The 57,671-nt window shown below is 56.9% G+C and carries 54 protein-coding genes (2 of these 54 running past the window's edge); 23 read left to right on the plus strand and 31 right to left on the minus strand.

Annotated elements, in window-relative coordinates; genetic code table 11:
- The 4 genes from ACUNV4_RS24225 to ACUNV4_RS24240 all read right to left on the minus strand — a co-directional run.
- Positions 1 to 756, minus strand: the 5' portion of a protein-coding gene (locus ACUNV4_RS24225) for a tripartite tricarboxylate transporter permease (protein ID WP_430881219.1). It extends 744 nt beyond the left edge of the window; the window shows 756 of its 1,500 coding nt (coding positions 1-756); it begins with the start codon at positions 754 to 756; the stop codon falls past the left edge of the window.
- A gap of 12 nt (positions 757 to 768) precedes the next feature.
- Entirely contained in the window at positions 769 to 1,386 is a 618-nt protein-coding gene (locus tag ACUNV4_RS24230; RefSeq protein WP_430881220.1) for a tripartite tricarboxylate transporter TctB family protein, read from the minus strand.
- A gap of 74 nt (positions 1,387 to 1,460) precedes the next feature.
- Positions 1,461 to 2,459, minus strand: coding sequence for a Bug family tripartite tricarboxylate transporter substrate binding protein (locus ACUNV4_RS24235; protein WP_430881221.1), 999 nt, complete (start codon positions 2,457 to 2,459; stop codon positions 1,461 to 1,463).
- Positions 2,460 to 2,607: 148 nt separating this feature from the next.
- Positions 2,608 to 4,206 carry a sulfatase gene (locus ACUNV4_RS24240; protein WP_430881222.1) on the minus strand — a complete coding sequence of 533 codons (1,599 nt, stop codon included), beginning with the start codon at positions 4,204 to 4,206 and terminating at the stop codon, positions 2,608 to 2,610.
- A gap of 133 nt (positions 4,207 to 4,339) precedes the next feature.
- Here ACUNV4_RS24240 and ACUNV4_RS24245 point away from each other — a divergent pair, with 133 nt between their 5' ends.
- Positions 4,340 to 5,245, plus strand: coding sequence for a LysR family transcriptional regulator (locus tag ACUNV4_RS24245; protein WP_430881223.1), 906 nt, complete (start codon positions 4,340 to 4,342; stop codon positions 5,243 to 5,245).
- Positions 5,246 to 5,851: 606 nt separating this feature from the next.
- On the plus strand, positions 5,852 to 7,513 hold the full coding sequence (locus ACUNV4_RS24250; protein ID WP_430881224.1) for a BCCT family transporter: 1,662 nt from the start codon (positions 5,852 to 5,854) through the stop codon (positions 7,511 to 7,513).
- Positions 7,514 to 7,585: 72 nt separating this feature from the next.
- Here ACUNV4_RS24250 and ACUNV4_RS24255 read toward each other — a convergent pair whose 3' ends face one another.
- The 4 genes from ACUNV4_RS24255 to ACUNV4_RS24270 all read right to left on the minus strand — a co-directional run bounded on the left by ACUNV4_RS24255 (position 7,586) and on the right by ACUNV4_RS24270 (position 12,035).
- Positions 7,586 to 8,419, minus strand: a complete 834-nt coding sequence (locus ACUNV4_RS24255) for a carbohydrate ABC transporter permease (protein ID WP_430881225.1) — start codon at positions 8,417 to 8,419, stop codon at positions 7,586 to 7,588.
- Entirely contained in the window at positions 8,420 to 9,340 is a 921-nt protein-coding gene (locus tag ACUNV4_RS24260) for a carbohydrate ABC transporter permease (protein ID WP_430881226.1), read from the minus strand.
- A gap of 113 nt (positions 9,341 to 9,453) precedes the next feature.
- The gene (locus tag ACUNV4_RS24265; protein ID WP_430881227.1) at positions 9,454 to 10,719 is read right to left on the minus strand and encodes an ABC transporter substrate-binding protein; all 1,266 of its coding nucleotides are present in this window, start codon (positions 10,717 to 10,719) and stop codon (positions 9,454 to 9,456) included.
- Positions 10,720 to 10,883: 164 nt separating this feature from the next.
- The gene (locus ACUNV4_RS24270; RefSeq protein WP_430881228.1) at positions 10,884 to 12,035 is read right to left on the minus strand and encodes a mandelate racemase/muconate lactonizing enzyme family protein; all 1,152 of its coding nucleotides are present in this window, start codon (positions 12,033 to 12,035) and stop codon (positions 10,884 to 10,886) included.
- Positions 12,036 to 12,201: 166 nt separating this feature from the next.
- On the opposite strand from ACUNV4_RS24270, the gene ACUNV4_RS24275 reads away from it, so the two are divergent.
- Positions 12,202 to 13,275, plus strand: a complete 1,074-nt coding sequence (locus ACUNV4_RS24275; protein WP_430881229.1) for an ABC transporter ATP-binding protein — start codon at positions 12,202 to 12,204, stop codon at positions 13,273 to 13,275.
- Positions 13,272 to 14,231 carry an aldo/keto reductase gene (locus tag ACUNV4_RS24280; RefSeq protein ID WP_430881230.1) on the plus strand — a complete coding sequence of 320 codons (960 nt, stop codon included), beginning with the start codon at positions 13,272 to 13,274 and terminating at the stop codon, positions 14,229 to 14,231. The genes ACUNV4_RS24275 and ACUNV4_RS24280 overlap by 4 nt, the downstream gene beginning before the upstream one ends.
- 16 nt (positions 14,232 to 14,247) lie before the next feature.
- Here ACUNV4_RS24280 and ACUNV4_RS24285 read toward each other — a convergent pair whose 3' ends face one another.
- The 4 genes from ACUNV4_RS24285 to ACUNV4_RS24300 all read right to left on the minus strand — a co-directional run bounded on the left by ACUNV4_RS24285 (position 14,248) and on the right by ACUNV4_RS24300 (position 17,754).
- On the minus strand, positions 14,248 to 14,502 hold the full coding sequence (locus tag ACUNV4_RS24285) for a DUF1272 domain-containing protein (protein ID WP_430881231.1): 255 nt from the start codon (positions 14,500 to 14,502) through the stop codon (positions 14,248 to 14,250).
- Positions 14,503 to 14,661: 159 nt separating this feature from the next.
- Positions 14,662 to 15,708 (minus strand): alpha/beta hydrolase family protein, encoded by a 1,047-nt coding sequence (locus ACUNV4_RS24290; protein WP_430881232.1) that lies wholly within the window; start codon positions 15,706 to 15,708, stop codon positions 14,662 to 14,664.
- A 132-nt stretch (positions 15,709 to 15,840) separates the two neighbouring features.
- Positions 15,841 to 16,476 carry a GntR family transcriptional regulator gene (locus tag ACUNV4_RS24295; RefSeq protein ID WP_430881233.1) on the minus strand — a complete coding sequence of 212 codons (636 nt, stop codon included), beginning with the start codon at positions 16,474 to 16,476 and terminating at the stop codon, positions 15,841 to 15,843.
- 153 nt (positions 16,477 to 16,629) lie between these two features.
- Positions 16,630 to 17,754, minus strand: coding sequence for an NAD(P)/FAD-dependent oxidoreductase (locus tag ACUNV4_RS24300; protein ID WP_430881234.1), 1,125 nt, complete (start codon positions 17,752 to 17,754; stop codon positions 16,630 to 16,632).
- A gap of 312 nt (positions 17,755 to 18,066) precedes the next feature.
- Between ACUNV4_RS24300 and ACUNV4_RS24305 the strand changes: the two genes are divergently transcribed.
- The 4 genes from ACUNV4_RS24305 to ACUNV4_RS24320 all read left to right on the plus strand — a co-directional run bounded on the left by ACUNV4_RS24305 (position 18,067) and on the right by ACUNV4_RS24320 (position 22,842).
- Positions 18,067 to 19,059 carry a tripartite tricarboxylate transporter substrate binding protein gene (locus ACUNV4_RS24305; RefSeq protein WP_430881235.1) on the plus strand — a complete coding sequence of 331 codons (993 nt, stop codon included), beginning with the start codon at positions 18,067 to 18,069 and terminating at the stop codon, positions 19,057 to 19,059.
- A 9-nt stretch (positions 19,060 to 19,068) separates the two neighbouring features.
- Positions 19,069 to 19,557 (plus strand): tripartite tricarboxylate transporter TctB family protein, encoded by a 489-nt coding sequence (locus ACUNV4_RS24310; protein ID WP_430881236.1) that lies wholly within the window; start codon positions 19,069 to 19,071, stop codon positions 19,555 to 19,557.
- A 6-nt stretch (positions 19,558 to 19,563) separates the two neighbouring features.
- A complete protein-coding gene (locus ACUNV4_RS24315) occupies positions 19,564 to 21,060 on the plus strand; it encodes a tripartite tricarboxylate transporter permease (protein WP_430881237.1) in 1,497 nt (498 codons plus the stop codon).
- 258 nt (positions 21,061 to 21,318) lie between these two features.
- A complete protein-coding gene (locus ACUNV4_RS24320) occupies positions 21,319 to 22,842 on the plus strand; it encodes a YecA family protein (RefSeq protein WP_430881238.1) in 1,524 nt (507 codons plus the stop codon).
- A gap of 54 nt (positions 22,843 to 22,896) precedes the next feature.
- On the opposite strand, the gene ACUNV4_RS24325 is transcribed toward ACUNV4_RS24320, so the two are convergent.
- Genes ACUNV4_RS24325 through ACUNV4_RS24335 form a run of 3 tightly spaced genes read right to left on the minus strand, consistent with a single transcriptional unit; the run spans position 22,897 to position 25,845 of the window.
- Positions 22,897 to 23,793, minus strand: a complete 897-nt coding sequence (locus ACUNV4_RS24325; RefSeq protein WP_430881239.1) for a DMT family transporter — start codon at positions 23,791 to 23,793, stop codon at positions 22,897 to 22,899.
- 43 nt (positions 23,794 to 23,836) lie between these two features.
- Positions 23,837 to 24,484, minus strand: coding sequence for a helix-turn-helix domain-containing protein (locus ACUNV4_RS24330; protein WP_430881240.1), 648 nt, complete (start codon positions 24,482 to 24,484; stop codon positions 23,837 to 23,839).
- Entirely contained in the window at positions 24,484 to 25,845 is a 1,362-nt protein-coding gene (locus ACUNV4_RS24335; protein WP_430881241.1) for a cobyrinate a,c-diamide synthase, read from the minus strand. The genes ACUNV4_RS24330 and ACUNV4_RS24335 overlap by 1 nt, the downstream gene beginning before the upstream one ends.
- Positions 25,846 to 26,193: 348 nt before the next feature.
- On the opposite strand from ACUNV4_RS24335, the gene ACUNV4_RS24340 reads away from it, so the two are divergent.
- Positions 26,194 to 27,984: a sodium:solute symporter family transporter gene (locus ACUNV4_RS24340; RefSeq protein ID WP_430881242.1), complete on the plus strand. Its 1,791-nt coding sequence runs from the start codon at positions 26,194 to 26,196 to the stop codon at positions 27,982 to 27,984.
- A gap of 102 nt (positions 27,985 to 28,086) precedes the next feature.
- Complete coding sequence (locus ACUNV4_RS24345; RefSeq protein WP_430881243.1) at positions 28,087 to 29,973, plus strand: DUF294 nucleotidyltransferase-like domain-containing protein; 1,887 nt, start codon at positions 28,087 to 28,089, stop codon at positions 29,971 to 29,973.
- A 45-nt stretch (positions 29,974 to 30,018) separates the two neighbouring features.
- Here the strand turns inward: ACUNV4_RS24345 and ACUNV4_RS24350 are convergent, their stop codons facing one another.
- Positions 30,019 to 31,215, minus strand: coding sequence for a lipid A-modifier LpxR family protein (locus ACUNV4_RS24350; RefSeq protein WP_430881244.1), 1,197 nt, complete (start codon positions 31,213 to 31,215; stop codon positions 30,019 to 30,021).
- A gap of 902 nt (positions 31,216 to 32,117) precedes the next feature.
- Between ACUNV4_RS24350 and ACUNV4_RS24355 the strand changes: the two genes are divergently transcribed.
- From ACUNV4_RS24355 to ACUNV4_RS24375, 5 genes are read left to right on the plus strand one after another with little or no spacing between them, the layout of a single operon-like run.
- Positions 32,118 to 33,341, plus strand: coding sequence for an ABC transporter substrate-binding protein (locus ACUNV4_RS24355; protein ID WP_430881245.1), 1,224 nt, complete (start codon positions 32,118 to 32,120; stop codon positions 33,339 to 33,341).
- 6 nt (positions 33,342 to 33,347) lie between these two features.
- On the plus strand, positions 33,348 to 34,223 hold the full coding sequence (locus tag ACUNV4_RS24360; protein WP_430881246.1) for a carbohydrate ABC transporter permease: 876 nt from the start codon (positions 33,348 to 33,350) through the stop codon (positions 34,221 to 34,223).
- Entirely contained in the window at positions 34,220 to 35,047 is an 828-nt protein-coding gene (locus ACUNV4_RS24365) for a carbohydrate ABC transporter permease (protein ID WP_430881247.1), read from the plus strand. The genes ACUNV4_RS24360 and ACUNV4_RS24365 overlap by 4 nt, the downstream gene beginning before the upstream one ends.
- A gap of 60 nt (positions 35,048 to 35,107) precedes the next feature.
- Positions 35,108 to 35,863, plus strand: coding sequence for an SDR family NAD(P)-dependent oxidoreductase (locus tag ACUNV4_RS24370; protein WP_430881248.1), 756 nt, complete (start codon positions 35,108 to 35,110; stop codon positions 35,861 to 35,863).
- Positions 35,860 to 36,786: an SMP-30/gluconolactonase/LRE family protein gene (locus ACUNV4_RS24375; protein WP_430881249.1), complete on the plus strand. Its 927-nt coding sequence runs from the start codon at positions 35,860 to 35,862 to the stop codon at positions 36,784 to 36,786. The genes ACUNV4_RS24370 and ACUNV4_RS24375 overlap by 4 nt, the downstream gene beginning before the upstream one ends.
- A gap of 31 nt (positions 36,787 to 36,817) precedes the next feature.
- Here ACUNV4_RS24375 and ACUNV4_RS24380 read toward each other — a convergent pair whose 3' ends face one another.
- From ACUNV4_RS24380 to ACUNV4_RS24390, 3 genes are all read right to left on the minus strand, one after another.
- On the minus strand, positions 36,818 to 38,197 hold the full coding sequence (locus ACUNV4_RS24380) for a hypothetical protein (RefSeq protein ID WP_430881250.1): 1,380 nt from the start codon (positions 38,195 to 38,197) through the stop codon (positions 36,818 to 36,820).
- Positions 38,198 to 38,383: 186 nt separating this feature from the next.
- Positions 38,384 to 40,765 (minus strand): xanthine dehydrogenase family protein molybdopterin-binding subunit, encoded by a 2,382-nt coding sequence (locus ACUNV4_RS24385; protein ID WP_430881251.1) that lies wholly within the window; start codon positions 40,763 to 40,765, stop codon positions 38,384 to 38,386.
- Positions 40,766 to 40,768: 3 nt separating this feature from the next.
- Positions 40,769 to 41,236, minus strand: coding sequence for a (2Fe-2S)-binding protein (locus ACUNV4_RS24390; protein ID WP_430881252.1), 468 nt, complete (start codon positions 41,234 to 41,236; stop codon positions 40,769 to 40,771).
- 577 nt (positions 41,237 to 41,813) lie between these two features.
- On the opposite strand from ACUNV4_RS24390, the gene ACUNV4_RS24395 reads away from it, so the two are divergent.
- The gene (locus tag ACUNV4_RS24395) at positions 41,814 to 42,305 is read left to right on the plus strand and encodes a hypothetical protein (protein WP_430881253.1); all 492 of its coding nucleotides are present in this window, start codon (positions 41,814 to 41,816) and stop codon (positions 42,303 to 42,305) included.
- 148 nt (positions 42,306 to 42,453) lie between these two features.
- Here ACUNV4_RS24395 and ACUNV4_RS24400 read toward each other — a convergent pair whose 3' ends face one another.
- Positions 42,454 to 43,365: a LysR family transcriptional regulator gene (locus tag ACUNV4_RS24400; RefSeq protein WP_430881254.1), complete on the minus strand. Its 912-nt coding sequence runs from the start codon at positions 43,363 to 43,365 to the stop codon at positions 42,454 to 42,456.
- Positions 43,366 to 43,615: 250 nt separating this feature from the next.
- Here ACUNV4_RS24400 and ACUNV4_RS24405 point away from each other — a divergent pair, with 250 nt between their 5' ends.
- Positions 43,616 to 44,074, plus strand: coding sequence for a DoxX family protein (locus ACUNV4_RS24405; protein WP_430881295.1), 459 nt, complete (start codon positions 43,616 to 43,618; stop codon positions 44,072 to 44,074).
- Positions 44,071 to 44,865 (plus strand): DODA-type extradiol aromatic ring-opening family dioxygenase, encoded by a 795-nt coding sequence (locus ACUNV4_RS24410; RefSeq protein WP_430881255.1) that lies wholly within the window; start codon positions 44,071 to 44,073, stop codon positions 44,863 to 44,865. Before ACUNV4_RS24405 ends, ACUNV4_RS24410 begins: the two co-directional genes overlap by 4 nt.
- Before the next feature lie 17 nt (positions 44,866 to 44,882).
- Here ACUNV4_RS24410 and ACUNV4_RS24415 read toward each other — a convergent pair whose 3' ends face one another.
- The 5 genes from ACUNV4_RS24415 to ACUNV4_RS24435 all read right to left on the minus strand — a co-directional run bounded on the left by ACUNV4_RS24415 (position 44,883) and on the right by ACUNV4_RS24435 (position 49,470).
- Positions 44,883 to 45,395, minus strand: coding sequence for a lipocalin family protein (locus ACUNV4_RS24415; RefSeq protein WP_430881256.1), 513 nt, complete (start codon positions 45,393 to 45,395; stop codon positions 44,883 to 44,885).
- Between the two features lie 351 nt (positions 45,396 to 45,746).
- On the minus strand, positions 45,747 to 46,469 hold the full coding sequence (locus ACUNV4_RS24420; RefSeq protein WP_430881257.1) for a DUF1353 domain-containing protein: 723 nt from the start codon (positions 46,467 to 46,469) through the stop codon (positions 45,747 to 45,749).
- The gene (locus ACUNV4_RS24425; RefSeq protein WP_430881258.1) at positions 46,466 to 47,458 is read right to left on the minus strand and encodes an alcohol dehydrogenase catalytic domain-containing protein; all 993 of its coding nucleotides are present in this window, start codon (positions 47,456 to 47,458) and stop codon (positions 46,466 to 46,468) included. The genes ACUNV4_RS24420 and ACUNV4_RS24425 overlap by 4 nt, the downstream gene beginning before the upstream one ends.
- 295 nt (positions 47,459 to 47,753) lie before the next feature.
- Complete coding sequence (locus tag ACUNV4_RS24430) at positions 47,754 to 48,314, minus strand: GNAT family N-acetyltransferase (RefSeq protein WP_430881259.1); 561 nt, start codon at positions 48,312 to 48,314, stop codon at positions 47,754 to 47,756.
- Between the two features lie 55 nt (positions 48,315 to 48,369).
- Complete coding sequence (locus ACUNV4_RS24435) at positions 48,370 to 49,470, minus strand: AraC family transcriptional regulator (protein WP_430881260.1); 1,101 nt, start codon at positions 49,468 to 49,470, stop codon at positions 48,370 to 48,372.
- A gap of 76 nt (positions 49,471 to 49,546) precedes the next feature.
- On the opposite strand from ACUNV4_RS24435, the gene ACUNV4_RS24440 reads away from it, so the two are divergent.
- Entirely contained in the window at positions 49,547 to 50,353 is an 807-nt protein-coding gene (locus tag ACUNV4_RS24440) for a class I SAM-dependent methyltransferase (RefSeq protein ID WP_430881261.1), read from the plus strand.
- Positions 50,343 to 50,840, plus strand: a complete 498-nt coding sequence (locus tag ACUNV4_RS24445) for a GNAT family N-acetyltransferase (RefSeq protein ID WP_430881262.1) — start codon at positions 50,343 to 50,345, stop codon at positions 50,838 to 50,840. Before ACUNV4_RS24440 ends, ACUNV4_RS24445 begins: the two co-directional genes overlap by 11 nt.
- On the opposite strand, the gene ACUNV4_RS24450 is transcribed toward ACUNV4_RS24445, so the two are convergent.
- From ACUNV4_RS24450 to ACUNV4_RS24460, 3 genes are all read right to left on the minus strand, one after another.
- The gene (locus ACUNV4_RS24450; RefSeq protein ID WP_430881263.1) at positions 50,752 to 52,068 is read right to left on the minus strand and encodes a S8 family serine peptidase; all 1,317 of its coding nucleotides are present in this window, start codon (positions 52,066 to 52,068) and stop codon (positions 50,752 to 50,754) included. The genes ACUNV4_RS24445 and ACUNV4_RS24450 overlap by 89 nt on opposite strands.
- Positions 52,069 to 52,284: 216 nt before the next feature.
- A complete protein-coding gene (locus ACUNV4_RS24455) occupies positions 52,285 to 53,265 on the minus strand; it encodes a hypothetical protein (protein WP_430881264.1) in 981 nt (326 codons plus the stop codon).
- A 34-nt stretch (positions 53,266 to 53,299) separates the two neighbouring features.
- On the minus strand, positions 53,300 to 54,184 hold the full coding sequence (locus ACUNV4_RS24460; protein ID WP_430881265.1) for a hypothetical protein: 885 nt from the start codon (positions 54,182 to 54,184) through the stop codon (positions 53,300 to 53,302).
- A gap of 40 nt (positions 54,185 to 54,224) precedes the next feature.
- Here ACUNV4_RS24460 and ACUNV4_RS24465 point away from each other — a divergent pair, with 40 nt between their 5' ends.
- The 3 genes from ACUNV4_RS24465 to ACUNV4_RS24475 are packed head-to-tail and all read left to right on the plus strand — an operon-like array spanning position 54,225 to position 55,847.
- Entirely contained in the window at positions 54,225 to 54,551 is a 327-nt protein-coding gene (locus tag ACUNV4_RS24465; RefSeq protein WP_430881266.1) for a hypothetical protein, read from the plus strand.
- Between the two features lies 1 nt (position 54,552).
- Positions 54,553 to 55,146 carry an RNA polymerase sigma factor gene (locus tag ACUNV4_RS24470; RefSeq protein WP_430881267.1) on the plus strand — a complete coding sequence of 198 codons (594 nt, stop codon included), beginning with the start codon at positions 54,553 to 54,555 and terminating at the stop codon, positions 55,144 to 55,146.
- Complete coding sequence (locus ACUNV4_RS24475; RefSeq protein ID WP_430881268.1) at positions 55,074 to 55,847, plus strand: anti-sigma factor family protein; 774 nt, start codon at positions 55,074 to 55,076, stop codon at positions 55,845 to 55,847. The genes ACUNV4_RS24470 and ACUNV4_RS24475 overlap by 73 nt, the downstream gene beginning before the upstream one ends.
- An 84-nt stretch (positions 55,848 to 55,931) precedes the next feature.
- On the opposite strand, the gene ACUNV4_RS24480 is transcribed toward ACUNV4_RS24475, so the two are convergent.
- From ACUNV4_RS24480 to ftrA, 3 genes are all read right to left on the minus strand, one after another.
- A complete protein-coding gene (locus ACUNV4_RS24480; RefSeq protein WP_430881269.1) occupies positions 55,932 to 56,534 on the minus strand; it encodes a PIN domain-containing protein in 603 nt (200 codons plus the stop codon).
- Positions 56,535 to 56,590: 56 nt separating this feature from the next.
- Complete coding sequence (locus tag ACUNV4_RS24485; RefSeq protein ID WP_430881270.1) at positions 56,591 to 56,992, minus strand: GFA family protein; 402 nt, start codon at positions 56,990 to 56,992, stop codon at positions 56,591 to 56,593.
- A gap of 148 nt (positions 56,993 to 57,140) precedes the next feature.
- Positions 57,141 to 57,671, minus strand: the 3' portion of a protein-coding gene (gene ftrA / locus ACUNV4_RS24490) for a transcriptional regulator FtrA (protein ID WP_430881271.1). 450 nt of this gene lie beyond the right edge of the window; the window shows 531 of its 981 coding nt (coding positions 451-981); the start codon falls outside the window, past its right edge; the stop codon is at positions 57,141 to 57,143.

Consider the following 57,671-nt stretch of genomic DNA (forward strand, 5'->3'; position numbering starts at 1 on the left):
CAGATTCATCTTGTGCCGCAGCGTCAGACCGATGGATGAATAGGATGCCTTGGCCATCGGAATCGACGGCTTCCTGAGAAGTCCACCACCCACCATCTGGAAATACATCTCCGATATCGCGAACAAGCCGACTACTACCGCAACGATGTGAAAGCCATTGAGCATGTTGTGAGAACCGAACGTGAAGCGATAGCCTGTGGTGAACTCGTCAGTACCGATGGTGGCGATCAGCAAACCCAACACGCCAGCCAGCAGGCCCTTCAGCAAGGAGCCTTCGGATATCACGGCAATGGCGATCAGCCCGGTCACGGCCAGTGCTGCGTACTCCGGCGGTGCGAAGCCACTGGCAAACTGTGCCAGCAACGGCGAAAAGAAGACCAGCACAATGCCTCCCAGAAGTCCACCGATTGCCGAGGCCGAAATGGCGATCCCGATGGCATCGGCTGCACGCCCCTTTCTGGCCATGGGATAGCCATCCAGCAGGGTCGCAGCGGCCAATGGCGTACCGGGAATTCTCAGCAGAATGGCGGATATCGAGCCCCCGCAGGAGCCACCGACAAAGATGGCAATCAGAAAGCCCATTGCCGGTATCGGCGGCAAGGTGATCGCATAGGGTAGAAACAGCACGATACCCATCAGCGGACCCAGACCAGGCAGAACCCCCACCAGCAGACCGAACAACACACCCAGTAGTGTCAAGCCCAGCGCCAGTGGTTCCAGAAGCAGATCGAAGCCGCTCAATACACCGTTCAACATGACATCAGGACCTCAGAAAGAAGGCCAGGGAACGTTCAGAGAGAACACACCACCGGGCAATACGATATTCAGGAACACTTCGAACATGAACGAGACACCGATGGATGCGGCCACGGAAAAGAGCAGCACACCCCACAGACTTCTCATCCCAGCCAGCAACAGGACAGCTGCCAGCATCAGCGGTGTTGACAGCTGATAGCCCAGAAGAGGCAGCAGCAGCAGATACGCGGAGAACACCAGCAACAGACCCACCCCCCTGAAACCGGACAACACTCCCTCATCAGCATCGGCATCAGCATCGGCATCGGCATCGGCATCGGCATCGGCATCGGCATGACCAGCAGCCTGTGCTGCGCCTTGTCGAGAGGCGACGCCAGCCTCCCTTGCCGACTCTGCACGCCGGCTATCCGCCACCGTTCTCTGTCGAGTCAGTACTACCGAGACCACATAGGCTACCAGCAGCAGGCAAATGATGATGGCCAGTGAGCGCGGGTAGGACGCTGCATTGTCATAGGGACCACCGCTTGCAATTCCCTGTTCGCTCAAGGATGTCGCAATCTGCTGGAACACCACGCCGACAACAATCAGGAATACAACTATGGACAGACAATCCGCTATCTTTCGGGACATGACAGGACTCACCTGATGAGGGAAAAATCAGTCGCGGCTGAACGGCAAGACCGCCAGCCCCGACTCGATCACAACTATTTCTTCAGCTTCTTGAGTTCGGCTTCTTCCCAGGCCAGAGCGTCACCCATGGCTGTCAGCTGTTCAACGACGGCGCTGACCTGCTCTTCGTATTCATCGGAAGACCAGTCAAGCGGCACATAACCGGTCGCCGAGAATCGGGCGCGAATCTCCTCGTCCTGCATGACAGCCGTCATCGCCTGGTTCAAGCGCTGATAGACATCATCGGGCGTGTCCTTGTGCACCAGCCACCAGTCCCAGCCCATCGGAGCCAGGCCCGTCAAACCCAGATCGATGTCCAGATCGGCAATTGACAGGGCACCGTCATACTGCTCCTTGGCACCGGACAGCTCTGACAGTACCAGCACCACGTTGTAGCCATCCTTGTCCGCCAGATAGGTTCCGATATTGATGAACACGAAATCCAGCACTCCGGACTTGAGGTCCTTGCGCGCATCGTTATCGGTACTGTAGGGGATGTTCTGCGCCACGACGTTGTAACTCTGCAACACCTTGGCCATGACCATATGCGGCAGGTTGTTGCGTGAGCCGGAGGAATAGCGCAATTTCCCGGGGTTGGCCTGCCCATAGGCCATCAATTCCTCGAAATTGCCGAATCGCTTGTCGCCGTTGCGGACTCCGATGGAAAACGCATTGGACACACCAGCATGCAAGGGCTTGAAGTCCTTGTAGGTCCAGTCCGCATTACCCAGTATCGGCTGCAGCACCAGCGGTGCCACATAGCCATCGATGACGGTATAACCGTCCGCCGGCTTGTTCATTGCCGTGATGAATGCCTTCGTACCTGCCGCGCCGGGGGTCGAGATGACCGGCATGGATTCGCCCAGTTCCTCCGCCATGGCATTCGCGATGATCTGCGAATTGGCCATCGCCGTACCGGCACTCCAGGGAAAGATCAATTCCACCGTGCGCTCCGGAAAGTCCGCAGATGCCATGGATGTCAGCGCCGCCAGGGTACCGGCAAGCGTCAATCTGAACAAGTGTTTCCTGATCATGTCGTTTTTCCTCGTGTCGTGTTGTAGCAGAACGGTGGTGTGCCCGTACCGTGTTGTTGGTGCACGTCAGTGGTTTGCTGACACATCTCTTGAAGCATGCGTGTCGCGATGGATGAATCGCGGACGATTGCCTTGCATGAGCTGCCTGTCATGCAAGCCTGGCATCCGCGCCGCATTCGGCGTTTCGTTGCTCAGGCAATGGCAAACCATAATGGACATAGCATTCAGCCGGCGCATCCTGTCGATCCAGATGCCAGCAGATGCCTGCCTGCATGCGGGCAATCACTTCCGGATCATCCACCGGCGATTGCTGCTGCGGATCATTGGAAAGGTCAAACAGCGTAGACCCTTCCGTCCAGTTCCGCACCAGGTCGTAACCGCTCTCATTCACCTCTTCCACCTGCGGGATACGCAACAAGGGCATGCCCTTGGTGAAGTCGAATGGACGACTCAAGCTGATATTCCGAAGCTCTGCGGGCTCGAACAGGGTGACCATATGCGACGGCATGACGGTATATGCTGGCAAATGCGCCTCGACATCCACCGGAAAATGAAAGTAGGAGTATCGTCCATCCACGATACAGATGGGCCCGGCAAACATCCCCAATATCGCCGACTCGCGTTCGTTGTCACCACCTGAGAGCAAAGGCTTCAACGAGTGGGCTGTCACTTCCGGTGGCGCATCCACCCCGTGGAAATCGAGAAAGGTCGGCATCAGGTCGGCAGTCTGGGAAAGCGCATCGCATTCACCTGACTCGCCTTTCTGCTCCGGATGCCAGATCATCAGGGGTATGTGCGAGATCTCCTCATAATACGGCATTCGATTCTTTGCCCACCATTCATGCTCGCCCAGCAGAAAGCCATGATCGGTAGAGAGCACCAGCGCGGTATCGGTCCAGGCATCTTCTTCATCCATCCAGTCCAGCAAGCGTCCGAAGTATTCATCACACATGGCAACCAGTGCGGCGTAATTGCCGCGAATCTCGCGTATTTCCTGCTCCGTTTCGGCAAGCTTCTCGTATCGAGGCCAATCGAGAATGCCACCCTCGTAACCACTCTGGTAAGCGTCGCGAAATCGTTCCGGTGCCGTAAACGGCTCATGAGGGTCGAAGCACTCCAACTGCAGGAACCAGTCATCGTTCTGCCGGTTGACGTCCAGAAAGTCGAAGGCGGATGCAAAGCACCTGGCCGTCGGAAAATCCTCTTCATCCTGCATGACCAGGCGGTTCACGGCATGTCTCAGACGACGCAACTCCTTGCGCGGCGTATTGCCTTCCGTCACGTTGCCGCCGTCAGCCGCAATGCTGCCAAACGGATAATGCCGCTCGTCATATTGCTCCTGCAAGCGCTGCACCGGCGGCACCGTCATGACATGCATGGGGTCTCCTTCCTGGCCGCGAATGAAGTTCCAGCTGTCAAAGGCGTTGGCATAGCCCCAGCCGCCATTTTCGAAGTAATGGGCATGATCCGAGACCAGATGGGTGTAAACACCCTGTTTGCTCAGAAGGTCGGCAAACGAATTATCAAAAGGCTCCAACGGTCCCCAGCTACGATGCGTGAAATTGAGTCTGCCGGTATGCAGATCGCGGCGTGCGGGGATACAAGGCAGCGAGCCGGCATAATGCTGCGTGAATGTCCTGGCCCTTCTGGCAAAGCGATCGAAGTTGGGAGTGGCGATCGTGGTTCCGCCATAGGCGCCGATGGCCAGTCTGTTCAGTGAATCGAATAGGACGAATATCGTTCGCATGAAAATCTCATCGGTAGCCAACACAGACCTGGAGCAGCACCTCCAGCTGACTGAAAATCTACAGTGAGAATTGATATAGATCCAATGAATTTTAAGGTGATATGATATTCATTTTCGGAATATCAGGACTGCCATGGACCGAAACCTTCTGGCCTTCATCGCGGTGGCCGAAACCGGCAATGTTTCGTCGGCCGCCGAGCAGTTGCATGTCACGCAGCCAACTCTGACGAAGAGACTGCAGCAGCTGGAACAGCACTACGCCACCCCCTTGCTGCAGAGGACCTCCCATGGCATGCGACTGACAACAGCCGGCGAAGCCTTGCTGGAGCGGGCCAGGGCCATTCAGGTCGCCTATCTGCAGGCCGAGGAGTCGGTGGCTCTGCAGAAATCCGGCATGTTGAAGACCTTGAGGATAGGAGCCGGCCCGCTGTTCCATATCCACTACCTGGGAAGCATCCTGGCGCAGATTCAACCCGAATTCCCCGGAACCCAGCTGCGTATGATCGGAGAGATCAATGATGTGTCGCTTCCCATGCTTCGTTCTGGCGAACTGGACATGGTGTTCGGCACCTATGAAACCGTCAACGCCTCCGATCAGATACGGTTCATTCCGTTCGAGCAGATCGAGCATGGTGTCATCCTGCACGAAGAAGACACACGCAACGCCCGCGACAGATTGCCTCTGGCAGAATTGTCCGATCGCCCATGGATCGTGTACGGCCAATCCGAGGAAAGTGGCAGCCGGGTCTTTGCCGCCTTTGATGCCTGCGGCGCCCCCAAACCCACCATTGCCCTGTATACCACCTCATTTGCACTGGCCTTCGAAATGGCGCGTCATGGTCCGTTCGTCATCTCCGCTCCCATACAGCTGGCTCCAGCCATCAATCTGAGCAGCAGTGGCTGTCGACTGAGAACCTACGTTACCAACCCGAGCATCGCCAATCTTCCCGGCGGAGCCTATGTCCGCGAATCATTGCGAGAGTATCCGATTGTCAAACGAATACTCGAACTGTGCCGGTCGAAATCATCGACTTCATGAAACCTTGCCTACGATGAGGGATGCTACTGCCCGCAGCAGCGTCGTCCTTCTGTGCTCATTCGTGACGGCTCCCCTTCTCCTTGACAGAGCGTGAATTGGTCGCGTAAACACACATCATCCTTGAATTCTGCTCACTTGACCTGATCCCGCCTCTTTTCTCGCTGCGTCTTCCGGCGTTCAAGCGACGGCAAACACTACATGCCGGCAAAAATCACAAGACCGGTGCTGTTACCCTGTAATGCACGCAAACACCGTATTTTCAGGGAATTCCGTATCAGGCATACCAGCGCGACAGTCATTGTCAACAGCATCAGGGCATGGTGTCAGATGAAGAATTACCCACAGCATGGAGCATACTTGCATTATTACAACCCGAGGTGGAAGCATCCTCCAATCTGGAGTAGACTTCACCTTCTCATCAGGTGACCAACAGTCACCTTCATTGTTGCCACCAACCGTGCTCCGCAGAGCGTCCGGCAACAGGCGGCGCAGATGGCGCCTCTGCCTTTCCATCACGAGCCATTATCGTCACGTCGCCTTTCTTGCGCGAGCCATCGCCAGCTCGTCACGCCATCCAGGATAACCACATGAACAGGACAAATTCGCATGACTGAACGTGTTGACGCATCTCCACCGGATTCTACTGATGCGCATATGGAGAATGCACCGCATCCGATAGACACCGATTTCGAACTCGGCCAGGACAACATCAACCCCTTCGGGCTCGAGATACACAACCCCGTCTTTCTCATATCCGGGCTCTCCGTTGTCGCCTTTGTATTTCTGACACTGGCCTTTCAGACACAGGCCACCGAGTTCTTCGGCTGGCTGCGTCCGACACTGACCTCCACCTTTGACTGGTTCTTTCTCAGTGCCGCCAACATCTTTGTGCTCTTTTGCCTGATGCTGCTGGTCACCCCGCTGGGCAGCGTCAGACTGGGTGGCAAGGATGCCACGCCGGACTACAGCTACATGGGCTGGTTTGCCATGCTGTTTGCCGCTGGCATGGGTATCGGCCTCATGTTCTTCGGCGTTTCGGAACCCATGTCGCACTTTGCCTCGTCCATGGGCGGAACGACCGTCGAGGGCGCCGCAAGAACCGACTGGGCCCCTCTGGGCGCCGCAGCTGACGATGTGGTTGCTGCCCGCAATCTGGGCATGGCCGCTACCATCTTCCACTGGGCGCTGCATCCCTGGGCCATCTATGCCGTGCTGGCACTGGCACTGGCCTTCTTCACCTATAACCGAGGTCTGCCACTCACACTGCGTTCTGCCTTCTATCCGATTCTGGGTGAACGCATCTGGGGCTGGTGGGGACACACCATCGATATCGTGGCAGTCTTCGCCACCCTGTTCGGCCTGGCCACCTCCCTGGGCTTCGGCACGGAGCAGGCACTGGCTGGATTGAACTACCTGTTCGGGTGGGGCACGGGTAGTGTCGCCAAGGTCATACTGATTGCCGCCATCACGGCTCTGGCCCTGATCTCCGTACTGCGCGGCCTCGATGGTGGTGTCAAGATTCTCTCCGAGGTCAATATTGCACTGGCCGGCCTGTTGCTGTTGTTCATCATCATTGTCGGGCCAACCGCCGAGATATTCAGCACCACGATTTCGGGCGGTGCCGCCTACGTCAAGGACTTCATTCCGCTGGCCATGCCCTTCGGCCGTGAAGACACCAACTTCTCGCAAGGCTGGACTGCCTTCTATTGGGCGTGGTGGATTTCCTGGTCACCCTTTGTCGGCATGTTCATCGCCCGCGTTTCCCGTGGCCGAACCGTTCGCGAGTTCATCTTCTGTGTACTGATCATTCCTACCCTGGTCTGCGTGATGTGGATGGGCGCCTTTGGTGGAACTGCCATTGCCCAGGTAGTTGCTGATGCTGCCGCACCGGTCAAGGACGCAGCACTGGAGCTGAAGTTGTTCGTCATGCTGGAGAACCTGCCTTTTGCCACCGTCACCTCGATGCTGGGTATCATTCTGGTACTGGTGTTCTTCGTCACCTCTTCCGACTCGGGCTCTCTGGTCATCGACACCATAACCGCCGGCGGCAAGACAGACGCGCCGGCAGCACAGCGCGTGTTCTGGTGTACTTTCGAAGGTGTGGTGGCAGCAACGCTGTTGCTGGTGGGCGGCTCCGAAGCACTCACCGCGCTGCAGGCCATGGCGGTATCCACCGGATTTCCGTTTACCATCGTACTGCTGGTTCTGTGCGTGAGCCTGTTCATCGGCTTGCGACAATCGCTACGTGAAGACCGGAACACCGCGTAGCAACGCGATGTGATCCCCACCCTTGCAGGAATCTGCGCCACCCCTCTCACGGCGGGTGGCGCAGACCCGTACTCACTTCACCGCCCCTGAGGTCAAGCCGGCCACCAGCTTCTTCTGCAACGGAAGAAACAGCAACAAGGTCGGCAAGGTTGCCACTACCGAGCCTGCCATCACGGCTCCCCAGTCAATCTGCACATCGCCGAAGTACTGATACAACCCCAGCGGTATGGTCTTCATGGAGTCATCCGTGATCAGTGCCAGCGCCAACAGATACTCCGACCAGCACTGCAGAAAGCCGAATGTTGCCGCCGCCACCATACCCGGCCAGATGACCGGCAGGATGATCAGGCGAATCACCGTGAAACGCGATGCCCCATCCACGATGGCCGCCTCGTCCAGGCTACGCGGCACCGTCGTCAGATAGCCCACCAACAAGTAGATGGTGAAGGGCGTGATGAAGGCGGTGTAGCACAGAATCAGGCCGATATGACTGTTGATCAGACCACCGCGTGCGAACAGGATGAAGATGGGATTCACCAGGATGATCCAGGGAAAGAACTGACCACCCAGGATCGAACCGAAGACCAGGCTTCTGCCGCGAAAGCGAAAACGTGACAGACCGTAGGCGGCAAACAGGGCCACGGTACAACCCAGCACCGTGGCAGTGACACAGACCACGAGACTGTTCACCACATACGTGAAATAACCGCTGGAAAAGACCTTCACGTAGTTGTCCAGCGTCCAGCCGCCATCGCTGGCCACCAGAGACACGGAGATATTCTCGAAGGAGCCCTTGAAGACAAAATAGGCGGGCGATAGCAGAAAGATGGCGAACAGCAGAAAACCCAGCAGCAAACTGCCGCGCTCGATCAGCAGGGATGGCGTCATACGTTGTTGAATGGACATCTACCCGACCTTCTCCTGCATGTCACCTACCCCGAAAAGACGAAAATACAAGGCACCGAACAGGGCCATCACGATGGCCATGGTCACACCAATGGCAGCGCTGTAGCCAATGCGCAGATCAACAAACGCCTTCAGATAGACCTCGGTTGCCAGTACATTGGTGAAAGTTCCTGGCCCGGCACCCGTGGCAAGCCACACATAGACAAAATTATTGAACGTCCAGATCACCGACATCAATGTCAACACCGACAGGGTCGGAATCAGATACGGCAAGGTGATGAATCGAAACTCCTGGAATTTCGTCGCCCCATCGATGGATGCCGCTTCATTGAGTTCCTGCGGTACCGTCTGCAGGGCTGCCAGCAAGGAGATGGCGACCAGTGGTGTTGTATTCCAGACAATGATGGTATTGATGGCTGGCCACACGGTCGACAGATTGGAGACAAAGGCGATGGGATCCGAGATCAACCCCGTTGACAGCAGCCAGCTGTTGATTGCGCCGTGTGTCGGATCAAACATCCAGCGCCAGGCAATGACCGCCACTACCGGCGGTGTTGCCCAGGGCACCAGCAAAATCAGTCGAGCCAGTGTCGACAACTTCATTCGTTTCAGGAAAGAGGCATTCAGTAACAGTGCAAACAGCAGACCCAGAATCATGCGACAGGTCACCGACACAGCCGTCAGCCAGAACACGGTGTTCAATGCGATATCGAAAAAGGAGCTGCTCCTGAGAAACTCCCAGTAATTGGCAAGACCGACCCAGTCACCACCCTTTCTCAGTTTCAGAAGAGTGATGTCGGTGAAACTCAGCTCCAGATTGTAGAGTGTCGGATAGATGTAGAAACCCACGATCACGAGAAACGTGGGAAACAGCATCCAGAAAATCGTCAATCGCTCACGCGCACCGGGTGAGAGTCTCATCAAAGGTGCTCCAGGTGTGTGGCACACTGAGCACCGGTTCGCCGCACATGCCCATCTGACATGGCAAGGAACCGGTGCAATGTATCGTTCATGGTGGGGGACGGAATCAAGTGCTAGTTACCCAGCATCCTTTCCAGCTCGGACAAGAGTTCTGCCGCAGCATCTTCGGAACTCTTCTGACCTGACAAGGCAGTGGAAAACGCCCGTGACGTGGTATTCCACAGCTGCCCCATCTGCGCATTGCTCTGAGCATAAGCGCCCCAGGTACGTGTGTGATTGGCCAGTTGAGTCGCAAAACCGGACTCTTCAGGACGATAGTCGATCTGCGCCAGCAGAGATTTCTGTGCCGGGAACTGGTTGGTGTAGTACTTCTCGAACAGCTCGGCAGAGGTCAGGAACTGCACCAGCTTCCAGGCCGCTTCAGGGTTGTCGGTACTGCTGTTGACGACCAGCGTCCGTCCACCCAGATGGGTCTGCGGCTCACCACTGCCTGCCATCATCGGTCCGGATGCAAACGGTACCGGCTCACCGGGGTTGGCTTCTTCATGGGCACTCAACAATTGCCTGAACGTATTGGTAGGCATCAGTGCAGCCGCCTGATTGCCGTCAAGCAGTGCCTGCATCAAGCTTGGATCATGCGGCTGGTCGATCGTGACAATGGATTCCGGAGCCTCACCATCGCTGATGAAGCTCTTGAAGTAATCCATGGCCTCTACCAGCTGTGCCTGGCTCACACCGATCCTGTAGCCGCCATTGCCATCCTCGACCACGAATCCGGCACCATTCGACCACAGGTAGTAATTCACCGGAAACCAGATCTGATTGGCTGCAGCAAAGGCAAAACCGTTCTTGCCGGTTTTTTCCTTCACCGCAGAACTGGCAGCCTTCAGCTCGCTCCAGGTGGTGGGCAAACCGTCCACGCCTGCTGATTCCAGCACATCGGTTCGATAAACCATGGCCCAGGTATCCGCGCTCCAGGGCACCCCGTAGGCCTTGCCTTCGTATTCGGTCAGATCGGTGGCAATGAAATCGTCAAAGCCGTTGGCAAATTCACCATACTGCACCAGTTCCTCGATCGGCATGACCACCTCGGCCTCGGCCATTTCCTGGGTCCACACGAATGCGATATGTACAACATCCGGCCCCTGCCCCACTGCCGCTTCACGCAGGAACTGATCACGGGCATCCTTCCAGGATATGGTCTGCAATTCGACCTTGATATCCGGATTCATGCTTTCGAATTCGTCCAGTGCCGCGCGCATTTCTTCGCGCTCACTGTCATTGAAACGAAACTTGATGGCTGTCTCGGCCAGCGCTGATCCGGCACACAGTGCCAGGGCTGCAGATACAGAGACTACGATACCTTTCTTCACGAACATGATGTCATTCCTCTGGTGGTATATTGGTTATCCGTCCATTCGGTGTTTCAGAATGCCAGGCTCCACGGCGCGTCACCGGCAAGGTACATTCAGGCAGGCCTGGCTGACACACGTCAAACAAGTGCATTGCAGCAGGGGGGCGACTGGAGACTCACCGCGGCACACTAGTGAACGTCACACTGCGCGACACTGAAGTCGGTCAATGACTGCGGGTCTGGCTCGAAGCCGATTCCCTTGCCTGTCGGCACGTTCAGGCAACCCTTGCTGACGGTGAGATCCAGCTCACCCAGTGCCGTTCGCAGCGGATTCGGATTGGCATCCAGTTCCACCCGACCATCGCCTCCCATGGCGGCCAGACAATGCATCGATGCGGCAAGCCCCAGCGCCGTGCCCATGTAATGCAGGCAGCATCGACTCCCCTGCGCCAGAGCATGACGACCGACATCTCGAGCGCCGGACACACCGCCCCATTTGGCCACGTCAGGTTGCACCACGGCCAGCGAGCGATCATCGATATGCTCCCGAAACCGCGCTTCGGACGTGATGTTCTCGCCAGCGGCCAAGGGTACCGAGGTGGCTCTGGCCACAGACTGCCAGTCACCGGCTGGCGCATCGGCAGAGATCGGCTCTTCCACAAACTCCACCGCCTGCGTTTCGAGCCTGTTCAGGAATCGGCTGGCTTGCTCGACATCCCAGTTCTGATTGGCATCCATGCACAGACTGGTCGTCGGTGCCGCGCAGTCACGGAAGCGATCGATGACCCGAAAATCACGTTCGCTGTCAAAGCCCACCTTGAGCTTGAAGCAATCATGCCCTGCCGCTTCGAATTCGGGAATCAGAGTCTCCAGGCGTTCGACATCCGGTGTACTGCAATAGACTCGAACCGTCGGCTCGGGAGCACCGCTGGCACACAACAGCTCGCCCAGTGACTGATTCTGCAGACGCGCTGCGATATCGGCAACAGCCATGTCCAATGCAGCAATGCAATGAGTGAACGGACCGTATTCTCCGGTATGAATCATCATTCTGGAAAATTCCTGCTCCAGCTGTGGCCGCAGTGCATCCCATCGGTCCACACGCCTGCCCAACATCGTCGGCAAGACCACATCCTGCAAGAGCATGAGTTTGGAATGGTTGCCACGTGGCGGATAGTTGCACCAGGCCTCACCCCAGCCGCTGACACCTTCCCGGCTTGTCACCCTGATCAGAAGCCCATTGCGAGTGGGCATGGGTGCCAGAGAGGATTTCGGGCCGCCATCCACTGCACGAGACAGCGCAAATACTTCGAACCGGTCCGGTGTGAACGAGGCAGTCAAGCAGTCTCCTGTGCGCAAGATCGGCGCAGCATCGTGTGAGGGGAACTGATTTATAACTGATTAATCAGTGGTTGACAAGAAATCATTCACCAACCATCATCCAACACAGCCCTGACTGCACTGTCTGGCAGACGATGCTCATCAACCTTTACCGGAAGAACTTGCCTTGGCCAATATAAGATTCTCGGATGTCAGCAAGGCGTATGGACGCCAGCCCGTTATCCACGGTATGGATGCCACCATCGAAGATGGTGAATTTGCCGTATTGGTCGGTCCTTCCGGCTGCGGAAAATCCACCTTGCTACGCATGCTGGCCGGTCTGGAGAGCATCACCGGGGGAGACGTTCATATCGGTGATGTCCGGGTCAACGATCTGCTGCCCAAGGAACGCAACATTGCCATGGTGTTCCAGAATTACGCGCTCTATCCGCATATGACGGTGGCGGAGAATCTCGGCTTTTCGCTGCGACTGGCCAAGGCACCTGCCAGCGAAAAGGACGAAAAGGTCGGTCATGCGGCCAGCATTCTGGGCCTGAGTGATCTGCTGGACCGATACCCTCGCCAACTATCCGGTGGGCAGCGACAGCGAGTGGCCATGGGGCGCGCCATTGTCAGGGATCCCGCCGTCTTTCTGTTCGATGAACCTCTGTCGAATCTTGATGCCAAGCTGCGTGTACAGATGCGCACCGAGATAAAGGCCTTGCATCAGAAGCTGCAGTCCACCATTGTCTATGTCACTCACGACCAGATCGAGGCCATGACCATGGCCAACAAGATCTTCGTACTCAACGCCGGCCAACTTGCTCAGGTCGGCTCTCCGCTGGAACTGTATGATCGGCCTGCCAATCGTTTCGTGGCCACCTTCATCGGCTCACCGTCGATGAACATCCTGCCTGTCACCGTGGTCAGTGAATCGCAGGTCAGACTCGAGGACGGACAACACATCACCCTGACAACCGGCCAACCTCAGGGACGCAAGCTGCTAGTGGGACTGCGGCCTGAACATACCTCGCTGGCCATCGATGAAACAGGCTTCAATGCAAGAGTGGAGGTCGTGGAACCCACAGGTGCAGAGACCCATGTCAGTCTGAGTGTTGCCGGCAGTCCGTTCCTGGCAGCCCTTCGCGATCATGTGCCGCTTGTGGTCGGCGACACGGTCAAGCTGACCGGTCCGGTGCAGCGTCACTACCTGTTCGATGCGGATACCGAGCTCAGTCTGCCCTTGCCGCAACAGCCATGATCAGCTTACCCCGAATATCGTTTGGCACAGCTGCCATAGCCGGCATCATCGAAGCAGTAGACGAGGAACAGGCCAATGCAGTCCTCGAACAGGCATGGGCATCAGGCTTGCGTTATTTCGATACGGCGCCGCACTATGGGCAAGGCCTGGCTGAGCGTCGCATTGGCGATTTCCTGCGCTCACGCCACAGCGAGGACTGGATATTGTCGACCAAGGTCGGGCGACTGCTGCAGGCCGACAGAAAGGCACGCGGCCCTCTGAACAAATTCGTCGAACCTCTGCCCTTCAGTCAGCATTACGACTACAGCTACGATGGCATCATGCGCTCGGTGGAAGACAGCTTTCAGCGCCTGGGTCTGAGTCGTATCGATATCCTGTACGCCCACGATCTGGGCACCTTCACACACGCAGACCAGGCTGACATCCATCTCCGGCAGTTCCTTGATTCCGGTGTCAGGGCGTTGCAGGAACTGAAGTCGCAGGCCGTCATCAAGGCCTTCGGCCTGGGCGTCAACGATGCACAGGTCTGTCTGGATGTACTGCATGAGTGCGAGCTCGACCTGCTGCTGCTGGCTGGCAGATACACCTTGCTGGACAGGACTGCCGAACAGACGCTGCTTCCACTGTGCAAGACCAGAAATACCGGACTTGTCATGGGTGGTGTATTGAATTCGGGCATTCTTGCCACCGGTGCCCGCCCGGGAGCCTTGTTCAACTTCCAGCCGGCCAGCGAACGGGTACTGGACCATGTCGGTCGACTGGAATCCCTGTGCGAACAATTCGGCATTCGCCTGGCGGCGGCTGCCATGCAGTTCCCGCTACGTAACGAACAGGTGATCTCGGTACTGACCGGCCCCGGAAGAGTGGAGTATCTCGAGGAAAACCTGATGTTGATGAATCAGGCAATCCCCGAGGAGTTCTGGGAAGCTGCCGACGCCTTGCGACTGACAAGCTGAAGTCGGCAACACCACTTCAGGATAGAAGGCCGGCACACTCCGGGTGTGCTTTCACGAAACGCTGGTCAGAGGGAGGATTGAGCACCAGTTTGTCTGCCGGACGAATCGGCCGCCGGAGCAACTCGCCACCACAGTTCGGGCAGATGCTGTCGAATCGGTCTTCAGCACACGACTTGCAGAAGGTACATTCGAACGTACAGATGACGGCCTGCGTGGACTCCGGCGGCAGGTCAGTATCACAGCATTCACAGTTCGGCTTGAGTTTCAGCATTGTCGTCTCCGTTTCGCGTCAACGAGCGAACAGTATCATTGCTGGCCAGCCGATGATAGTCGGTATCTGCACACCGTCGAGGTGGTGTCCATGGACACCGGCATGAAGCGAGCCTGGCAACGCACGGCCGGCGGCGATTCCTGCGCTTGATCACATGCCTCATCGAGACTGCTTGTCACCCGTAAATGTCTCGTTCAATCGCTTCACAACCAGTGCCGCAAGTGACTTGTGAATCATGGCACGACTTGCATTGGCATCACCATCCTGACACAACAGCGTACTCTCTCCTTCTTCCTCCAGGATTGCCACCGCTTTGTCTGTGCAGTCACCGAAGGTGCTGAACCTCCCCGCGTCAGGGATCGTATCGTAGCTGGCACCGGAGATTCGGGCGGCCAGTTCTGACGCGTTCAACATCGAGCCTGCATCAGCCCAGGGCCCCACATTGACAAGATGAATGGCAGCACTCAGTGCATCGAGCCCTTCGGAAGATGCGGCATGAGTCAGCTCCGGGTCCACAGCAACCACCGCCTTGATCCGTTGATCCCGAACCGTTTGCAGTGCGGGGTCCAGGTCTGCGGCTTGCAGATCCACCCCTCCACCGGCAAACCATTCGCAATCGAGAGAGCGATACGGACGGGTGCAGGAGCTGGCCAGTTCAGCGGCATCCGGACGGATTCCAGCCAGCGCCAGAGCCGAGTGGCCACCCAGAAAGAGCCCCACCGCAGCAATCCGCTCGGCATCGATGCTCTTCTGAAAGATGTCGTGAGTTGTCAGTGTCGATATCGCGGCAGACAGATCCTGCGGTCTGAGCCCCAATTCCTTCAACACCTCTGCCGAGGGTGGACCCGAAGCCATGTCCGGTGGTATCACGACGGCAGCGATATACCCCAGCCTTGCCAGTGCAGAGGCCAGCCAGTTGGCACTACCGGGGGCTGAACGAAAACCACCATGAGATAACAGAATCAGGGGATATCTGCCTGCCTTTACAGCGGCATCCGGCAAGGCGGCCGTTCCCGAGAATACCGCATTGGCACCAATGGACTCAGGCACACCCGTGGACCCGGCCGGATACCAGACCATTGCCTGCACGTCACGCTCGTTATCGAGGTCGGACACGGCAATTCGGCGAACACCGGCGACATCAGAATCCGAATACACGTCGGATACAGCCAGCAGCAAGAGTACGGAAACGATGAGGCACTTCAATGGCATTCTCCGGTATCGGACCTGACAGGCTGATGTGTATCGCACAACGACTCCCCGTCTTCAATCAGACAGCGATGCTGTTCATCGCCGTGCATGAGAATCATCGCCGGTCGGCAGGCGTGATCGCTGTCCTCATTTGCCCTGCAACGCCCTGTCCATCGCAATGAGCAGATGTTTTTCCAGCGCCCGGGACGCCTCTTCCGGCTCACCGCGTTCGCAGTGCTCCAGAACGGTGACATGTTCTTCCAGAGCCCGGATTGCTCTGTCGGTAGACAGCCGGTTATTGACCTTGATCAGTCGCAGACGAGCGGCATTCACCCGGTAGATCTCACTGAGCAGATCGTTTCCCATGCGATCGATGATCTGGTCGTGCATTTCCCAATCGACCTCTACCGCTTTTTCGAGCAGCGAGTCAGACGCGCTCTCTCTCGCCTGCTCCAGAACCTTGCGGGTATCGCTCAGCAATTGCCTGACTGCATCAACGTGTTCACCGGATGCCAGATTGCGAACTGCCGACAGCTCCATCACCATCCGCACGCCAAAGGCTTCGCGAATGAATTTGGTGGTGACATCGGTGATCTGGATACCGCGCTGCGGATGAATCTTCAGCAGCGATTCATGCTCGAGTTTCTGGATGGCTTCGCGCGCCGTTGCCACAGGCACACCGGCCAGCTCGGCCAGCTCCTTCTGCGTCACGAATTGTCCCGGCAACAACTCGCCAGACATGAGACGCTCCCGGAATTGCTGGTACACCGCCACTTTCGACACAGGGCTTCCTCGATTGGCCAACGACCAGGCTGCTCATCACTGATTGCTATTACAGGCGATGTCCGGCAAGCGAATACACCTGAGATCGGCCTTCAATGATAACTCAAGCTCGTCGATTGCAACAGGCAATTCAGCGTTACCACAGCCAGGCAATCACCCCCGGTTCGGCTCACGAAGACGATTCACCGACAACTCGGATGCCGTGACACCGGCGTCGAGGAAATCCTGCGGCAAGACACTCTGCGTGATCAGACTGGCACTGGCCCGGGCCAGGGCCGAGGACATCATGATGCCATAGCCCCCTTGAGCGGCCAGCCAGAAAAAGCCGCTGTGCGCTGAATCGAAACCCACCGCAGGCGCACCGTCAGCCACGAAGCTGCGCAGCCCGGCCCACTGGTGTTCGAGCCGTCTCACTTCCAGTCGGGTTTCGTTCTCCAACCAGTCAACCAGCACGGCAACATCCATATCGTCGGGCTGAACATCATGTGGCACGACTGGCGTCTCGTCTCCCGGCGAGACCATCAACTGTCCGGCGTCAGGCTTGATGTAATTATCCACGCCGATGAAATCCAGTGCCGGCACGTTTGCCAGGGACAAACCTGCCGGTGGATCCACCAGGATTGCCGTACGACGTCTGGGGACCAGCCTCACGGGACGGATTCCGGCAAGCTCTGCCACCTCGTCTGCCCAGGCACCGGCCGCGTTGACCACGATGCGAGCCCGCAGTTGTCGCTCACCCAGATCAACCTGCCAGCCATCGTCCTTGCGCAGCAGTGCACTGACCTTGCTGTCGAGCCACAATTCCCCGCCGCGCTGCCGCATGCCTTTCAGAAACCCCTGATGCAGGGCATCCACATCCATGTCGGCAACACCTGCCTCATACGCAGCACCGATGACACGCTCCTCGCGCAGAAAGGGTGCCAGCGACAGGGTCTGCGCAGCATCCAGCCATTCGACCTCAGCGCCACCCTGCGCTATCAGCTCCGACAGCTCCGATTCCTGCCCGATCGAGGCGACGCTCAGCATGCCCCGAGGCGACAGGAGCGGCTGCCTGCAGAACCCTTCCGGCGGCGCAAGCAGAAACCCATGGCTCAGCCGGTTGATTCTGCGAACCAGCTCGCTTCCGTAATTGGGCGTGTAGAGCGCAGCACTGCGTCCGGTACTGTGAAACCCGGCAGAGGCCTCAGCCTCGACCAGTACGACGCTGCCATGCGATGCCAGCTCATAGGCCGCCGCAGCGCCGGATATACCAGCCCCGATTATCAGATAGTCGATCATGTCAATATCAATCCGCTTCATCCAGGGAAAATCGAGGACGCCACGATAACGGCATGGCTTCCGGTTTGACAAGCCCGACGCCATGCCTTGCGGCGGTGCCAACAAGCCCGTCTATCTATTCTGGTGGATTGATGTATGATTTTTAGCTCGGTCTGTTACGGATGGAGACTCATGAACCTGGTGACTACCAAACTCCAGGGAGGCAGACAGAGTGTTCGAGGCATCTGCAGTCTGCAAGGCAACATGCCCCGTCACAGGCCGGTTTTGCAGCACCACACCGTTCAACTCCTACCACTAGTGAGGAAGCAGTTCATGTACAAGAAAGTGATGAAAACATTTGGCAAGAGCGTCATTGGCGGCGGTATTGCTGCGCTGATGCTTGCCGGTACCATGACCTCGGCCATGGCTGCCTGGCCCGAGCGCCCCGTTACCCTGATCGTGCCGTGGAGCGCAGGTGGCGGTACCGATGCCACTGGCCGCATGATCGGCTCACTGCTTGAGAAGGAGCTGGGACAGCCTTTCAACGTGGTCAACCGTACCGGCGGTAGTGGCGTGGTCGGTCATTCGGCCATTGCCAATGCAAAACCGGATGGCTACACGGTAGGCGTCGTCACCGTTGAAATCGGCATGATGCATTGGGCGGGCCTGACAGAGCTGACTGGCGCAGACTACACACCGATTGCCCTGTACAACGCCGATGCTTCCAGCCTGCTGGTCCGTGCCGACTCTCCCTGGCAGAGTGCCCAGGACCTCATCGATGCGGTCAAGGCGGATCCCGGTGCACATAAATCATCCGGAACCGGTCAGGGTGGCATCTGGCATCTGGCCATGGCCGGCATGTTGAACAGTGCCGACATCAGCCCCGATGCCTCGCCGTGGGTACCGTCTCAGGGTGCCGCTCCCGGCCTTCAGGAACTGGTCTCTGAAGGCGTAGACATCGTCACGTGCTCGATCGTTGAAGCCTCTGCACTGGTCGATGCCGGCAAGGTCAAGGCCCTGGCGCTCATGAATGATGTTCGCCTCGATGCCTATCCCGATGTTCCAACGCTTGCGGAGGCAACGGGTATCGAATGGCAGATGGCAGCCTGGCGCGGTATTGCCGGCCCCAAGGGGATGCCTGAAGAGGTCACTACGGCGCTCACGGCTGCGTTGGAGAAGGTCTGGAAGTCTGCTGAATTTCAGGAGTTCATGAACGGACGAGGATTCGGGCTGGTCTGGAAGTCGGGTGACGATTTCGCCACCTGGATGTCCGACAGTGACGCCTCACTCGGCGAAGTCATGCAAGCTGTCGGCATGGCGAAGTAATCAGCGTCAATGCAACTCAATGACGCTGTTTCAGGTCTGGTGCTCGTGATCTTCGCCCTGGCGGAGATCGCGTACAGCACAACCTTTCCTGCGCTGCACGGGCAGGCCTACGGACCGAGTCTGTTTCCCATACTGATCGGTTGTGGCCTGCTTGCCTGCGGCCTGATGCTCATTGCCCGCGGTCTGCGAGAACGACGCACTGCCGGTGCGGAGAATGCCCCCTGGCTGCGCTGGGGTGACTGGGCACAAGACCCGGCCACGCGCATCAACATGATGCTGGTGCCCGGCGCGCTGATTGCCTATATCCTGTTGTCCGACTTTGTCGGCTTCATTCCACTGGCCATCATCCTGTTGTCACTGTTGCTGTACCGACTGGGATCTTCACTGGGTGCTTCCCTGCTCTACGCGGTCATCGTGACCATCGTTCTGCAGCTCTTGTTCTCACGCGTGCTACTGGTGCCCTTGCCTGAAGGCATCACCAGCACCCTGTTCAGGTAAAGCGACATGGACACCTTTCTACAGGCATTCATGCTGGTGCTGGACGTCAAGGTGCTGGGGGTCATGCTGGCCTCAGCCCTGTTCGGACTGTTCGTCGGCTCCATTCCCGGCCTGACCGCTACCATGGCGGCAGCACTGCTGATTCCATTTACCTTCTTCATGGAACCCATACCGGCCATTGCAGCCATCGTCACCACGGTAGCCATGGCGATCTTTGCCGGCGATATTCCCGGAGCCCTGTTGCGTATTCCAGGTACACCTGCTTCTGCGGCGTACTGCGATGAAGCCTATGCCATGACCCGCAAGGGCCAGGCGGAAACGGCGCTCGGTGTCAGCCTCGTCTGCTCTGCCATTGGCGGGGTACTGGGCGCTGCCGTGCTGACCATGACCGCACCGGTTCTGGCCGAGTTTGCCATCAAGTTTTCCTCGTTCGAATACTTCTGGCTCGCCTGCCTCGGACTCTCCTGTGCTGTTGTGGTCTCATCGGGCTCCACACTCAAGGGCTTCGTATCGCTGCTGATCGGTCTGTTCATCGCCACCATCGGTATCGATGTCACCGCCGGGCATCCGCGTTTCACCTTCGGCAGCGTCGAAATGATGGGCGGCATCAGTTTCATTCCAGCCATGATCGGCATGTTCGCCATCTCGGAAGTGATGCGCTTCGTTGCCTCGCCGGGCAGTCAGCAAGCCGCTCCGCAACAGCCCATTCGCAATGTCTTCAAGGGAATCGGTTCGATTCTCTCGCGCTACAAGCTGAATGTTGCTCGTGGCGGGGTCATCGGCGCTGTGGTGGGTATCCTGCCGGGTGCCGGCGCCGATATTGCCGCGTGGATCGCCTTCGCAATGTCCAAGCGATTCTCTCGCGAACCCGAAAAATTCGGTACAGGCCATGTGGAAGGCCTGGTGGATTCGGGCACGGCCAACAATGCAGGGGTGGCAGGAGCCTGGATACCGGCGCTTGTGTTCGGCATACCGGGTGACTCGATCACCGCCATTGTCATTGGTGTGCTGTACATGAAAGGCATGAACCCGGGGCCTACCGTATTCATGAATCAGCCCGAGCTGATCAATGCGGTATTCATCGTGTTCTTCCTTGCCAACCTGGCATTGATTCCGCTGGGCTTTCTGGCCATTCGGCTGTCACGACGCATATTGCATGTACCGCGCAAGGTACTGATACCCATCATCCTGATGTTCTGTGTGGTTGGCGCTTTCGCCATCAACAACACCGTTTTCGGCATCAGCGTCATGCTGGTGATGGGCGTGCTGGCCTACATCATGGAAAGCAACGGTTTCCCGGTAGCACCGACCATCCTGGGCATCGTGCTGGGTACCATGCTCGAGAGCAACTTCATGTCTTCCATGATCAAGGCCGATGGCGAGTTCTCGGGTTTCTTCTCACGTCCCATTGCGGCAACGCTGGGTGTCATCGTGATCGTGATCTGGCTGATCCCGCTGATGCGACTGCTCGTCGGCCTGATACGCAAGCCACAGACAAGCTGAGAACTGGCAAGCGTTCGATGCTCCGCCCACTGCTGTTTGCCGTGGGCGGAGCACGACATCTTCATCCAGATACCAACAGCCGTATCATGATGTCAGTTGCCATCGCGGGCAGAGTGCCCCACTATCAAGCGTAACCGTGACATGACAACCGATATGTCGGCGTCAGTGACGGAGTGATACCAGCCCAGAATGATCAAAACGTACCCGTAATCCGAATAGTCATTGCACTCGGCCCCTTTTGAATCGAGAATGTCACCCATGAGCAGAATTGGACGCAATGATCCCTGCCCTTGTGGCAGTGGACTGAAACACAAGAAATGCTGCCTCAAGGAGCAGCGTGCGAACGTTCTGTCCCTCGATGCGAGCCGACTCCGAAAGATCGAGGAACGGCTTGCCGGGCAGATACTCGATTACATGAAAGCTCTGTACGGCGAGCAATCGGTCTGGATGGCACAGTACGAATACTTCTGCTGGCCAGATGACATTCCGGTTCATGACGAAATACATCATGAGATGGTTCAGGCATTTACCCCCTGGATCATCTACAACTGGAAGCCTGAACTTGAGGAATTCCTGCATGAACTGGACGGCGAGCTGGATGAGGAGGACCTGCCGCCGATGGAAAATCCGGCACAAGGCTTTCTGCGTGACAAAGGATCTCGGCTTCGCGCAGAGGAGCGCCGGTTCATCGAACTGTCCTGCGCTGCGCAGTTCTCCTTTCACAAGGTACTCGATGTTCGCCCGGAACAGGGAATGGACATCGAAGACATGATCACCGGTGAGCGTACCTTTGTCCAGGACATCTCTGCCTCTCGCATGGCCTTCGATGGCATGATCATGTTCGCTCGCGTACTCAAGGCATCGGAAGACGTCGCCATTCTGGCAGGTACCGGCATGACGGCCCTGCCACCCGTCTTCACCGATGAGATCATCGATCTGCGTAACCATATTCGCAAGGGCATGGAGGCGCTGAAAAGAGAGAGCGAGGCGGGACGTCTGAAGGTCACACTGTCGGAGATCGATGTACGCCACGATTATGATCTGGAGATCCGCGCGTGTTATCACCGGCTGGCCGAAAGGATCCGCAACCCTGCTCCTCTGATCATGCAGAATACCGACGGGGAGGACATCGTGCCTCTGCAGCTCGTCTACGAGTTCAGCTGCAGTCCGCAGGAGGCCTTCGACAAGCTGGCCACGCTGTGCAACGGTGAAAGTGCTGAGCGAGTGCTGCACTCCGCGAATCCGGGCTTTGACAGTTCCGGCGAACTGGAGACAGCCGAATTTCCCTGGCTGGTCAAGCGCTCTGCCAACTCGATGCTGGAAAACACGGTCAACGGACGCCTGTCGATCAATGGACAGACGTTGACCATTGAAGTGAATTCGCAAGAACGCTCGGAGGCGGTACAGCGCAAGATCAAGCGACGCCTCGGTAGAAGCGCAAGCCTGCGCTACATCGAAGAACTGCAGTCAGCCCACCCCGGCGTACCGGCGCAGCCCGAGCTGAGTGATGCCGAGCAACAGGAGTTGATGAATTCACCCGAGATCCGTCAACAGATTGAAGCGATGAGTCAACGACACTGGCAGCAATGGCTCGATGAGTCACTGCCTGCCCTGCATGGACAGGCACCGCGTGAAGCTGCACGTACTCCGGAGGGGCGAGAGCTGCTTGAGGCACTGTTTGATGAATACGCCTACAGGGATGAGCAACTTTCTCAGGAAGGCCCCATGGCGAGTTTCAAGGCCCCGATCGGAACTCTGAGGAAGGAACTGGGGATGGCTTGACGAGCGTCCTCCTGGGTGAACCGTGCTCTGGGACAAGGGCTTGTCGTCAAGCGATCAGTTCCGAACCGTCAACAGCTCCGAACGAATCAGTAGTGCCAGCCCCCCGAGTATCAGGCCAACCCCCAGCAAACCGGTCATGCCCGGCCGCTCTCCCACAATGAGGATGGCCAACGCCACGGCTGTTACCGGCTCTGCCAATGCCAGCGCCACCCCCGTCGCGCTGCTGACATGGCGCAAACCGCTGCTGAACAGCAAATAGGCCACACCGGTAGCCACCACACCAAGCCACACCATCACTCCCAGGTCGGCTACATGCAACTGCGGCTGGCCGGCCAGAAGAAAGGCAAACGGCAGAGCCAGCAAGGCTGCGAGTGTGAAGACCGTTGCCGTGCCGACTGCCGGAGTGGAATGAGCAACAATATGCTTGGTCGCCAGTGCATAGCAGGCGTAGGATAAACCGCTGAGCAGGCACAGGATCAGTCCCGTCACCGACAGGCTGGCATCCTCGTCCGGATTGAAGGTGGTCAATACAAGGCCGACTACCGCAATGCTGACAGCCACCCACCAGATACCGCGCGGCTTCTGCCGAGTGATCAGCGCCTGCAACAGCCCCGCCCAAAGCGGACCGCTGCCCAGCGCGACGGCAGTTCCCACCGCCACACCCGTTGCTCTGACACCGGCAAAGAAGGCCAGATTGTAGACCGCCATGCCGGCAGCACCCCACGCTATCGCCGCCCAGGGCAAAGGCTGCAATCGACTCCAGCGCAGACAGTTGATGTCCCTGACCGTCAGCAGTATCAGAAAGAAGATTCCTGCAACCACCAGCCGACCGGTGCCGACCCAGTAGGATGACAGTCCCAGGGGGGCAAATGTCTGAGCAGTACCGGTAGTCCCCCACAGCATTGCCGCTGCAAGAATCAGAATGATGCCCGTTGTTCTCTTGTGTTCCATGCCCTCAGCATGCCTCGGAATGAGGCAGAGGAATGTCGTGAAACTATCGCGGTGCCTGTCGCAACAAACGGGCACCCTTGCCCTGCTCGCGCTGCAATGCCTGACACAGAGCACTGGCCGAGCCATAACCTGTGCGAGCCGCGACCACTTCCAGCGTCAGTCCACGCTGCAGCATCTGCGCTGCATGCTCCAGCCGAATGAGACGCAACCATCGCTGCGGTGATTCACCCGTCAACGCCTTCCAGCGACGATGAAACTGCGGCACGGACAAGGCATACCACGCGGCCATGCGAGCGATCGACCACTCTTCATGCAGGCTTTTCCGTACTTGATTCTGCAAGGTTTCCGGGTTCAGCGCACGCCGTTGCAAAGCGCGTGGCGCAGCGGCAATGCAATCCAGCAGCTGTGCCGTGCCGATGCTCGCTTGCCATCGAGATGGCAGTTGAAAGGCCTTCATTCTATCCAGCCCGCTACCGTGATAGGCATCGACCACCCAGACCTGAGTATCGCAACGAGTGCCATAGCTGTGCGGCATACCGGCCGGTACAACCAGCCCGGTCGTGCCATCGACGCGTGCCGCCCGTCCTGCCAGATCGAGCTCCAGACAACCATTCAGTCCGAACAGTACTTGCGCGAAGTCATGTTCATGACTGGAATACTCCCCCTGATAGATTCTACAGCTTCCTCTCATCATGCGTTCTCCCGCGCCAGACGCCGTTGTACACACACTCGCATGAAGCGCTCGGCCAACTCCGGCCGACTTCCCAGGTGCTGATGCAGATAGGTAGCCAGCAGAGTCGCACTGGCAAAGCCCTCTTGCCGGCTGCCAAAGCGCGAACTCAGCAACAGAGCATCACCACCGGGTTCGGTCTGCGAATAATGGAACTCGTGTCCTCGGACTTCGTCTCCGGACTGCATCAGGGGATTGTCGCACAGCGCAGTAGCCGTGCGATAACCGAGCGTCAATCGCTTGCTCATGGCAGCCCTGGCTGCCACTACCGCAGCCATTGGCATGGCGTCCAGAGAATTCGTCAACCACAGCAAGCCGCCACACTCGGCCCAGGTAATCAGGCCCGATGAGACCTGGCTGGACACCTCTGCCAGTAATCGCCTGTTCTCCGCCAGACGTGCACCGAACACTTCGGGAAAGCCGCCCCCGATGATCAAGCCATCAATGTCGAACGGCAGATGCTCGTCGACCAGAGGGTCAAAGGCAACAAGCTCGGCACCCGCCTTCTCCAGAGCCTCCAGATTGTCACGATACTGGAAGCTGAAAGCCGCTCCTGCCGCGACGGCTACACGAGCCTCCCCCACTCTGTCGGGCCCGGGCTGCATTGGCACCTCCCGCACTCTGGCACGTCGGGCGATGACTTCAAGACGGACGAGATCGCAAGACTGTGCAATGGTGGTACCCAGCTGATTGATGGACGCCGTGACAGTGGATGTCTGTTCCTCCACGGGAATCAGCCCCAGATGTCGGTCACGCCAGCTCAAGGCGTCATTCTTGCCAACGGTTCCAAGTACCTCGACGCCAATGCATTCGAGCGCTTCCACCAGCAAGCTACGGTGATGCGGGCTGGACACCCGATTGAGTATGACACCCGCAAGATTCAGCTCTGGCTGATGATCACGATAACCGCGAACCAGCGCAGCTATCGACGCGCTCATCGCCGATCCATCCACAACCAGCACGACAGGTGCATCAATCAGACAGGCAATATCCGCCGTTGACGATGGACTGCCATCCACCGCACCGTCGAACAGGCCCATGACACCTTCCACGATCAGCAATTCAGCCTCTCGGCCGGCTCGTGCGGCCAGTGGTGCCATGCTCTGTGCACCACACAGCCAGGCATCCAGATTTCTGGGTGCCAGACCTGTAGCGACCGAGTGGTATCCCGGATCGATGAAGTCCGGCCCTACCTTTGCCGAGGCGACTGCAACACCGCGTTGTCGGTAAGCCGCCATCAAGCCGGTTGCCACGGTTGTCTTTCCAACCCCCGAATGGGTGCCGGCGATGACCAACCGCGGAGCCAGAAAATTGGAATTCATGAGGTGTCCTGGAGCCTGGCTTCGACAGCCGACCATCATGCGAAGAATGTGTTCAACGACCCTTATATCAACCGCTGCAAGATAATACAGATAAATATCAGCAAAATAATACTCATTACGGCTACGGCTATTTAATCACTGAAATATTGCGACTCTGATCGCAGCTTGATATACTTCAAGCTCAATCTGATATATCAGAATAGACATCAAGCATCTTTAACAACAACAAGACATCAATGCTCGGATACAGCTTGTTCTGATATCGAGGCCAGATTCACGGTCAGTATGACCGTAATCACCGGCTGATCAGGATCACCGAACCAAATAGTTCAGGAGAGGAGCACGGACATGGAAACAGAAATCGGCTCGATGATATTCGAGCGCAGGGTTGATCTGGCATTGATATCGCTATATCTGATATTCATCGTCGCCATCGGATTCATGTTCAGCGGGAAATCCGAGAATCCAAGTGAATATTTTCGGGGAGGCGGCAAGATGCTCTGGTGGATGACCGGCGCCAGCGCCTTCATGGTTCAGTTCAGCGCCTGGACATTCACCGGTGCAGCTGGCAAGGCCTACACCGATGGTCTGTCGGTTGCCGCCATCTTCTTCGGCAATGCCGTTGGATACTTTGTCTCTTTCCTATTCGTGGCCGAGGTGTTCAGGCAAACCCGCTGCATCACACCCATCGATGCCATCAAGAGGCGATACGGACGGGTCAATGAACAGTTCTTTACCTGGGCTCAGGTGCCCATCGGCGTCATCCAGGCAGGCATCTGGCTCAATGGCCTGGCCATCTTCACATCAGCCGTGTTCGGTATCAGCATCGAGATGACCATCGTCATCACGGGCGTGATCGTCATGTTCGTCTCACTGTCCGGTGGCTCATGGGCCGTGGTGGCCAGTGACTACATCCAGATGCTTGTCATCATGGCCATCTCCATCACTGCCACGCTGTTCGTGGCGACCGAAATCGGTGTGGTGCAGGTCGTCACGGATTTCCCCCGCGATCTCTTCACCAACAACCTCAACTACGCAGCGCTGTTCTTCGTCTGGTGCATGATGTCCATCACCAAGCAGATATTCAGCACCAACAACATGTTCGATGCATCCCGCTACCTGGTGGCAAAGGACAGCATCAACGCCAAGAAAGCCGCCTTGCTGGCAGCGGTACTCATGTTCGCAGGCACTTTCGTCTGGTTTCTGCCTCCCATGGCCACGGCGGTCATGGGCATCGATCTGAATGCCGTGTATCCGACACTGGGAGGCAAGGCAGGTGATGCAGCCTACCTTGCATTTGTCGACACGGTCATGCCGGTCGGCATGGTGGGCATCATGATTGCAGCCCTGTTCTCCGCGACGATGTCTTCCATGGATTCCGGACTGAACCGCAGTGCCGGCATCATGGTGCTCAACTTCTACAACCCGATTCTCAAGAAAGGTACTGCCACCAACCGCGAATTGATGCGCATGAGCAAGATCCTCACGTTCTGCTTCGGTCTGGTCATCGTTCTGGTCGGCCTGTTCATCTCTTCACTCAAGGAACTCAGCCTCTTCGATATCATGCTGCAGACAGGCAGTCTGATCCAGATGCCGATCCTGATTCCTCTGACCCTTGCCATACTGATAAAGCGTGTGCCTGACTGGGCTCCCTGGGCCACGGTACTGGTAGGACTCTGCGTCTCCCTGGTATCGAAATTCGTACTGACGGCCGACATGTTCGGTAGCCTGCTGGGAATCACATTCACTTCCAGAGAAGGTGCTGATCTGCTCTTCATTCTGTCGATGGTGTTGCATCTGACTGTCACCATGGGATTCTTCTTCTTTACCAAACGCTTCTACACCGGACTCACGGAAGCCAGAACACAGGAAGTCGAATCCTTCTTCACCGATATAGAAACACCGGTTGTATCCAGGGAACAGGGCGCCACAGCTGCCGACCTTGAACAGAGAAACAAGCTCGGAATACTCGCCATTCTCTACGGTGCCTGCATCTTCCTGTTGTTGCTGGTGCCACAACCCGAAGAAAGCTCCGGCGCTGTCATGGGCTTTGTCGTGACCGGTGGTATCGTACTGGGCATAGGCTGCCTGCTCAAACTCTCGGCACGCCGCGGTACGCCGGTACCTGCCGTCACCTGATTATCCGGAGAAGCAACGCATGAGCACTGCCCGATCGACACAGCCACCCTTCATGGATGTCTATCGGGCAGTGAACCCTGATCGAATTGACCGGGTACGCTCATGACCAACAGCGTGCCCGCGCCGCACAGCATCATTGCCAGGTTACGGCACGTCACGCCGTTCGACAGCTTGCCGGAAGCTTCGCTGACGGAACTCTGCGACAGCGCCACCTTGTACACACTGGCAGCTGGCGACAGGGTCATCGATGAAGAATCCGCGACCCCCGCCCCATCGGTTTTCGTCATTCTCTCGGGTCGGGTCCGACTGGTCGAGTCGGAACAGCACATGACGGTTCGGCACTTGCGAGCCAAGGAAGTGTTCGGTCATTTCGCCATGCTCAGGAAGATGCCGCCTCCCTATCGGGCGGAGATCTCCCGATTGGCCGAGATCCTGGAAATCAGGAATGAGTCGCTGCAGGCCATGTTTTCTCGTCACCCGGTATTCGCCGCCTGGTTTCAGGCGGATCTGCGACGTTTCGAACGCGAAATGGGAGCCTTCGATGATGTTGCCGGAAGCCACTTCCTGTTTGGTCAACGCCTGGTGGAACTGGACCAAGGCTCGGTACCAGTGTGCGCCCCTGACATGTCGATACGAGATGCTGCCAGAATCATGTCCAGAAAAGACGCCGATTGCATCGTCATAAAATCGAATGATCGACCCGTCGGGCTCATCTCCGACGGAGATCTGCGCGACCAGGTCGTCGCCACTGGTCTCTCGGCGGATGGCCCCGTGTCCAGCATCATGAAAACCGATCCTCTGACGATACGAGCACGTGCGTCCGTATTCGAAGGCATGATGGCGATGGAAGGCAGAAACTGGCGATATCTGGTCCTGCTGGATGATGCCGGCGCATTGCAGGGAGTCATCAGTGATACCGATCTTGCGCGTGTCTTGCTGACAAGCCCGACCGCACTGCGTCGTCGGGTCGATCAGGCTGACAGTGCAGAGGAATTGCACAAACTGCGCAAGGCGGCAGACCAGATGATCGTAACCCTGTATCGCCGTGGCGTGCGCGCAGAGGACCTGCTACAGATAAACACTCGCTTCAATGACGCCATGACCGTTCGCATACTCGATATCGTGCGCAGCCGTCTGGATCCAGAGCCCGCAGGCCTGACCTGGTGCTGGCTGTCTCTGGGCTCGGAAGGACGTGGCGAGATGGGGCTGAGAACCGATCAGGACAACGCCATCGTGTTCGACTGCCCGACACTGGCAGAGGCCGATGCCTGGCTGGCCCGTCTGGCAACACAAGCCAACGAGATGCTGGGTATTGCAGGAATTTCCGTCTGTGAAGCCAACATCATGGCCCGCAACCCACTGATGCGCAACACGGTTCGTGGCTGGGGGACTGCGGTCCAGGACTGGATGTCGGATGCCGATGAAGTGCGATTCCTGTGGACCAGCGCACTGATGGACTGCCGCTCCATATATGGTGCTGGCCATTTGTGCAGTGAACTCAAGACCGAATTGGTGCAGATGGTGCGGGAAAGGCGTCACTTTCTGGCTGCCCTGGCTCGCGAGGCGATGGTGCCAGCCTTGCCTTTACGTCATTTTCCAGGCTTGCGTCTGAAAGGCTACAACGACGGTCAAGGAGCGGCCCTGAACCTCAAGCTCCATGGCACACACCTGGTGACGCATGTCGCACGCCTGTTCTGCCTCGGCAACGGCTGGCTGGAACAATCCAGTACCACGGAGCGCCTGGCATGGCTACGCGACAACGACACCCTGCTACACGACACCGCGCAGGAGAGTATCGTTGCCTACGGGTTGCTCGCCGACCTGCGCCTCAGCTGGCACGTCGACCAGACCAGTCGCGGCGAAACACTGAGCGATTCAATGCCGCTGGTGAAAATAGGCGAAACCCGCAAACGCCTGCTGATTGGAGCCTATCAGACTGTCGAGGAAATTCGAGGACGCGTCAGGACCCAGTTCGGTGTCAGCTCCTGAGAAACCAAAGGGCGCGCCCCCTTTCGGCAGAGGGCAGCATGAAGATTACAAGGTCCGACGGATAATCAACCCGGCCCAGGTCGGGGCACGTGCATCCGGTCTGTCGAGCTCACGAGTACGAGCCCGGACAAAGCCCTCGACATGCAAGCTTGGCACCACCTCGACACTGACCCCTGCCCAGGCATCTGCACTCACGGGCAACACGTCATTCTTGTCAGCCTGAACAGCGCTATCACGGAACTGCCCTTGCAGAAACGCGTTGTAGATATTCACGTTCACACTGCTACCAACATAGATATAACGTTCCCTGGTGCTGGTAGCCTCTACGCCGGAGGCAATATTCGACCCCAGGTTCAGATATTCTGACTGGTGAGGGTTGAATGTCCACCAGGGAGTTCCGATTCGCCCGAATCGCCAGTTGAACCCACCACCGAAACCGGTGGTGAACCCGACATCTGCCTCGGCAGTCCAGTTGAATTCCTGAGTCAGACCGTTGGAATAACGTTGCAGAAAGGCTGTTTTCTGCAAACTGAGCGAATAGCGGGCAGTCAATTCTCCACCGGATGAGATCTGGTTCTCCCAGCCTTCCGGTTGTGTGCTCCCCAGCACCTTGTGGATCCCGCTTTGCAGATTGTCGGCAAAATCCAGGCCCAGGACACCCAAGGTCAGACTGGATTTCAGGGACAGTGATCGCTGCGGGAAGATGGTCTGCTCGGTACTGTTCAGGAAGAACAGGCTAGCGTAGGGTCTGTCGTTCGGATTGGCCTCAGCCGACGTGATGTCGTTTGGCGTGAACAAAGCCGCCCCCCATTCCAGCGCATGCTTGGAGTAGTGCTCGGAATTCTCCATCAGGCGATCCTCCACGCCAAGCTGGTGATCAGCCCAACGCCGAAGCGCCGCAGGCGACCAACGGTAGTTCTCCGCACGACGTCCGGACAGGGTCACGGCAAAGCCTCCCGTATAGTCCTGGTCCTTGTTGCCGCCGACAAATACATCGTTATCGAACTGAAACGACCAGCCGGTATTTTCCGGCTCGATAATCGATTCATGGCTCGCGTGGGCATTGCCGACCAGCCCCGGCAGCAGAGCAACAAGCATCAACAGTCGGAGAATGCCGGAGACCAGACCACCACCCACTTCAGTTGCTGTCGCTGCACTGGGCGCTACAGCGGATTCGGCAAGAACTTTTCCAGTTGCCGAGGCCGTTACCGTTTGTATTGCTTGTTCTTGTTGTTCTTTCACCGCATTCATCCCGCGTCAATTTCTACCACTGCACGGTCTTGCTGCATGCCGCATTGAAAAACTGCCAGACCGAACATCGACCAGTCGTGAAAGTTTTCCTGTTAATGCAAATGCGACCCTTGATTGAGAACTGTTCAGTCAACTCCAAGGGCTGCACCGCCAAGCGGGTTCAGCAGACCGGATCGCGTGTTGCAGGGGGGCAGCCCCTTACAAGACACGACCGTGTCGTCATGGAGCAGTAGTCTCGGTTCCGGAGTTGTCACCGGTTTTGCACGACGTTTACAACGGCGTAAGGATCCAGGGAAGCTGCGATTGAGTTCACACAATCAACTGGCGCGCCCTCTTCAGGCTCGCCTGCGCGCACGACGTGGGCTGAGAAACTGACAAACCGCTCGCCAACCATCTCGGAAAGTGGTCAATGATCTGGCTTCCCGAGGAGTCCAGTCGACCAGGCAGGCTCAACTATTTACGAGCACCCTCGAGCATTCCCGAGCATTCCCGAGCATTCCCGAGCACTCCGAGCACTCCGAGCACTCCGAGCACTCCGAGCATTCCCGAGCATTCCCGAGCATTCCCGAGCACTTCCAGGCATTCCGGACACCCACGGACACTCAGGCCTCTACAAGAACGCGCGAGTACACCTTCCAACGACCTGCGGATGCGACCAGCGGTTCACGTTCACGCCCATTCAGATTCGCCACATTTCCGACACATACGCATCAATGACAATTTTCACGCCGTCTACTTGCTATCGGTTCACAAGTGCAAATGAGAAAGTGGAAACATTTCGCATCGATCAAATAACAATGACAATAGATCGTGCACCATCAAATACAGATCGTGTATTATTTTCTTGTGCTTGAACTTCACTGCACTGCTGCCAATCAGGAGAAACAGCGTCCATGAAAAGATTCATTCCCACCACGACTTCCTTGCTGTGTGTCGGCGCACTACTGACCGTGCCAGCCGCTCAGGCGGTGACCCTTGAAGTCACTGCCTGGAAAGGCAACGATGCGGAACCTGCCGCCTTGCCACAGCTCATCGAACAATTCGAAGCAGCCAACCCGGACATAGAGATCGACTTTTCGTACATCAGCCGAACCGATACCGACATCGTGCTGCCACCCCGGGTACAGGGCGACAACCCGCCTGATGTGATGATGACGGACATGCCTCTGGTCAAGGTCTGGGGTGATGCCGGTCTGCTGGCTCCGATCGACAAGGGCGACTGGTTCGAGCGCCTGTCTCCGGCACTGCAGAAGACAATCAGTGCAGGCGATGCGGTTCACATCATGCCCCTGGAAGTCATCGGCATGGGCAACTTCGTCAACATGGGATTGCTCAAACAGGCAGGTATCGATGCAGCCCCCACGACAATCGACGCCCTCAAGGATGCCTGTGGCAAACTTCAGGCTGCCGGCATCAAACCGATGATTTTCAATGGTGGATTCTCGGCACCGCTCTACGCCATTGCCAATGGACTGGAGAGAGGACCCGGTGAAGCTGCCTCACTCGGTGCCGGTGATGCATTGTTTGAAGATAGCGATGCCTTCATCAGCACTTTGCAAACGTTCCCGGAACTCGAAGACGCCGGTTGTTTCGATGCGCAAATGCAGGCGGGCCTGGATCCGTGGTCAACGGCCCTGTCAGAGTTCAAGGCAGGCAATTTTGCCATGATGCCGCAGGGTGCGTGGAACATCAAAAGCTTCTCGGAAAACGACAGCCTGGACTTTGTATTCGCTCCCATCCCTTCGAACAAGGACACCGGTGTCGCACTTGATCTGTTCGGTATCGGCTGGTCGATTGCCGCCAAGTCGGATCAGCCCGAGGCTGCAAGTCGTTTCGTCGAGTTCTTTACCGACAATGAGAATCTGCACCAGATGCTGGTGTCGGAATCTGCCTACAGTCCTTTCACCGATGGCGAAAGTGGTGTTTCCGAAGTCGCAGCCCCTTACAATGCTTCGCGAGACAACGGTGGCACCATCATGTTTCCCTTCAGCGTGCTCGAATGGCCCAAGCCGCTTGAATCGGAAATCTTCGACAGCATGACGGGCTATCTGCTGAATCTCGACAAAGACCCTGCCGACGTACTGTCCCGCTGGGACGAAATCGTCGAAGACCAGTAGAATCCCGTGCGAACCCTGAGACGCTATCGCATCTTTTTGTTCACGTTACCAGCGATACTGGTCATCGGAGCCTTCTTTGTCTATCCGATACTGCTATCGCTGCGTTTGAGCTTTACCGACTTCACCGGAGTCGGTATCGCCAACGACGTGGGCTGGAAGAACTACGAGCGGATATTCACCCGTTCGCGTTATCTGGATGCATTCACGACAACCATCCTGTTTACCGTCATCGTGGTTGTCGTGCAGACGGCTCTTGGCCTGTTCTTCGCAGCCCTGCTGCACCGCCTGCCTGCCGTCAGAAATCTGTGTCGGGCGGCCCTGTTCACCCCGGCCATGATGTCCTTCGTCATCGTTGGCTATGTCTGGCAGTTCATCTACTCGCCATTCAACGGTGGGCTCAATTCGGCGTTGGCAGCCATCGGGCTGGAGAGCCTGCAGCACAACTGGATTGGTGATCCGAACACGGCACTGATTGCCGTGGCCTTTGCACATATATGGATGTTCACCGGCTACACCACGGCCATCTTTCTGGCAGGCTATGCGGCCATTCCTTCCGATCTGGAGGAAGCCTCCACACTGGAGGGAGCTCGCAGCTGGCAACGCTTTCGTCACATCGAGGTACCGCTGCTGGCACCGAGTTTCACGATCAACATCATGCTCTCGACCATCGGTACGCTCAAGACCTTCGAGCTGCCCTTCATCATGACCCGAGGGGGACCGGATGGAGCTACCCGCACACTGAGCCTGCACATCATCGATTCCTTGTTCGGTAAATACAAGTTCGGATTCGCCAGTGCGTTGTCCATCATCATGTTGATCCTGGTGGTACTGGTGGCCTACGTTCAGAATCGCTATCTACGATCACGCGAGGACATCACATGAAGCTGAAACGTCATGTCAGTACCTGGCTGCTCTCGGCGATGGCCCTGATACTGGTTGCCTTCATGCTGTTGCCGGTTATCTACATGCTCATGATGTCGTTCAAGAGCGGCGCCGAGATCACACAGAATCCACTGGGGCTGCCGGGCAGCCTGGATTTCGGCAACTACATCAATGCCCTGTCGAAAATGAACTATCTGCGCAGCGTGCTCAACTCGATAGGCATCACCTTGTCGGTCACCGTGCTGGTGTCCTTCATTGGCGCGCTGGCCGCCTATCCACTTGCCAGGCGAACCAATCGTCTGGCGCGAGCCCTGGTGCTGCTGATGGCGCTGGGACTGTCCACCCCGAACTTCGTCACCATCACTCCCATCTATGTCATTTTTCGGGACATCGGCCTGTTGGACACCTATACCGGTCTCATACTTGCCTTCACGGCCTTGAATCTGCCGCTCGCCGTCTTCTTCTATACCAGCTTCATCCGCAGCATTCCAGTGGAACTGGAAGAGGCTGCGAAGCTGGATAATTGCTCGGATTTTCGTATCTTCTGGCACGTCATAAGACCACTTCTCGGCCCGGCAACCGCAACCCTGTCTCTGTTCGTGATGCTCATGGTCTGGAACGACTTCACCTATCCGCTGCTGCTGCTCACCGATGAAAGCAAATTCACCGTCATGATCAGCGTCTACCGCTTTGTCGGCAATCACAATCTGTCGCCTTCCGACCTGTTCCCCGCTGCGGTACTCGGTTCTCTGCCCTTGCTGGTGCTGTTCATCTTCTTTCAGCGTCGCATCGTATCCGGGGTCACGGCAGGTGCTGTCAAATAGTCCATGGCGTGCAGTAGCAATTGGCGACACTCAACCTGAAACTTTCACACAGTCATTGTCATGAGTAGTGAACTTGCAAACAAGCTGATCATCGTCACCGGCGGAGGCGCTGGGATTGGCCGCGGAATTGCGGAATGTTGTCACGATGCCGGTGCCCGTGTGGTGGTCGGAACGCTGGAAGACAAGATGTCGTTTCCGGAACGCGATGGCATCGATTGCCGTCAACTCGACGTCGCTGACAGCAAGGCCATCGAACCCTGGCTGGATACGGTCATCGCAGATCACGGCCAAATAGATGGCCTGGTCAACAATGCCGGCGTCACCCTTACCGACTCCTTCCTGTCCATGTCACTGGAAGATCTGGAGACCTTGTGGCGAGTCAACCAGCGTTCGGTGTTTCTCATGTCGCAGGCCGTTGCCCGCCGCATGGTGAGCGCCGAACACCCCGGCAGCATCGTCAATATTGCCTCGAATCATGCAGGCGCCAGCACCGCGGGTTACGAGATGTACGCCGGCACCAAGGGCGCAATCGTCGCGATGAGTCGCTCCATGTCATGGAGCCTTGGACAACACGGTATTCGGGTGAACTCGTTGAGCCCTGGCCTGACTCGCACCGAAGCCATCGCCAACGGTCCCGCCAGTGATCCGGCAACAGAAGCCATGTTTTGCAGCTGGCATGCCAGCAACCGTTACAATACGGTGCAGGAGGTCGGAAACTGCGCGGTATTTCTGCTGTCCGACGCCGCATCGGCCCTGACCGGTAGCGATATGCTGGTCGATCAGGGAATGTCCGCTCAACTTTGCGCACAACTATGAGTATTGATGGGAAGAAACTGGCCTGTGATGACTGTGTCACGGTGGCAATGGCCGGCAGTGATGAACTGGGCGAGGGCCCACATTGGTCCGAGGCCGAACAGACACTCTATTGGGTCGATATCGTCAACCCGGCCCTCCAATCATTTGCCATCGGTCCATCGGGAGACCCTGATGTCACGACACTTCAACGTCGGTCGCTGACGGAACAGACCGGCGTCGTGGTTCCGGCATGTTCAGGTGGCTTCATCGCGGCCAGCGAATCAGGGATCTTGACGATCAACGCCGACATGAGCCTGAATCCCATCGCCGAACCTGAATCGGATCGCCCGAACAATCGATTCAATGATGGCAAATGCGATTCACACGGTCGCCTGTGGGCCAGCTCTCTGTCCATGAAAGGCGAAAAGGGCCAGGCCTCGCTCTGGCGAATCGATCCGGATCACACAATCACCCGCATGCTGGATGACATCGACATTGGCAATGGTCTGGGCTGGAATGATGACGAAAGCACTTTCTACTTCACCGATTCGGGCAAGGCAACCATCTACCGCTTCGATTTCAATGCCGATACCGGCACGCTGGGAGAACGCCAGGTATTCGTGGCCCCTGACGCTTCCCGCGACGGCGTCCCGGACGGTCTGGCCGTGGATGACGAAGGTCATGTCTGGAGCGCTCAGTGGGATGGAGCCTGCGTCATTCGCTATGCACCGGATGGCAGCATCGATCGCATCGTCAGGGTTCCGGTACACAGACCCACCAGTTGTGCATTCGGAGGCAAGAATGGCTCCACACTCTTTGTGACAAGTGCCAGAGTAGGATTGAGTGATGATCAGCTGGCGGAAGCACCATTGTCCGGTAGCGTCTTCGCCATCGAATCCGGCACGACCGGCAAGACCGGTAATCTGTTCGGCAGAAACCGTTAGAACGCTGTCGTACTCGACCAGCATTGCATTGTCAGGGAACCAGAGGTTCGTGAAAAAACGACCATTGATCCGATAACAAGCCATCCATCAAGCCCTGCGCCCAATGGTTGCCGCCAAAGCTCTCATGAGCATTACCATGTGCAGTGGTGCAGACCTGCCCCGGCGGGCCTGCACTACTCAGCCATCCATGCTCACCAATGTAGCGCCAGATCTCTGTGGCTCGGCGCGCTCGTTCAATGATCTTCTGGTGCCTGGCATCCTCCTCATCCCAATAGCCTGTCAAGGAAAGTGCAGCAAACAGATACGTGTATGACTGCATGCCCCACGCCGCATAATCCCATGAGGAGCGTGTGTGAGGGCCGCTCACCGACGAACGTGCGTTCAGCTCGTAGGGCATGCCTTTCCCCTCTCCTTCATACGGCATCTTTCCACTTGCCAAGCCCATGTCCGCACCCTTGCACAGCCCATTGCTCGCCGGCCCGACATTCCCCCGAGGCATTGCCCCCACTGCAAATTCATGTCCCCAGCGCTGAAAGATGCCTGCGGGCGTCGCCGGTATTGGGTCTGCCCCTTTGTAAGGATGCTCCTCCCCCGGATTCGAGCGTTCCAACGAAAGCGTGTTCAAAAAGAGCAGCGGCTTTCGGACACCCTGCGGATCAGGTCTTGCTCGCGGGCTGATGGCATCCCCTGCAAGCAGGCGCTGCAGCATGTCATTGTCGTACAGCTCGGCAATATCATCAAACGCCATCTTGCGCAGTGCAGTGCGGAAGCTGTCCACATCGTACGACGCCAACACCTTCGTCATACCGTCAGAACCCCCGAAATAGAGATAGGCACCAATACCATAGGCGTGAAAGGAAGCGCTTTGGTTCGGCAATGAACCGGATTCCGTCACTGCCATATCCACCAGAACACTGGAGCGCTCATTCAGTGTTGAATTTGTATTGAGGAAGATGTTTGCGGCATGCAGACAATGCCGCATCAGCAGATCTGCACGCTGGCGTTCATCGTCGCTGAAAGTGCTCCAAAACGTTGGCGCCTGCCTTGCGATGCCCAGTGCAACCGGCACATACATATCGAACCACGATGCATGCCCACCTCGACACAAGGGGTGCACCTCGACCGATACCGCCGAGTGCAGATGCTCCAGGGCACGGTCCATTACCGAATCGCCCGCACTGTCGACCCTCGATGGGTCGTTGTAGGCAAGAAGCGTCAGAAAGAGCATCACCGGCGCATTGCGGCCGTAGAACTTGCCGGTCGTCGCATAGGAACCGGCCCTGCGTGGCACGGGAATGCCCATCGCATCATCGACGAGCGCAATGTCGATACCCAATACCGCCTGACGAGATACCTTCCGCTGTGAGGATGAAGACTGCATCGCCTCGTCAGAGTCTTCGGCCGGTGCCATGGGTGACCAGAATGCTGCAAAAGACAGTGCAACAATCAGCACCAGAGTGTTCATCGGATCTTCCAGCTGGACAGCAGCAGGTCTTTCATGGCAAATGACGTTAAAGTGACTTCAATCAGGGTAGCTGAAGATAGTCAATTCGAGCGATCCCGGCTCGGCGCCTCAGCCGGGATCGTCCATCTCTACTCAGCCTACTCTGTCACCAAATGGCAGATCGCGCAGCCGCTTGCCAGTCGCTGCAAACAGGGCATTGGCCAACGCCGGGGCAAATGGCGGTACTCCTGGTTCTCCCACTCCCGTGGCATGCACCGAGAATGGATGATCGACGATATGCGTGTGCACACGCTCCGGATAGGATGTGATCCTGGCTACCGGGTAATCGTGGAAGTTCGACTCCTTGACCGCACCGTTCTCATACGTAATCCCGGAGTACATGGCAAGTGTGGCACCCATGACCGCGGCCCCTTCCATCTGTGAATGCACCCGCTCCGGATTGATGCAGTAACCACAGTCAATGGCGGTATGCACTTCGGGAATATGGATGATGCCATCGTCACCGATCTTCACTCTGACCACATTGGCAACATAGCTGACAAAGCTGCGGTGTGCCGCAATGCCCATACCTTCCCCCTCGGGCAAGGAGCCGCCCCAACCGGCTTTCTCGGCAGCCAGCTCGATCACGTGACGCAGACGCGCGGTATCGTTCGGGAATTCCTCATAGGGCTCGCCATAGTTCCACAGATCGTCGGGCATGTTCGTCGCCTTGGGGTCGATGATACGCCCCGGCCCGATCAACTCGAGCAGCATGTCCTTCGGATCACGTCCCAGCGAATCGGCCACTTCGGCAATGAACGATTGCGTGGCGAAGGCATGTGGCACGTTTGATACCGAACGAAACCAGCCAATTCGGGTATGGGCCATCGCCTCCCCCACTTCAATCGACAGATTGGGGATATCCAATGGTGAATCGACCAGTCCCATACCGGTTTCCACTGCACTGGCGAACCCCGGATCAGGCATGAAGGTGGAGAAGATGGTTGGCGAGACCGAGCGATGCCGCCAGCCGACCACTTTGTCATTCTCATCGATGGCAGCTTCCAGTCGCTCGACAGAGGTCGTGGCATTGAAGCCGTGCCGGATGTCATCCTCACGCGTCCACTGCAACTTGATCGGTGCACCCACTTCCTTCGAGACCAAAGCGGCCTCCAGAACAAAGTCGCACTTGGACTTGCGACCAAACCCACCGCCAAGCAGCGTGACATTGACCCTGACCTTGTCCTCTTCGAGCCCCAGCATGGCGGCCAGATCCTGACGTGTGCCGTACGGACTCTGTACCGGCGCCCAGGCTTCCAGTTCACCCTCTGCAAACGAGGCAACGGCGACCAGTGGTTCCATCTGCGCGTGGACCATATGTGGCTGATAATAGTCGGCCGACACCACTTTCGCGGCATTGGCAAAGCTTGCTTCCGGGTCTCCCTGCGAGCGCAGAACCTTGCCGGGATTGGCAGCCGTGGCTCTCATCTCGGCTTCGTAAGCCGGTGTGTTGAACGAGCCGTGCGGACCACTGTCCCATTCGACAATCAGCTTCTCACGACCCTTGATGGCCGCCCAGGTACTGTCGGCGACCACGGCAATGCCACCCAGCGGAGCAAACTTTGCCGGAGGAATGGAGCCGGCCAGTTCCACTATCCGAGAGACACCAGCCACCTTCAATGCCTCGCTGGCATCCATGGACTTGACCGTCCCCCCGACGACAGGTGGCCGCGCAACGACGGCGTACTGCATGCCATCGAGCAGGATATCAGCACCATAGATCGCCTTGCCGGTCGTGATGTCATGCAGATCCACCATCGGGATCTCGCCCTTGCCCATATACCGAAACTGCTCATCGGTCTTGAAGGTCAGAGCCTCGAAGCCGGGTACCGGCATGGCCATGGCCGCCTCGGCCAGTTCACCATAGCTCAGACGTTCACCCGATTCTCGCGCCTCCGGCCCTTCACCATCGAGCATGCGCACCGCATGATCGCGCGCCCTGACCCTCGCCACCGGCACGCCCCATTGTTCGGCAGCGGCTGCTTCCAGCATCTGCCGTACTGCCGCGCCCACTTGTCGTGCCGGCTGCACGAAGTGTCGCAGGCTGCGCGAACCGTCGGTGTCCTGATTGCCGTAACGGGGCTCGTCGCCTTCTGCCTGAATGACCTTGACCCGTGCGAAATCGGCTTCCATCTCATCGGCCATGACCATCGGCAGACTGGTGCGAGAGCCGGTACCCATCTCCGAGCGATGGGCGACCAGTGTCACACCACCGCCACTGTCGATGGCCACGAAGATCGACGGGTCGGTCACCGTCTTGTGCGGCATGTCTTCCGCCCCGGTCGGGTAGGGATCGAATGCCAGAGCAGAAGCACTCGGCAACAGCTGCAAGCCTACGACCAGACTTCCGGAGATACCCAGGGTCTTCAGAAAATCCCGGCGTGAACTGACATTCTCGACACGATATCGACCAGTGGCGCTAATCGGCGAGACGGCTCTGGTCGCCTGCATCTCTTCATCAATGTATTTCAACATGATCTATGCCCCCTTGGATGCCTGCTCGACAGCTGCCGCCTTGACCGCAGCCTGAATGCGCTGATAACAGCCGCAACGGCAGATGTTGCCCGTCATGTGTACGGTGATTTCCTCATCCGTCGGCTCGCTGTTCTGTGCCAGTAGGGAGGCTGCCTGCATGATCTGACCCGCCTGACAGAAGCCGCACTGTGGCACGTTATAGTCACGCCATGCCTTCTGGGCAGGATGGTTGCCATCCGGATCCAGTCCTTCTATCGTCACGACCGACAGACCGTCGGCCGCCTGTACCGGAACAACGCAACTGCGCACGGACTTTCCATCCATGTGCATGGTGCAGGCACCGCATAATCCACTGCCACACCCGTACTTGCTGCCAGTCAGACCCAGAACATCCCTGACGTACCAGAGCAATGGCATCTCCGGATCGCCATCGAATTGATGCTCTTCTCCATTGATCGTAATGGTGATCATGATTCCCCTCGTCTGCTGTTGTGAATTATCGGCAGGCTGTACCAGCACCCGTTGGTTTCGCGACTACAGTAATCGCCTGCTCATGCCCTTCCCCGCAGTGCCCGAATGCACCACACAAGAGCATCAATATACAAAGGTTGTCGGTAAAACAACAGCGAAGCGTCCCTCTACTTCGCGAGCAAGCCTGTCTGAGTGAAATCAGACGGTGTGAGCACTCGTTGAATCATGTTGACGCAGCAACAGCTCGCTGCCGTTGAGAGAGCCATATCACAGGATTTTCAATACCTTGCCGGAAACTTCAGACCGGTTCTCGGTTTGATGACATGGCTGAGTCTTCAGACAATCAGCAAAAAATCATTGAATAACAGCTACTTACGATCGATCCTGGCGGAATGTCAATTTCTCGGCGCTACTAAATTGCTCTCAACTCATTGATTACACTGAAATAAATGGTTTTCCCCGACGCATTTGCAGCGAGTTTATCCCTTGAGTACAGTTCGCGGCATGTTGTTGACGCAAGTCGAGCAACGTCTCTTTAAAGCTGGCTTCAGATCAGCAAAGAACTCGGGGAAGACCAATGAAAACGCAGATTTTCAAATTCAATTCAATCCTGGTACTGGTGTTCGGTTTGTTCATCGCCAGCACATCCGCCAAGGCCGATAACGGCTATCTGGTACTCAGCACCCTCGCGCTGCACTTCGAAAACTTCGATGATCGCAATGCCTTCACTCCGGGTGTCGGCTGGGAGTATTCACCCAGCAGCAAGCTCGGCTGGCACGCAGGTACATTGTCGGACAGCTTCGGTTTTCAGTCCTATTACGGCGGCATCAATTACGCGACGCGCTCAGTCATCGCCGGACGAGTACGCTTTCTCGTCGGTGCGTCCGTCGTACACAAGCAATTCAAGAAAAACGCCGAGCCTGAAACCAAACTGCTTCCCTTCCCTGCGCTGGAAGTCAAACTGAGCAGGCGCTCGGTGCTGAATATCAGTGGCTCACCAGCGGTTGATTTCGCCGATCAGAAAAACAACGCTGTCATGTTCTTTCAATACAAGCTGCAACTGCGCTGAGTCTTCCAGCGACACCCTGATCAATTCCGAACGACCCCCTTTGGCTGGTCATTGACCAGCCATCTTTTTTTCAGTTGTGGCAAGCGCACCGCGAGTCTGACGCTCTTGCCACACCCATCACCGTCCACCGACATCGGACACACGCTCCTCACAGACCCTCATCCCAATACGGCTTGCCGGCAAAGTATTCCACCAGGAAATCGATGAAGCTGCGTGTTTTCAATGGCAGGAAACGCCGATTGGCATATACGGCATTCAGGGTCGGATGCTCAGGTTCCCAACCGTCCAGCACTCGCAGCAATGCGCCGCTATTCAATAGCTGATAGACCATGAAGGTGGGTTGCAATACCACCCCCAGTCCGGCCACTGCCGCGTTGCACAGAACATCACCGTTATTACCTTGCAGATTCCCCTGAACGGCTACCTGGCATTGCTCCGGGCCACGATGAAAATGCCATTCGTCACTGTTTCTTGTATTGGTATAGCGCAGGCAATTATGCCGAGCCAGATCCCGTGGATGCTCAGGCATTCCATGCGTTTCCAGATACCGTGCCGAAGCACAAGCCACCACGCGCACCGGAGCCAGGGGTCTGGCAATCAACATCGGGTCTACCTCGTTGGCAATGCGTAACGCCAGATCGAAGCCCTCCTCCACCAGCTTGACCTCTCGATCCACCAGGGACAACTCCACCTGCACATCCTGAAAACGCTGCAGATACTCGGTAATCGCATGCCCCAGGTGCAATGCACTGAATGACAGTGGCGCGTTGATACGCAGCGTCCCTCGCGGTTGAGCCGTCTCAGAGGTCGCCGCTGTTTCGGCTTCTTCCACCAGCCCCAGCACCTGCACCGCACGTTGGTAGTAATCCTGCCCGACACCTGTCAGCGACAGCTTGCGCGTGGTGCGGTTGAGCAGGCGCACGCCCAGATGAGACTCCATCTGAGCAACGTAGCGTGAGGTCATGCCGCGAGACAGATCCAGTTTCTCCGCCGCTGCGGCAAAGCTGCCCGTGTCGACAACCGTCACAAACACCCGCATTCCCGTCAGAACATCCGTCATTTCAACTGTTGCACATCAGTAAACAAACCATCCGATTTCAGCACGTTTATTCACTCCACCGCAACTGTTGTAATCCCCCTCAGCAGACACCCATGAACACACAAGACCAGACACCCAACATCCCCCCGATTCAGATATCCGGAATCAGACACCCATGAACACACATCAGCAGACACCCACATTCGACAGAGACCAGACACCCATGAACATCGAACAACAGACACCCACATCCGTCAGAGACCAGACACCCATGAAAGATCGCCTGATTCACACGCTTCTCGACACTCGAGCCGGCTGGGGCGCTCTCGCACTGCGCCTGCCCATCGGCATCATCTTCATGGCCCATGGCGCCCAGAAGCTGTTCGGCTGGTTCGGCGGCTATGGCCTGGAAGGCACCGGACAGTTCATGGAATCCCTCGGACTGAGCCCCGGTTACACCATGGCCCTACTCTCCGGCGGTACCGAGTTCTTCGGCGGACTGGCACTGATCATCGGTTTACTGACACGTCCGGCAGCCGCAGGGCTGGCATTCACCATGGTGATGGCCATCATGACCGTGCACATCGGCAACGGTCTTTTCATGAGCAACAACGGATACGAATTCGCGCTCTCACTACTCGCCGTCACCATCGCACTCCTTTTCCAGGGCGCTGGCCGATTCTCCTTCGACGCCGCCATTGCTCAGGCACACGGGAGCACTCGGTCATGAGACTGCCCACCTTTTTCATCTCGCACGGAGGCGGCCCCTGGCCGTGGATGGACAGCCAGCAACATCACTATGCGGGACTGCGCAAGGCGCTGCAGCGAATGCCGGAACTCATCGGCGAACAACCCGACGCCATTCTGATGATATCGGCGCATTGGGAAGCACCCGAGTTCACACTCAGCAGCGCCGAGCACCCTGGCATGATCTACGACTACCATGGCTTCCCGGAGGAAACCTACTCGATCAGCTACCCCGCACCCGGCGCACCCTGGCTGGCGAAACAGGTGCGGGCGCTGTTGAATCAGGCCGGACTCACAGCGCAGCTGGATGCACAACGAGGTTTCGACCATGGCATGTACTGCCCGATGGCGGTGGCCTACCCAGGTGCGGACATACCGGTCGTGCAACTGTCACTCAAGGAAGGACTCGACTCTCGCGAGCATCTGGCGCTGGGCCACGTACTGACACCCCTGCGAGACCAGGGCATTCTGATCATTGGCAGCGGTCTCAGCTATCACAACCTTCGACACTTCGGCCCTTCCGCCCACCAGGTATCGGCAAACTTCGATGACTGGGTACACGAAACACTAACGGAAGAAGACGCTGAGGTGCGCGAACTCAGGCTGACCGAATGGGAATCGGCCCCCTCGGCTCGTCAGGCCCATCCGCGTGAAGAACACCTGTTGCCATTGATGGTGGCGACAGGGGCTGCCAGGCAGGACAAGGCCCGACGTGTCTATCACCAGACGGATTTCATGGGCGGTATCAGCGTGTCAAACTTCCAGTTCGGATGATGAGGCTGAGAGTGTCGTTACTGTGCTACCCAGACCAACTCGCTGGTATCGAAGTCGGCATTCTCCGCCTGTTGCAGAAACCGGCTTTTCAATGCGTCACTGACTTCCGGTGTGCGTGACAGAAACCACAGGTATTTCCGGTTATGGCCTGTCACAAACGCATACTGGTAGTCCTCGTCATCCAGCTCGAACACCACATAGGATGAATAGAACGGACCGAAGAACGACACCTTCAGATGACCCACGTCCTCTTCATCGACAAACACGGCCTTGCCTTCAGCCTCACTCCACTCCCCAGTCTCTTCCTTGTAGCCCCTGTTCGTGACACGCACGCTACCGTCATCTTGCAGCGCGTATTCGGCCGTCACCTGACTCAAGCCACGTTCAAACCGATGATCCAGGCGCGCGACTTCATACCAGGTGCCAAGATACCGGTCGACATCGAATTCCTTTACAGGCTCCACATTACGGGGCAAGCCGGTGCAACTCACCAGCGCCAGAGCGCTGAGCACTATGCCAATGATTTTCATCGTATCTCCAATCAACAAAGGTTGCGGATGAAACTGCGAGGCCGTGCATACCGACCTGTCGTGGTCTTGCCCCGCAAGGCTCGCACGAACTGCACGACTATCCGGAATTGCATCGATATCGTCTGACGATCACCCGTCGATGACATCGCGCCTGTTCTGTTCATACTCTTTCGTCGGCAAGGATACCGTCGGGCCAGGGAGCATGCCGGGAAGGGTAAATATTCCCGCCCTGGCCAGCCAACCGTATCGAGTCAGGGAGCCCGCGACGAGACTATGCCAACAGACACCCTGGTCGGCCTCAGCAGTCAGTGCCGCTACAGTCGGACCACAAGAGTAACTAACCGTCCGGGCTCAGACTCGGCGCCGTCGCTTTCTGCCAATGGCGATACTCGCGATATACAGAACCACATAGACGCTGGAGAACGCAATCAACGTCAGGCCCAAGCCCATCACGGTGTACACCCACCATACGCCTGTCATCAACAGCAGTAGCACGGAAAACTCGACCAGCGGCGGCTTGCCACCAAAATGCTTGCCGTTGTATCTGACCCAGAGCCAACCGATCCGAACGAAAAACCACGCGATATAGCCCACGAAGGGCAGCCTGTTGACGGTTCCGACGATATCCCTGAACAGTCTGTCTGCCCGGTGTCGTGACAGGGGAATATCCTTGAAGGTATTGCCACCGTCCTTCGATATTCGCAGGCTGCCGTATTGATAGGCATAGTCATGCACGATGGAACCCACCAGCATGACCCCCAAGGGGCGCAATATGCCAACAGTGAGCAGACTCACCAGCCAGGGCATGGGTATCGAAGCCCCATCAAAGACGATCGTCTTTTCGTCACCATCGCGGGCTGGAACTTCGACGATGCCGTTGAGTTCGTTGGAATAATCAACATCCGCCAGTTCGATCTGCCAGTCCCTGAACAGTGAAAATCGCCTGCGTCTGGTTGCTATTGCCAGGCGCTCGAGCATACCTGCCTCATCCATCGACTTGAAGGATTCCAGCCGAATGGACGGCATGCCTTCGAATTCGACGTCAATGCTACCGTCATGGTTCTCCCCGTTCATGTGGCCGGTACCACGATGGCTCGCACCTCACCCGCAGCCGCCGCATTGGCGATGACATCCGGAGCTTCCTGCAAGGACACTCTGCGTGAGATCAATGGCGATACATCTATGACCCCTTCAGCAATCATCCGAGCGGCTCGTGCATGAGTGAAGGGATTCAGAAAACTGAAATGCATCTGTATTTCGCGAAACAGCATGTCGAACGGCTCGATCGACACCTTGGCCCCATCTGGCAGCACACCGAGTATCACCACGCGACCACCGGCACGAGCCAGCCGTGGGGACATGGCGACTGTTTCACTGACACCCGCACATTCCAGAACAAGATCAGCCCCCTCTGGCCACTGGCGTCGGACCTCCTCTTCCGAATCGGCTACGAAACGCGCACCCAGTGTACAGCCCAACTGCTGTTTGCTTTCGGTACGCGTCATCAGCATCACGTCGCTGCCAGCGAGACTTGCCAGCTGAACGGCCAGCAGTCCGATCACCCCCCCACCGATGACCAACACACGCTCACCGGTGCAGGCCTGACCGATATCCATCCCATGCAGTGTGCAAGCCAATGGCTCACAGAATGCACCGAACAAGGGGTCAAGGTCATCAGGCAACACATGCGCCTTGTGTGAGGGAAAGGCGCAGAACTCCGCAAAGCCTCCGTCTCGTCCGATACCGGTGGCCAGATTGTTGGAACACAGGTTCACCCGACCTTTCTGGCAATGGAAACAGGACCCACACCAGGTATTGGGGTCGCAGGTCACTCGAGTACCCGGCGCCAGTGTCGAGCTACCTGCATCCACCACGATGCCACAGAATTCATGGCCAAGCGTGGTACCGGCAACCGATGGAAACTCGCCCTTGAACAGATGACGGTCAGTGCCGCAGATGCCTGCGGATTCGACCTTGACAACAATGTCGCCCGGACCGGGTACCGGCTCTGGCACCTCTACTGTACGTATATCTCCAACGTCGAACAGACGTGTTGCCAGCATCTCTGATCTCCTGCCGTGGACTGATGGGTATCAAGTTGTCATCGTTCGTAGTGTACCGCGGATGACGCATGGGGTAGTTGCCTCTCGGAAAACGGACAGAGTCAGGATGAATAACTCTCTCGGCTTTCATCACACCGGTCGGCTGCGTACGCGACTGCATAAAGGAGAGAATCCATATTTATTACAACTATGGCTCCATACACTTCCTGATGCACCCTGCCCGGAAGGGAATCCACCCTGCCAGACACACTTGACCCGAAAAACGATCATGCAATCCACAGCCAGGCTCTGGAATTCATCGGTTCGGCGTGTCTGTTGCACCGCTTCCTCGATACAGGGCATAGCTAAGCTCGACACAATGCTCACCACGAAACACCGCCTGCTTCGAATCGACCCTGTCCATACCAAGGAATTCCAGCAACCTGACCGATGCAAGATTTCTGTCATCTGTCACACCGATGATTCTCGCCACTCTCGTTTGCTCGTATATCAGCTGTATTGCCTCGCCTACCGCTTCTCTGCCCAGTCCCTGCTTCTGGTAAGCACGATGCAGAGTGAATCCGATCTCGGCCTCTTTCTCGTCAGCAGCAATCAGAATACCGACGTCTCCGATCAGTTGCCCGCTCGACGCTTCAGCTATTGCTATTTGCGTCCAGCACCCCGGCAACAGAAACTCGGTGGCATTCGTGGCTCGAAAGAACGCCAGAGCCTCGTTGTCCGTCATCTGCTCCCAATCCTGATAACGGGCAACTTCCGGATCCGTTCGGTACGCCTGAAAACGTTCCAGATCCGCTTCACTGAATGAACGAAGAATCGTCCTGCCGCAATGTCGCGGCAGTGGTGCCGAGATGTTCATGGTCCGTCCTCTTCATTGCGGCAATACCGTATAGCCCACTGTCTTGCTATCGCGATCAGGCCTGTGGGTTTGCATGACATCGCCACTGGGCCGGCGATACGCCAAACGCCTTCTTGAAAGCTCGACTGAATGCCGACTCGGAAGAAAATCCGACCTCACGGCCAACGGCCGCCACTTTCGATGATCCATCGGCAAGCAAATCTGCGGCAAGCTGCATACGCCAGGTCGTCAGATACTGCATTGGCGGATACCCGACAAGATGAGTGAATCGCGCGCTGAAGGCAGACCGCGACATGCCAGCCTGGCTTGCCAGTTCCTGCAGATTCCAGGCTTCTGCCGGGCGCTCGTGCAGCAACGATAGTATCTTGCCGATCTGAGGATCGCGCAGACCCGACAGCCATCCCGTCGCCCACACCGGCAAGGTTTCCATACACAGACGCAGCACTTCAAGGAATATCAGCTCACAGAGGCGCAAGCGAACGGCCTCGTCACCCGCCCGTGGCAGATGCGCTTTCGAGAGTGTGAGCTCGAGAAGACGTTCAAGCAGGTCATTTCCGGCGGTCTGTCTGACGCGTAGCAGCGGCGGCAAGGCAGAGACTACAGGCTTGAATGGTCGCCTGTCACAACCGAGAAATCCACACAGATATTCGGCTCCACCTTCACCGCCACCCCCTTCGCAAGTGACGAAAGGCAGACGGCCAGCGGTCCATTCCTGGAAGAAGGCTATCGTCGCCTCCGTATCATATTCGGGTTCCTGCTCTGGCGAACTGAGCAGCGAATAAGGTTCTCCACGTGCCAGAACAAGTATGTCGCCGGCCTCGAATCGCATGGCTGCCATACCGGGAACGATGGCCCAGCCCGAACCCTTCAGAATGATATGGTAAGACACGACATGCTGCGCACTCGGCAGGATGATCGAGGCATACTTTCGCGCGGGCGGAACCTCGACACCCCACGGATACGTCGCGTCAACCAGATGAAACACGGCTCCCGTCAGCTTGATCCGTTGCAACACATCGGACAAGGGGTCCTTGCCGTTTTCCTGGCAAAGAAGCGGTAATGCATTCGCCTTGCCAACTTTGAAACCGTTGCCCGGTGACAACAACTCGGACGATGCAGCAACGGATCGAGACGTTTGGTCATGGATTGAGGCCATGCTCGAGACTACCATTGGTATTCCAGTCATTCCACTGGATGACTTCCTACTTTCAGCCAGTCCGGAGCGGGATGCCATGAACATCTTGGAACACGCAGAAAAGTCTCCTGCCTCAGTGTATGACACTCAATTCGTGCCTGCTCTGTTCGAGCAATGGGGGCCGATCGTGGCGGAATCAGCCGCAATCAGAAACGGGGATCGCGTACTCGATGTTGCCTGCGGCACGGGCGCACTGACACGTGCCGCAGTCAACACAGCCGGCGCTTCAGGGCATGTGGTCGGACTCGACGCCAATCCGGACATGCTTGATGTTGCAAGAAGCAAGGCAATGCCAGTCGAGTGGCTGGAAGGAGTGGCAGAGAACCTACCGATGCCCGACAACCGTTTCGATGCGGTAGTCAGCCAATTCGGCTTCATGTTCTTCGACGACAAGCCTGCAGCACTTCGCGAGATGATGAGGGTACTGCGTCCCGGTGGCACCCTGGCAGTTGCCGTGTGCGATGCCATCGAGAACTCGGCGGGGTACAACGCATTCGCTGCACTGCTGGACAGATTGTTCGGAATCCTGGTCGGAAACACCTTCAGAGCGCCCTTCAGCCTGGGCGACAGCGACAGACTGAGGTCTCTCTGTGAAGAGTCCGGTATTGCCGATGCCAGTATTGAGCGGCACGATGGCCAGGTTCGATTTGCTTCGATTGCCGCGATGGTCTCGACGGAAAGAGCCTGCGTGTGGACTCTGGGAGGCCTGCTCGACGATGAACAGTTCAGCCGATTGCTTGCTGCATGCGAGGAAGAATTACAGCCCTTCGTCGCGCCCGACGGAAGCATCCGATTCGACATGCCTGCATTGATCGTGATTGCCCGAAAATCCGATGGAAGTTGAGCTGCGTGACGTCGAAAGAGCTGACCTTTCACTACTGGACCAGTGGTTGAGCCAGGCACATGTCAGACCCTGGTTCGGGGACAAACCTGCTGTATTGAATTGGGCACAGTGTCCGCCACCTGCTGGGTCACAGGCGATGATCTGCAGGAATGTCACCGATGTAGGATACATTCGCTGGCAGTCGATAGATCGCCACACCCTGGACTCACTGGGCTTCACGCACATACCGGATAACTCGGTCGATGTGGACATTCTGCTGGGTCGCCCCAGCGAGTGTGCTCGAGGTACTGGCCCGACCGCCCTGCGACAACTTGCTGCGATGTTGCAGGAAACCGGAGCGGTACCCTTGATTGCCCTGACAACCTCGGTGGACAACTTCCATGCGCAGCGGGCTTTTCTCAAGGCGGGGTTTGTAATGGACAGGCAGTACACCGCCGATGGCTTCGGTGATTGTTATCTGTATACACGTCGCCTTCTGCAACACTGACACGTCTGGCCCAATCCACCGCGCAACAGGCGTTGACCGCACCTGTTTCCGGGTTGGCGGTGAGTTCGAGCAACGCCAGTAGTTCGCTTGGCGATAGCGATGGCGACAGACTGCGCAGCAGTGCAGCCAGCCCGGAAATGTGCGCCGTAGAGAACGAACTACCGTCGAAGAAATCATATTGCCTGTCTGGAAGCGTACTGAGAACCCGACGCCCGGGAGCGACTATCGAATGTTGTCTCTCACCGGACATGGCCACGGCAATGGTCCCTCGTATCGACACGGGAAATGCCTCTTCTTCATGGTCAGGTACTGCCCCTATGACAACGATACCTCTTGTCAGGGCTTCCAGAACCAATCGCTCCAGTACAGGATCCGGAGGCCCAGTCAGACTCAGATTGATGATATCCACTTTCTGCTGAATGGAATAATCCAGCGCCTTGGCCAGTGTGAGCGAATTGCAACGCGCCTGGCTCTCACCCTGCTCGACATGCCAGCAGGCCTTCACCGCCAGTAAAGATGCGTCAGGAGCGACACCGACCATACCCGTATCGTTATCAGCGTGTGCAGCAATGATCCCGGCGACCGCTGTACCATGAGTGTCAGCACGAAACCGCGTGTCATCGCTGTCAACGAAATTGCGGGTCGCCTCGCCACTGAAGGCAAGGTCGGGATGGGTATTATCCATTCCGGTATCAATAACGGCAACCTTGACACCTTTGCCGCGTGACCATTGGTGAGAGTTGAGTGCCTGTATCGATTGCAGCCCATGTTGAAGCGACAGATACGGATCATTGTAATCCTGCGCCTGCACATCGAAGGTCTGAACGATTTGCGCCGTTTCCACCTCTGGCTCCAGCTCCAGTGCTGCCACTACGGTATCCCTTGTCCGAGGATCCTGGATCTCGAAAACGACACAGAATATCTCGATGGCAGGCAAGGGCCAGTTGGCAACCCGCTTCAAGCCATAGCCGGATTGCAATCTATCGAGAAACTCTGCATACCGGGGAGGTAGTTCACCTGACATCGGCACAGACTGCATCTCGGTCAGCAATGCATACCGTTCCGGTGTCATGGTTATCAGAATCAGATCCGATTCCAGATCCTCATGATAGTGACCGAATGTCTCATCGGTGACGACCCTGGCTGGTGTATGTGACACCGGGCTGGACACGCAACCCGATACAGCCAGACACAACAGCATCATCAACATCAATACGTGGCTATGCATGTTGATCAGAATCTCCGGTGTCTGTCGATACGCTGTTCTGGATCTGGCGCAAGGTCCCCCAAGGGACCCATCGTGAAACGATGAATGATCATTTCAAACCACTGCAACGTCTGTGTCAACTGACAGGTCAGGCCTGTCGTGTCGATGCAGGGCGCCGGCAGGGGTAGCCATCATGTCGCCCCTGCCGCGAACGCCGTACTTGAGTGCCGAAAGACCTCACTGAATCTGTTGTTGTATGAATCCGGGCAGATCAGACAGCGATACCTGGGTTGGCGGGTACGTGGTGATATCCAGAACATCCACGTTTTCAACACCACCACCATCAACAACCTCGCGTTTCGTACACACGACATACTCGACGTTGCGAAGACTCAGTGATACGCGCAGACCATCGTCATCGGTACGTGCACCGGCATCAAAATCGTTGGCAATACCACGCAGGCTGAATCGAACCAGGTGGTCCAGAGACAGGGCTTCCAGTTCCGATGGATTGGTCGATCTGTCGAGTACCGTGCAAAATCCTGGCGATGTGGAAACACTCAGTACTGGCAGCCGGGTGTTCGAATCCAGAAAGATTCCGTCAAAGTTCGAACTTCCCACGGAGCCTGGTGGATTCACGTTGAAGAAGGGGGCTCCGGCTGTACCGGCGTCACTGTCTCGTTCCTCGCCCAGAAGCCCGAAGGCTACGACATCGACGCCGGGGCCTCCATCAAAGAAATCACTACCATCTCCCGGTGCCCAGATGAACATGTCGTCACCCTGACCACCGAATGCACGATCACGATTATCCGAACCCAGGTTGTCTCCATCGACACTGGAATTGAAGTCCTCAGTGCCGCCGATCAGCACATCATCACCATCGCCACCCAACAGGACATCGACCCCGAGTGCACCTATCAGCACACTATCCGTCGAATCTGCCTGGAGGATGTCACCGCTTCGCAGACTCTGGTTGGGCGATCCGCCGGGGCCATCGGGATTGAGTGACAATAATGGGCTGCCGATATTGTTGAGGTCAGTACCTTGCAGAACCACACGTTCCACATCCTGTCCCGGCGGTTCCTGTGTCGGTGCATCGTTGTCGGCATGCTCGTCACCCGAATCGCTGCAGCCTGCCAGCAACAGGGTCATCACTGAGCAAATGCAGAACCGGCTGATGAACGAGGTTCGTGATACTGCGGATTTTCTGGTTTTCATGATATTGCTACTCCAATAGGGGTTGTCTGATCGCTTACCGGATGAGTTCGAATGCCTGCTCGGGCAATTCCGACACATCGATGGGAGTGGGAGGGCGAGTGGTGAGATCCAGAGCGACAATCTCACCGGCATGCAGCCCGCCACACGCGAGAAACTCGGTATCCGTCAGGTGTACCGAAATCCGCAGCCCGGTATCAGGATTGGACAGATCGGCAGCCGGTCCACGTAACGAGAATCGAACCAGGTGATCCATCCCCAGGGCGGCAAGCTCGGCCTGTTCGGCCTCGTTGTCATAACCATCCACGACTTCGCAGAAGCCGGGACCACCGGACACATCCACGATGGGGAGCCCCGACGATGGGTCGATGTAGATACCATCGAAGTCCTGACTTCCATCGCCTGTCGGTGGATTGACACTGAAGAAGGGGGCACCTACCTCGTTGCCATGATCATCTCGTTGCTCCCCGATCAATCCCAGGATGAGAACATCACTACCCTCCCCACCGGCGAAGAAATCATTGCCATCACCCGGCGCCCAGACAAACACATCATCGCCTTGCCCACCAAACGCTCGGTCACGGTTGAAGGGGTTGAAATCTTCAGTGCCGCCGATCAGGATATCGTCGCCACCATTGCCCAGTAATACATCGATTCCCAGCGCACCGATCAGAAGATCGGACTCTTCCGTACCAGCAAGCGCATCGCCGGTTTGCTGGCTCTGATCCCCTCCGCCGTTGCTACCCCGATTGGCTGAAAGGAATCTGTTGATATTCTCATCAAGTCCGGAGATGGAATTCCGGTCCGACCCGATCATCGTGTTATCGACTCCGGCAACTGCTGACAAACAGAGAGTTCCTGTAAGGCAGAATGCGCTGAGTACCGATAATTGACGAAGGGTGGTGTCCTTGTTGGGTGACATGGTGTTTATCTCCTTGAGTGCAGGGTGTTGGAAATGAACCGTGTTGCTGCTGAACGACATCGGCAGGCGATTCCACGCAGCGTTGTCAGCACAGTTCGACAAACAGAAGATCAGCAATCCGATCGATGAAAACCGGATGAAATCATCTGATTCGACCGTAGGTACCCGCCCGGCTCAATGTGGTTCATTCGCGATGAACATTTTTCATTCGCGCAAACAACACGTCTTCACGATAGGCCCAGAGCATGATGAGAGGCGGGGCCGAGCGCGCCTTCCGGTTTCGACAGCGGCAATCGTTGAATCTGCAATGAACCGATTCCTCTGCAACAGGTACCTACTGTTTCAGAAGAAGGAATCGAGCAGATGATATGCTTGCAGTAATCTCAGGCAGTGAGAATGGCATGGCACTGGACCAGCCCATTGACAGCGAAGTCGAATTGGTTCGTGCCGTGGCAAATGGAGACCGCAAGGCCTTTGAGCGACTGTTCCACTTGTATCATGGTCGAATCTACAGATTCTCGATCAGAATGCTGCAGGATCATCAGTCGGCCGACGAAGTGTCATGCGATACACTGTATGCCGTGTGGAGCAGTGCCTCGACATTTCGAGAGCAGTCAGCAGTATCGTCATGGATACTGGGTATCGCCTACAGACGGTCGTTGAAACTCTACAACAAGAACGCAAGGCATACAGGCAATCGAGAGCCTGACTATCAGATGGAAGAACTGGTGGAAGAATCGCCACATGGAGACCCGGAGACATACACGAACAACGCTCTGGAAGTCGGTCAGTTGCAGCAAGCGTTGTCGACTCTCAGTAGCAATCACCGAGCTGTCATCGAGTTGATCGCACTCGGCTATTCGGTATCGGAAATTTCCAGTATCGTCGGGTGTCCGGAAAATACGGTCAAGACCAGAACGTTTCACGCGCGTCGTCAATTGCGAACCGCCCTTCAGGATTAGTCGACATGTCAAATCAGACTAGCAAGCACCCGAACCATGAAGAATTTGTTTCCTTGCTCCCGTGGTTTGTAAACCGGACGCTGGATGCCAACAAGCGAAATGAGGTGTTGAGCCACATCGAAACCTGTGATGAATGTCAGCGTGAAATCCGCTTTCTGGAAACCATGCGCGACACCTTGCAGAATGATGCCCGGGAGAATTACACACGACATGCCGACCTCGACAGGAACCTGGCCAGCGTGATGAGCCGGATTGATGAAAAGAGCCAGCCCTCCGGTACCACGGCCATTGCTGCCTCTTCGTTGCTGCAAAGGCTCGAGAAATATCTTGGCTTTTCAATGCGACTGCCCGCAACACAATGGGGCGCCACGGCAGTGGCGGGTTTTCTGGTGGCCGTACTGGGGTTTCAGTTGTATTTCAACTCATCAAACGATGACTATTCGGTTCTCAGCTCTCCCGGGCTGAATGACACGACCATGCGCTTGTCAGTCGAGATGACGACGTCCATGAATCAGCAGCAAGCCCAACTCATCATTCAGCAGGAAGCGGAAAAGTCCGGACATGCAATTGATATTGAAGTAATGAACGACGGTATTTTTTCAGTCGTTCTCAAAGAGCCGGTTGGTGTCGCCGAACTGAGCAGGTTGATCAGCGAGCTTGAGGCAATGGATCAGGTAAGACGAGTTGAGGTGCAACCGTAGGGGTTCTGCAGATGCAGAAGATGCACCGCATTCTGTGATTCCACTGGCTCGAGCAATACCGTTTGCTCAGCCTCGTTCTGTGTCTCAGATCCGTGATGGCAGCTTGTAGGCAACTTTATCGCCATTGATGACGATGACTTTCCGTGCCTTCAATGTTTCCACGATGGCCAGGAGTTCCTGGTCACCGAGCTTCTTTCCGAACAGCGTGTTGATGGTGTTCTTGAGAGTGTCCACTTTTCGCGGACGCGACTGTCCTCTGCCAACCAGGTTCTCCAGGATAGCGGCAATCCTGTCATCGTCAGTCGGCGTGCCCGTCTTGCGCAACACGGGAATATCCGCCACATCGTCGACACGGGAAAGGCTAACCCCATAGGACTTCATGTGAGCCACCAGAGGCTCGAACCCCTTGTCTCTCGAGACAATATGCAGACATGCACCGGGATCCTGCAGTGACAAGCGCCCCAGATGAAAGGCGATATGAAAATCCAGTGCATTCTTCCCGTTACCTGAGGTCCTGATGTATTCAGCTCTGTCTCCCAGCTTCTGCATGCCGGCGGCAAGCTCGAAGGAAATCTTGTGCTGATTCAATCCACAGAAAACCAGTACCCTGAAAGTTCGATCAGCAAGAAGTTCCAGATTCGATGGCTGAACATTCTCGTAATCGATGAGGACATAATTGATTGACAACCGCTTCTCCTCCTGGATTTCATTCCCACGACTTCTTCCGAGAGCCGCGCTTCCGTCTACTCAGGATACTTTTCAAACTGGCGAATCGTCTCCAGTTGATTATCCCAGTTCGCTCTACTGGACATGAAGATATGCCCTTGCGGTTCTATCGGGACATCACTATCGAGGCTGCCGGCGGGCACCACGACCAACGCGCCGTCAGCCTGAATATTCGGTAGCGCGGACCCGCACCGGGAACAGAAATTCCTCACATGTCGAGTGTCCGGTATCTGGTAGCTGTTGACCCTGTCCTCACCCGATAACCAGGTCAGTGTTGCTCCGGCTGCAAAAATATTGGCCGCATGCGCGGAACCGGTATCCTTTCGACAGTGCCGACAATGACAGAGCAGGAAATTTCGGAATTCTCCTTCCATTTCAAAGCTCACATCACCACACAAACACGATCCGGCGTATTTCATTCTTCTTCAATCCTCATGGACATCAACACCACTGCATTCGCAATGGTGTACAGGTTCTGCTTCGGCTCCGCCTGATGATTTTGCAGGAGAGGCATGTTCGAACGCCAGGGGCGGCTGTCGAGTGCAAACGTGCAGTTATTGCCTGATCTCATGACGGCGCACCCAGGCGCTCGCGGTATCGCATGGGTGGAATACCCATCGATTTTCGAAATTCCCGGCGAAAGGTTTCTGCAGAACCAAACCCGCAGACCTCCCAGACATCCGACAACGGAATGGTGCTGTTTTCCAGCAATTCCGCAGCCCGTGAGATACGCTCGACCTTCAGCCAGTTCAACGGGGTCGTGCCTGCCTCCTCGTGAAACCGTCGTGCCAGCGTTCGACTGCTGGTAGCGGCTGCGTCGGCCATGCGCTCGATCGGCCAATCCTCGTCTATCGACGCCCGAATACGATCCTGCAATGCAGACAGTCCAGAACCAACACGCGCGCGGGGTTTCGGGCGGGGCACGAATTGGCGCTGGCCGCCATCTCTTTGAGCAGGCAGCACCAGCCGCCTCGCCACGGACGCGGCAACCTGCGCCCCGAAATCCTGCCGAATGATGTGCAGTCCCAGATCCAGCCCTGCCGCCGAACCGGCAGACGTCAACACGCGCTCACTTTCGACAAACAGCACATCGGGGTC

The sequence above is a fragment of the Granulosicoccus sp. 3-233 genome, assembly GCF_052681095.1.

Coding starts and splice junctions, on each gene's coding strand:
- ACUNV4_RS24245 (WP_430881223.1), top strand. CDS start 4,340: ATGGACCGAAACCTTCTGGCCTTCATCGCGGTGGCCGAAACCGGCAAT.
- ACUNV4_RS24355 (WP_430881245.1), top strand. CDS start 32,118: ATGAAAAGATTCATTCCCACCACGACTTCCTTGCTGTGTGTCGGCGCA.
- ACUNV4_RS24485 (WP_430881270.1), bottom strand. CDS start 56,992: ATGAAATACGCCGGATCGTGTTTGTGTGGTGATGTGAGCTTTGAAATG.
- ACUNV4_RS24285 (WP_430881231.1), bottom strand. CDS start 14,502: ATGCTGAAACTCAAGCCGAACTGTGAATGCTGTGATACTGACCTGCCG.
- ACUNV4_RS24325 (WP_430881239.1), bottom strand. CDS start 23,793: ATGGAACACAAGAGAACAACGGGCATCATTCTGATTCTTGCAGCGGCA.
- ACUNV4_RS24335 (WP_430881241.1), bottom strand. CDS start 25,845: ATGAATTCCAATTTTCTGGCTCCGCGGTTGGTCATCGCCGGCACCCAT.
- ACUNV4_RS24305 (WP_430881235.1), top strand. CDS start 18,067: ATGTACAAGAAAGTGATGAAAACATTTGGCAAGAGCGTCATTGGCGGC.
- ACUNV4_RS24240 (WP_430881222.1), bottom strand. CDS start 4,206: ATGCGAACGATATTCGTCCTATTCGATTCACTGAACAGACTGGCCATC.
- ACUNV4_RS24320 (WP_430881238.1), top strand. CDS start 21,319: ATGAGCAGAATTGGACGCAATGATCCCTGCCCTTGTGGCAGTGGACTG.
- ACUNV4_RS24380 (WP_430881250.1), bottom strand. CDS start 38,197: ATGGCACCGGCCGAAGACTCTGACGAGGCGATGCAGTCTTCATCCTCA.
- ACUNV4_RS24250 (WP_430881224.1), top strand. CDS start 5,852: ATGACTGAACGTGTTGACGCATCTCCACCGGATTCTACTGATGCGCAT.
- ACUNV4_RS24445 (WP_430881262.1), top strand. CDS start 50,343: ATGGAAGTTGAGCTGCGTGACGTCGAAAGAGCTGACCTTTCACTACTG.
- ACUNV4_RS24420 (WP_430881257.1), bottom strand. CDS start 46,469: ATGAACGGGGAGAACCATGACGGTAGCATTGACGTCGAATTCGAAGGC.
- ACUNV4_RS24230 (WP_430881220.1), bottom strand. CDS start 1,386: ATGTCCCGAAAGATAGCGGATTGTCTGTCCATAGTTGTATTCCTGATT.
- ACUNV4_RS24410 (WP_430881255.1), top strand. CDS start 44,071: ATGAGACTGCCCACCTTTTTCATCTCGCACGGAGGCGGCCCCTGGCCG.
- ACUNV4_RS24235 (WP_430881221.1), bottom strand. CDS start 2,459: ATGATCAGGAAACACTTGTTCAGATTGACGCTTGCCGGTACCCTGGCG.
- ACUNV4_RS24260 (WP_430881226.1), bottom strand. CDS start 9,340: ATGAGACTCTCACCCGGTGCGCGTGAGCGATTGACGATTTTCTGGATG.
- ACUNV4_RS24455 (WP_430881264.1), bottom strand. CDS start 53,265: ATGAAAACCAGAAAATCCGCAGTATCACGAACCTCGTTCATCAGCCGG.
- ACUNV4_RS24430 (WP_430881259.1), bottom strand. CDS start 48,314: ATGAACATCTCGGCACCACTGCCGCGACATTGCGGCAGGACGATTCTT.
- ACUNV4_RS24405 (WP_430881295.1), top strand. CDS start 43,616: ATGAAAGATCGCCTGATTCACACGCTTCTCGACACTCGAGCCGGCTGG.
- ACUNV4_RS24460 (WP_430881265.1), bottom strand. CDS start 54,184: ATGTCACCCAACAAGGACACCACCCTTCGTCAATTATCGGTACTCAGC.
- ACUNV4_RS24370 (WP_430881248.1), top strand. CDS start 35,108: ATGAGTAGTGAACTTGCAAACAAGCTGATCATCGTCACCGGCGGAGGC.
- ACUNV4_RS24440 (WP_430881261.1), top strand. CDS start 49,547: ATGAACATCTTGGAACACGCAGAAAAGTCTCCTGCCTCAGTGTATGAC.
- ACUNV4_RS24340 (WP_430881242.1), top strand. CDS start 26,194: ATGGAAACAGAAATCGGCTCGATGATATTCGAGCGCAGGGTTGATCTG.
- ACUNV4_RS24315 (WP_430881237.1), top strand. CDS start 19,564: ATGGACACCTTTCTACAGGCATTCATGCTGGTGCTGGACGTCAAGGTG.
- ACUNV4_RS24435 (WP_430881260.1), bottom strand. CDS start 49,470: ATGGCCTCAATCCATGACCAAACGTCTCGATCCGTTGCTGCATCGTCC.
- ACUNV4_RS24400 (WP_430881254.1), bottom strand. CDS start 43,365: ATGACGGATGTTCTGACGGGAATGCGGGTGTTTGTGACGGTTGTCGAC.
- ACUNV4_RS24375 (WP_430881249.1), top strand. CDS start 35,860: ATGAGTATTGATGGGAAGAAACTGGCCTGTGATGACTGTGTCACGGTG.
- ACUNV4_RS24300 (WP_430881234.1), bottom strand. CDS start 17,754: ATGATCGACTATCTGATAATCGGGGCTGGTATATCCGGCGCTGCGGCG.
- ACUNV4_RS24310 (WP_430881236.1), top strand. CDS start 19,069: ATGCAACTCAATGACGCTGTTTCAGGTCTGGTGCTCGTGATCTTCGCC.
- ACUNV4_RS24330 (WP_430881240.1), bottom strand. CDS start 24,484: ATGAGAGGAAGCTGTAGAATCTATCAGGGGGAGTATTCCAGTCATGAA.
- ACUNV4_RS24280 (WP_430881230.1), top strand. CDS start 13,272: ATGATCAGCTTACCCCGAATATCGTTTGGCACAGCTGCCATAGCCGGC.
- ACUNV4_RS24425 (WP_430881258.1), bottom strand. CDS start 47,458: ATGCTGGCAACACGTCTGTTCGACGTTGGAGATATACGTACAGTAGAG.
- ACUNV4_RS24255 (WP_430881225.1), bottom strand. CDS start 8,419: ATGTCCATTCAACAACGTATGACGCCATCCCTGCTGATCGAGCGCGGC.
- ACUNV4_RS24265 (WP_430881227.1), bottom strand. CDS start 10,719: ATGTTCGTGAAGAAAGGTATCGTAGTCTCTGTATCTGCAGCCCTGGCA.
- ACUNV4_RS24470 (WP_430881267.1), top strand. CDS start 54,553: ATGCTTGCAGTAATCTCAGGCAGTGAGAATGGCATGGCACTGGACCAG.
- ACUNV4_RS24385 (WP_430881251.1), bottom strand. CDS start 40,765: ATGTTGAAATACATTGATGAAGAGATGCAGGCGACCAGAGCCGTCTCG.
- ACUNV4_RS24415 (WP_430881256.1), bottom strand. CDS start 45,395: ATGAAAATCATTGGCATAGTGCTCAGCGCTCTGGCGCTGGTGAGTTGC.
- ACUNV4_RS24395 (WP_430881253.1), top strand. CDS start 41,814: ATGAAAACGCAGATTTTCAAATTCAATTCAATCCTGGTACTGGTGTTC.
- ACUNV4_RS24345 (WP_430881243.1), top strand. CDS start 28,087: ATGACCAACAGCGTGCCCGCGCCGCACAGCATCATTGCCAGGTTACGG.
- ACUNV4_RS24450 (WP_430881263.1), bottom strand. CDS start 52,068: ATGCATAGCCACGTATTGATGTTGATGATGCTGTTGTGTCTGGCTGTA.
- ACUNV4_RS24390 (WP_430881252.1), bottom strand. CDS start 41,236: ATGATCACCATTACGATCAATGGAGAAGAGCATCAATTCGATGGCGAT.
- ACUNV4_RS24365 (WP_430881247.1), top strand. CDS start 34,220: ATGAAGCTGAAACGTCATGTCAGTACCTGGCTGCTCTCGGCGATGGCC.